General features: G+C 56.5%; 43 protein-coding genes (2 of these 43 running past the window's edge). 10 read left to right on the top strand and 33 right to left on the bottom strand.

Going from position 1 to position 57671, the window contains the following annotated elements; translation table 11 throughout:
- The 4 genes from FHS18_RS22495 to FHS18_RS22480 form a co-directional block, all read right to left on the bottom strand.
- A protein-coding gene (locus FHS18_RS22495; RefSeq protein ID WP_183602617.1) for a bifunctional cytochrome P450/NADPH--P450 reductase crosses the window boundary here: on the bottom strand, window positions 1-2025 show its 5' portion. Its footprint begins 1233 nt before the window's first position; the window shows 2025 of its 3258 coding nt (coding positions 1-2025); it begins with the start codon at window positions 2023-2025; its stop codon lies beyond the left edge, outside the window.
- A gap of 26 nt (window positions 2026-2051) precedes the next feature.
- Window positions 2052-2615 carry a TetR/AcrR family transcriptional regulator gene (locus tag FHS18_RS22490; RefSeq protein ID WP_183602616.1) on the bottom strand — a complete coding sequence of 188 codons (564 nt, stop codon included), beginning with the start codon at window positions 2613-2615 and terminating at the stop codon, window positions 2052-2054.
- A 215-nt stretch (window positions 2616-2830) separates the two neighbouring features.
- Window positions 2831-5284 (bottom strand): YcdB/YcdC domain-containing protein, encoded by a 2454-nt coding sequence (locus FHS18_RS35255; RefSeq protein ID WP_183602615.1) that lies wholly within the window; start codon window positions 5282-5284, stop codon window positions 2831-2833.
- 303 nt (window positions 5285-5587) lie between these two features.
- Window positions 5588-6631 carry an iron-hydroxamate ABC transporter substrate-binding protein gene (locus FHS18_RS22480; protein WP_246427837.1) on the bottom strand — a complete coding sequence of 348 codons (1044 nt, stop codon included), beginning with the start codon at window positions 6629-6631 and terminating at the stop codon, window positions 5588-5590.
- Between the two features lie 185 nt (window positions 6632-6816).
- Between FHS18_RS22480 and FHS18_RS22475 the strand changes: the two genes are divergently transcribed.
- Together FHS18_RS22475 and FHS18_RS22470 are read left to right on the top strand one after the other, a co-directional pair.
- On the top strand, window positions 6817-7797 hold the full coding sequence (locus FHS18_RS22475; protein WP_246427836.1) for a FecCD family ABC transporter permease: 981 nt from the start codon (window positions 6817-6819) through the stop codon (window positions 7795-7797).
- Window positions 7798-7799: 2 nt separating this feature from the next.
- Window positions 7800-8825, top strand: coding sequence for a FecCD family ABC transporter permease (locus FHS18_RS22470; RefSeq protein WP_183602612.1), 1026 nt, complete (start codon window positions 7800-7802; stop codon window positions 8823-8825).
- 191 nt (window positions 8826-9016) lie between these two features.
- Here the strand turns inward: FHS18_RS22470 and FHS18_RS22465 are convergent, their stop codons facing one another.
- The 19 genes from FHS18_RS22465 to FHS18_RS22375 all read right to left on the bottom strand — a co-directional run bounded on the left by FHS18_RS22465 (window position 9017) and on the right by FHS18_RS22375 (window position 30516).
- Complete coding sequence (locus FHS18_RS22465; protein ID WP_183602611.1) at window positions 9017-10084, bottom strand: LLM class flavin-dependent oxidoreductase; 1068 nt, start codon at window positions 10082-10084, stop codon at window positions 9017-9019.
- Window positions 10081-11589, bottom strand: coding sequence for a DHA2 family efflux MFS transporter permease subunit (locus tag FHS18_RS22460; protein ID WP_246427835.1), 1509 nt, complete (start codon window positions 11587-11589; stop codon window positions 10081-10083). The genes FHS18_RS22465 and FHS18_RS22460 overlap by 4 nt, the downstream gene beginning before the upstream one ends.
- 29 nt (window positions 11590-11618) lie before the next feature.
- Entirely contained in the window at window positions 11619-13634 is a 2016-nt protein-coding gene (locus FHS18_RS22455) for an ABC transporter ATP-binding protein (RefSeq protein ID WP_183602610.1), read from the bottom strand.
- A gap of 17 nt (window positions 13635-13651) precedes the next feature.
- Window positions 13652-14551 (bottom strand): ABC transporter permease, encoded by a 900-nt coding sequence (locus tag FHS18_RS22450; RefSeq protein ID WP_183602609.1) that lies wholly within the window; start codon window positions 14549-14551, stop codon window positions 13652-13654.
- A gap of 18 nt (window positions 14552-14569) precedes the next feature.
- Window positions 14570-15496, bottom strand: coding sequence for an ABC transporter permease (locus tag FHS18_RS22445; protein ID WP_183602608.1), 927 nt, complete (start codon window positions 15494-15496; stop codon window positions 14570-14572).
- 28 nt (window positions 15497-15524) lie between these two features.
- The gene (locus FHS18_RS22440) at window positions 15525-17216 is read right to left on the bottom strand and encodes an ABC transporter substrate-binding protein (protein WP_183602607.1); all 1692 of its coding nucleotides are present in this window, start codon (window positions 17214-17216) and stop codon (window positions 15525-15527) included.
- A 19-nt stretch (window positions 17217-17235) separates the two neighbouring features.
- The gene (locus tag FHS18_RS22435) at window positions 17236-18576 is read right to left on the bottom strand and encodes an LLM class flavin-dependent oxidoreductase (protein ID WP_183602606.1); all 1341 of its coding nucleotides are present in this window, start codon (window positions 18574-18576) and stop codon (window positions 17236-17238) included.
- Between the two features lie 645 nt (window positions 18577-19221).
- Window positions 19222-20487, bottom strand: a complete 1266-nt coding sequence (locus FHS18_RS22430; protein ID WP_183602605.1) for a M20 metallopeptidase family protein — start codon at window positions 20485-20487, stop codon at window positions 19222-19224.
- Window positions 20488-20493: 6 nt separating this feature from the next.
- Window positions 20494-21822: an LLM class flavin-dependent oxidoreductase gene (locus FHS18_RS22425; RefSeq protein ID WP_183602604.1), complete on the bottom strand. Its 1329-nt coding sequence runs from the start codon at window positions 21820-21822 to the stop codon at window positions 20494-20496.
- Window positions 21822-22334 carry a DinB family protein gene (locus tag FHS18_RS22420; RefSeq protein ID WP_183602603.1) on the bottom strand — a complete coding sequence of 171 codons (513 nt, stop codon included), beginning with the start codon at window positions 22332-22334 and terminating at the stop codon, window positions 21822-21824. Before FHS18_RS22420 ends, FHS18_RS22425 begins: the two co-directional genes overlap by 1 nt.
- Before the next feature lie 18 nt (window positions 22335-22352).
- The gene (gene solA, locus FHS18_RS22415) at window positions 22353-23525 is read right to left on the bottom strand and encodes an N-methyl-L-tryptophan oxidase (RefSeq protein WP_183602602.1); all 1173 of its coding nucleotides are present in this window, start codon (window positions 23523-23525) and stop codon (window positions 22353-22355) included.
- On the bottom strand, window positions 23526-24710 hold the full coding sequence (locus FHS18_RS22410) for a M20 peptidase aminoacylase family protein (protein ID WP_183602601.1): 1185 nt from the start codon (window positions 24708-24710) through the stop codon (window positions 23526-23528).
- 36 nt (window positions 24711-24746) lie between these two features.
- Window positions 24747-25757, bottom strand: coding sequence for an LLM class flavin-dependent oxidoreductase (locus FHS18_RS22405; protein ID WP_183602600.1), 1011 nt, complete (start codon window positions 25755-25757; stop codon window positions 24747-24749).
- Window positions 25758-25768: 11 nt separating this feature from the next.
- Complete coding sequence (locus FHS18_RS22400) at window positions 25769-26521, bottom strand: amino acid ABC transporter ATP-binding protein (protein WP_183602599.1); 753 nt, start codon at window positions 26519-26521, stop codon at window positions 25769-25771.
- Window positions 26518-27228 (bottom strand): amino acid ABC transporter permease, encoded by a 711-nt coding sequence (locus tag FHS18_RS22395; RefSeq protein WP_183602598.1) that lies wholly within the window; start codon window positions 27226-27228, stop codon window positions 26518-26520. Before FHS18_RS22395 ends, FHS18_RS22400 begins: the two co-directional genes overlap by 4 nt.
- Window positions 27218-28012 carry an amino acid ABC transporter permease gene (locus tag FHS18_RS22390; protein WP_183602597.1) on the bottom strand — a complete coding sequence of 265 codons (795 nt, stop codon included), beginning with the start codon at window positions 28010-28012 and terminating at the stop codon, window positions 27218-27220. The genes FHS18_RS22395 and FHS18_RS22390 overlap by 11 nt, the downstream gene beginning before the upstream one ends.
- 41 nt (window positions 28013-28053) lie before the next feature.
- Window positions 28054-28920, bottom strand: a complete 867-nt coding sequence (locus FHS18_RS22385; RefSeq protein ID WP_183602596.1) for a transporter substrate-binding domain-containing protein — start codon at window positions 28918-28920, stop codon at window positions 28054-28056.
- Window positions 28921-28952: 32 nt separating this feature from the next.
- Window positions 28953-29483 carry a GNAT family N-acetyltransferase gene (locus tag FHS18_RS22380; RefSeq protein WP_183602595.1) on the bottom strand — a complete coding sequence of 177 codons (531 nt, stop codon included), beginning with the start codon at window positions 29481-29483 and terminating at the stop codon, window positions 28953-28955.
- 154 nt (window positions 29484-29637) lie between these two features.
- Entirely contained in the window at window positions 29638-30516 is an 879-nt protein-coding gene (locus FHS18_RS22375) for a LysR family transcriptional regulator (RefSeq protein ID WP_183602594.1), read from the bottom strand.
- A gap of 331 nt (window positions 30517-30847) precedes the next feature.
- On the opposite strand from FHS18_RS22375, the gene FHS18_RS22370 reads away from it, so the two are divergent.
- Window positions 30848-31393 (top strand): GNAT family N-acetyltransferase, encoded by a 546-nt coding sequence (locus FHS18_RS22370; protein ID WP_183602593.1) that lies wholly within the window; start codon window positions 30848-30850, stop codon window positions 31391-31393.
- Between the two features lie 77 nt (window positions 31394-31470).
- On the opposite strand, the gene FHS18_RS22365 is transcribed toward FHS18_RS22370, so the two are convergent.
- From FHS18_RS22365 to FHS18_RS22355, 3 genes are all read right to left on the bottom strand, one after another.
- Complete coding sequence (locus FHS18_RS22365) at window positions 31471-32151, bottom strand: DedA family protein (protein WP_183602592.1); 681 nt, start codon at window positions 32149-32151, stop codon at window positions 31471-31473.
- A 286-nt stretch (window positions 32152-32437) separates the two neighbouring features.
- Window positions 32438-35269: a glycoside hydrolase family 78 protein gene (locus tag FHS18_RS22360; RefSeq protein ID WP_183602591.1), complete on the bottom strand. Its 2832-nt coding sequence runs from the start codon at window positions 35267-35269 to the stop codon at window positions 32438-32440.
- 95 nt (window positions 35270-35364) lie between these two features.
- Window positions 35365-36627 (bottom strand): MFS transporter, encoded by a 1263-nt coding sequence (locus tag FHS18_RS22355; protein ID WP_183602590.1) that lies wholly within the window; start codon window positions 36625-36627, stop codon window positions 35365-35367.
- A 217-nt stretch (window positions 36628-36844) separates the two neighbouring features.
- Between FHS18_RS22355 and FHS18_RS22350 the strand changes: the two genes are divergently transcribed.
- The 3 genes from FHS18_RS22350 (at window position 36845) to FHS18_RS22340 (ending at window position 39925) form a co-directional block, all read left to right on the top strand.
- Entirely contained in the window at window positions 36845-37840 is a 996-nt protein-coding gene (locus FHS18_RS22350; RefSeq protein ID WP_183602589.1) for an AraC family transcriptional regulator, read from the top strand.
- A gap of 225 nt (window positions 37841-38065) precedes the next feature.
- Complete coding sequence (gene tyrS / locus FHS18_RS22345) at window positions 38066-39325, top strand: tyrosine--tRNA ligase (RefSeq protein WP_343060632.1); 1260 nt, start codon at window positions 38066-38068, stop codon at window positions 39323-39325.
- Between the two features lie 15 nt (window positions 39326-39340).
- Entirely contained in the window at window positions 39341-39925 is a 585-nt protein-coding gene (locus tag FHS18_RS22340) for a TetR/AcrR family transcriptional regulator (protein WP_183602587.1), read from the top strand.
- A 100-nt stretch (window positions 39926-40025) separates the two neighbouring features.
- Here the strand turns inward: FHS18_RS22340 and FHS18_RS22335 are convergent, their stop codons facing one another.
- Entirely contained in the window at window positions 40026-44351 is a 4326-nt protein-coding gene (locus tag FHS18_RS22335; protein WP_183602586.1) for a glycosyl hydrolase, read from the bottom strand.
- Between the two features lie 267 nt (window positions 44352-44618).
- Here FHS18_RS22335 and FHS18_RS22330 point away from each other — a divergent pair, with 267 nt between their 5' ends.
- From FHS18_RS22330 to FHS18_RS34580, 3 genes are all read left to right on the top strand, one after another.
- Entirely contained in the window at window positions 44619-45608 is a 990-nt protein-coding gene (locus FHS18_RS22330) for a glycoside hydrolase family 5 protein (protein ID WP_183602585.1), read from the top strand.
- A 204-nt stretch (window positions 45609-45812) separates the two neighbouring features.
- On the top strand, window positions 45813-46145 hold the full coding sequence (locus tag FHS18_RS34585) for a hypothetical protein (RefSeq protein WP_246427834.1): 333 nt from the start codon (window positions 45813-45815) through the stop codon (window positions 46143-46145).
- A gap of 20 nt (window positions 46146-46165) precedes the next feature.
- Window positions 46166-46546 (top strand): hypothetical protein, encoded by a 381-nt coding sequence (locus tag FHS18_RS34580; protein WP_246427833.1) that lies wholly within the window; start codon window positions 46166-46168, stop codon window positions 46544-46546.
- Here FHS18_RS34580 and FHS18_RS22320 read toward each other — a convergent pair.
- Window positions 46532-47476, bottom strand: coding sequence for a helix-turn-helix transcriptional regulator (locus FHS18_RS22320; protein WP_183602584.1), 945 nt, complete (start codon window positions 47474-47476; stop codon window positions 46532-46534). The genes FHS18_RS34580 and FHS18_RS22320 overlap by 15 nt on opposite strands.
- 129 nt (window positions 47477-47605) lie before the next feature.
- Here FHS18_RS22320 and FHS18_RS22315 point away from each other — a divergent pair, with 129 nt between their 5' ends.
- Window positions 47606-48331 carry an alpha/beta fold hydrolase gene (locus tag FHS18_RS22315; RefSeq protein WP_183602583.1) on the top strand — a complete coding sequence of 242 codons (726 nt, stop codon included), beginning with the start codon at window positions 47606-47608 and terminating at the stop codon, window positions 48329-48331.
- A gap of 94 nt (window positions 48332-48425) precedes the next feature.
- On the opposite strand, the gene FHS18_RS22310 is transcribed toward FHS18_RS22315, so the two are convergent.
- The 5 genes from FHS18_RS22310 to FHS18_RS22290 form a co-directional block, all read right to left on the bottom strand.
- Complete coding sequence (locus FHS18_RS22310) at window positions 48426-50057, bottom strand: rhamnogalacturonan lyase B N-terminal domain-containing protein (protein WP_246427832.1); 1632 nt, start codon at window positions 50055-50057, stop codon at window positions 48426-48428.
- A gap of 321 nt (window positions 50058-50378) precedes the next feature.
- Window positions 50379-51215, bottom strand: a complete 837-nt coding sequence (srtB, locus tag FHS18_RS22305; RefSeq protein WP_183602582.1) for a class B sortase — start codon at window positions 51213-51215, stop codon at window positions 50379-50381.
- A 135-nt stretch (window positions 51216-51350) separates the two neighbouring features.
- Window positions 51351-55913 carry an NEAT domain-containing protein gene (locus FHS18_RS22300; RefSeq protein ID WP_183602581.1) on the bottom strand — a complete coding sequence of 1521 codons (4563 nt, stop codon included), beginning with the start codon at window positions 55911-55913 and terminating at the stop codon, window positions 51351-51353.
- 211 nt (window positions 55914-56124) lie between these two features.
- Entirely contained in the window at window positions 56125-56580 is a 456-nt protein-coding gene (locus FHS18_RS22295) for a hypothetical protein (RefSeq protein WP_183602580.1), read from the bottom strand.
- Between the two features lie 502 nt (window positions 56581-57082).
- Window positions 57083-57671 carry the 3' portion of an ABC transporter ATP-binding protein gene (locus FHS18_RS22290; RefSeq protein WP_183602579.1) on the bottom strand. 188 nt of this gene lie beyond the right edge of the window, so only the last 589 of its 777 coding nucleotides appear in the window; its start codon lies off the right edge, out of view — the gene reads right to left on this strand; the stop codon is at window positions 57083-57085.

Genomic DNA, 57671 nt, shown 5'->3' with positions numbered 1-57671 from the left:
GCTGATCGCGTCATCGGCTACGAATTGGATGTCCAATCCGCCAAGATCCTGCATGGACTCCGTCTTACCCTCCGGACTCAGTCCTAATGCCTGGGCCAGATGCTGCCACATGCTCTTCCGCCACTCGTCAACCGACTTCTCGAAATCCCCTCCGGCATCGGCCTCGCCGCGTTGAGCCAATCGGACAGCGCCCTTCCGTGCCATCTGTTCATCGATCCATATCGGCACGCTCTGGTACGTATTCGACCAATTGCGGTCGCCGCAGCCAAGCACGGCATATCGAACGCCGCTCAGATCGCCGGCCGATGCCCCGTGCAGCCATTGAACAAACTCGGCCGCATTGTGCGGAGGCTTCCCGTTGTAAGATGACGTGACGATCAGCACCGCGCCTTCCTGCGGTAACTTGCCGGCCCAATCGTTCAACGCGCCGACTTCGCTGTTGAGGCCGTACTTGCGGGCCGTATCGGCCAGTCCCCTCGCAATCCCTTCGGCCGTCCCCAGATTAGAGCCGTACAGCACGAGAAGCGGCGAATTCTCGGCTCCCGCGGCCGCATCGGATTGCGGCGCATTCCGTTCCCTCGCCATACGCTCCGCGTTCATCGTTGGGCCCATGCCTTCCGTCCCCTCATAGAATGCGGCGGGAGCTTGCTTGCCGATACGCGGTTTCACGCGAATCCGGAAGTCCCCGGGCTTCAGCGTCAGCGTCTGCCGTACATCCAGCTCATAACTAAGATGATCTTCCAGCTCAAAATGCTTCAAGATCATGCCGAGCACCAGCGTTGCCTCATATAGCGCGAACTGCATGCCGATGCAGGCTCTCTCGCCGTTGCCGAACGGCTTATATGCATGATGCGGCACCTTCGACGGATCGGCGAACCGTTCGGGACGGAACAACTCCGCATCCTCCCCCCAAGCCTCCTTGTCGCGATGAAGCTGCGGGAGCAGGACGCTGACGCTCTCCCCTTTCTTCAGCGGATACTGACCTCCGATGACCGTATCTTCCTTCGCATAGAGGTCGAAACCCGGCGCCGTCGGCCACAGCCGCAGCGATTCATTCAGAACCAGCCGGATATAGTCGAGCTGAAGCACCTGTTCATAGGTCGGAACCGGGCCGGTCAGGACGCGATCCGCTTCCTCGTATGCCTTCCGCAGCGCCTCCGGATTCTTCAGCAAGAAGTAGATGGCGAACGACAACAGCCCGCTTGTCGTCTCATGTCCGGCGATAAGGAAGGTGATGATCTGGTAGCGGACGTTCTCATCGTCAAGCTTCTCGCCCGTCTCCGGGTCTTGGCCGTTCAGCATGCGGGCGAGCAGATCGGTCTCCTCTCCGGTTCCGCTAGCTTTGCGCTCCTCGATAATCCGATCGACTAGCGTGAACATCGTCTGAATGTCCGCTTCGAACTGCCTTCTGGTCTTCACCATCAGCAGGTTCTGTATGCCCAGGCGCGAGCTCTTCAGCATCGCTTCGTTCAAGGCGCGCACCATGCTGATCACGAACGGATTGTGGTTTTCCCGGTAGAAGCTGTTGAACCGGTAGTTGAAGCCGCATAGTCCAATCGTATCCAGCGTTAATCGCGTCATATCATCGGGGACGTCAACGCTCTCGTTCGGGTTCAAGCGGGCCCACTTCTGCACGAGCTGCTGCGCAATATCGAGCATCATGCCGTGGTACCCTTTCATGGCTTGTTTGCCGAAGGTCGGAAGCAGAATGTTATGGGCCTTGCGCCAGTTCGGCTCGTTCGTCCAGCTGGTGAACAGCCCGTCGCCGCCAAGGGCGCGCAAATTCTCAAGCTCGCTGTAGACATGCTTGTCGAACCGCCCGGTATCGCAAACCTCCTTGACCAGCTCATGGCCGGACAGAATGAGGCTCGTGTAGCCCGGCGCAGTGAGCCGGTAGATCGGGCCGAGCTTATCCGCCAGCTTGCCGAGCGAGAGCGTTGGCTTATTCATGTCGATCAAAGGCAAATTGCCGAGCGGTCCGTATGTCCTGGGCTGGGGAATCATGCCTCTTCCTGTTTCCTTCATAGTGAGCTTCCCTCCAATGAAACGGATTAGGTGCGTACGCCGCGATACAAGGTGTCGAGCACAAGCTTGGCAGCTGCGTTCTTCGCGATATTCCCTTGCTGAACCTGCTGCCAGGTCAGGATAAGCAAGGAGTACAGCACATTCAGGATCCACTCCGAATCCAGGTCCTGACGCATGATCCCCTTCTGTTGCAAAGAGCGGATGGAAGCGCGGACCGGTTCCAGTATTTCGCGTTCGGCGGCCGCCATCTCTTCGCTGTAGTACAGCGAAGCCTCATTGGTCAAATAATGGATTTTGTCGCCCATTGGGATCAGCTCTTCCACAAGCGCGGGAATGTAGGCTTCTTCATCCTTCGTCTCTTCGGCAAGGCGCTTAATCGTCTCTCCTACAACCTTGGTGACCCTAAGGCACAGCTGGAGCATGAGCTGCTCCCTGCTCTCTACGTAACGATGCAAGGTAGCGACGCCAATTCCCGCATGGTCGGCAATTTCGGTCAATGAAGCCGTCGGCTTATTGGCCAACAGCTCCGTCGCGGCATCCAATATCGCATGAAGCTTCGCTTCCTTCGATGTTATTCCGGATTTCGTCATATCGCTTGCTCCTTTAATCGGCTGCATCTATTTTGATAGATAAATCTATCATATGAGAGAATCTTACTTCATATTACTCCGAAAATCAAATGGCCCGGCTAGACTTCGCCTACCCTGGCAAAGGCTAAGCGCAAAAAACTCCCCTCCAAGCAGCCGGTTCGCAAACCTGCCTGCTTAGAGGGGAGCCTATTCATTCCATATTGAACAAAGGAGCGCTACATGATGGAAGCGTCCAACTTGCCTTGAAGCCTAACGAGGCGCATCATCACCGTCGCCGCTTGCGCCTTCGTCACCGGAGCTTCCGGCATGAACTTCCCATCGATCGGACTGAGCAAGCCAAGACGCAGCACAATAGCTGCAGCGCCTTTATCGGCAATCGCCGAGGCATCCTTGAGCCCGCTTACCGTCACATCGGTATTCATGAAGGACGAAAGTTTCTTGTAATTGACCATCCCGGTGAGCAGCTCGGCGAGCTTGGCGCGCGTCAGCCGCTGCTCCGGTTCCAGCGCTTGCCCGGGCGACGCGTCCAGCCAGCCGCGGCTTACGAATAGCTGAACGGCGGCAGCGTAAGGGCTCGACGCATCGATGTCTTGGAAAGCTTGTTCCGCGTTGCCTCCGCCATACCAGCCGCCTCCCAGCGCCTGGGTCACCATCGTCAGCCATTCGCCGAGCGCGATCGCCTCGTCCGGCCGGATCAGGCCATTCTCATCCGGCTGTATGATCTGGTAATCGAGCAGGGTGCGCAACGGCTCTTCCGCCCAATGACCGGTCAGGTCTGCAGGTTCCTCCGACGCGCCGCTCCCCGTATCCTCCGGAAGGTACTGTTGCAACAAATTACCGGTTACGCCATCCAGATACGGAAGTCCGTATGTACTGAGTTGCGGCGTATAGACCAGCTTCATGATCGCTTCTGTTTCTTTGCCCAACGAGAGATTGTATCCCCCACCGAACTGTGCATACTTCAGCTCCAGCTTAATCGCTTTCCTATAAGTTTCCACCGCTTCGTCCACTGTGAGCTTGAACTGCGGGGTCGGCTTGACCGGTTCGAAAATAGGCGCGTACTCCGACGTGTCGTAATTATACAATTTGCCGTCGCGGCCCAAAGTCAGGGACACCGTGTGATTCAATACGGCATAATCCCCTTCGAATCGTTGGAACCGGAATCGGTAAGCCGCATCGCCTTCCGGGATGATATCCGCTTCGCCCGCCAGCTTCAACGTATCTGCCGCATGGGGATAGAGCTCGCCGATCCATTGCAAGGCGCGCTGCTTCGCTTCGGCTTCGTTCAAGCTCGCGGATGATGACGGCTTGTCGGACGCGCTCTCATCCTGCCGGTAATCAAAGCGGCTGACGCTTAAGATTTGCCCGCTAACGGCATCGACGGTAGCCGAGACTTCATTGTCAAACCCGAATTGCGGCCCATCGCCGGCTTTCTGCCAGTTAATCGTCCATACTTTCCGGCTCTTGTCCCTGTAATGGACATCTAAGTTCGCGCGATTCCGTTCGTATCCTTCGGGAAGCGAAGCGTAACGCAGAACCGTACCTTCCGCTTGGTCTACGGTTAACTGGCTGCCATTGTTCGGTTGGAACAAGCTGCTCCCCTTCGGAATCGCGGAGAAGCGGAGCGGCTTGCTAAGTTCGCCGTCTTCGCGGAGCAGCTCGCCGCTAATGGCGTCCAGAATGCCGAACGTGCCTTCAAGCGGGACGTACCCGAGCTTCCATTCCAGTTTGGCATCGTCCAGGTAGGGATCGGTGTACTGCGGAATATATGCGGGCATCAGCTCGAGCGATTCCGTCATTCGGGCCAGCGCTTCGCTCTCGCTCAGCTTCGAGGCTGCCGAGGGGTAAGTCCCCTGATAACGGATCCGGTAAAGATTGGAGAGCTGCCCGTTGCCGTCAATGACCATATGCAGCCGATCCGCATTCGATACGACGCCGTTGACGAGAACTTGGAATTGAAACGGATGCTGGACAGGTCCGAATAAGGCCGACGGCTGAACGAGAGACTCGTCGCCTTCCAGTTCGACAAGCTCGCTTGGCTTAATGGACGGAGACGCTTTCCTGACCCACTCCAGCGCAATTTGCTTCGCTTGCTCCCGGTTCACCTTGGGCGGGTAATAGGAAGGATTGCTGTCAGCCTGTTCGTAAGGGAGATGGAACTCCAACAGGTCGCCGGTCATGGCGTCGATTGCGCTGCTGAACCCGCTGATGTTGTTCCCTTCACGGATGGACCAATGAACGCGCCATATCGCCTGCTTCGGCGACGGGTAGCTATTGGGGGTCCCGTATTCCAGGCCGTCCAATTCCGCCTTGGCCAGCGCCGGGAACCAGCCGCGCAGCATCTCGACTGCCTGCTCCTTCGTAATCTTGGCATCCGCTGGATCGAGCCCCTTCTCAATCGAAGTGATAACAAGCTCTTCCCCCGGGCCGGTTGTGTCGCTCAAGCCGCTGCCGGAAGCCGCAGATTCTACGGAAACCGCCGGCACGTCAATCTCGTTGGAAGCCGCATTCACGGTCGAGGGCGGCAGCGAAGCTTGAAGGACGATGGCTCCGAGTACGCCGGTCGCAAGTATGCGCAGAAGCTTGGGTCTGGAATAAGAGATCGGAGGCGTCGAGACTGGATAGAGAGCTGCATCTTTGGAGGCTGACGGTACAGCATGCTTTTTCACGAAATCATCCTTTCTGGCTATGAAGAGGTAGGAGGAATATGGATTCCATTTTTACACATCTTTGTATAAACGCAGGGAACTAGCAAAAGTTTCGAAAATCTTAATCAAAATAAGACAGCCCGCATGCGGCGGATGCCTAATAGACGATCCAGCAATCATGCGGTTATCTCATTCTGCCAAAAAAACACCTCCAAGAATAACATCGGTCAGCCTAGACAGGCTCCAACGTCCGTTCTTGGAGGTGCATGTGACATTCGCTTTCAGGAAAGCGAATCGTTCTTAACTGAAATGCGAAGAGCCGAATTACTTCACGATGCTCTTCAGGATGTTGTCGATGATTTGCGAGTTCGCGATCGTACCTGTGTACAGCCAGCTTTCGTTCGGCGTGAATTCGAAGACGTTGCCCGCTTTGACGGCAGGGATGCTCTTCCACAGCGCTTCGCTCAGCGCAGTCGAACCGTCAGCCGAGTCGCTGTTGACGAGGAACAGGTAGTCCGCGTCCAGTTCGACCAGCTTCTCGAGCGAGATCTCGCTCCAGTTGCCTGTTGCGCTTGCCGAGATTTCCTTCACGACCGCAGGCACTTTCAGACCCAGATCGCCATACATAACCGCGCCGCTGGACAGCGTCTCGCTAACCATGAAGAATTTGCCACCTACGAGCCAGATTGCCGCTGCAGAAGGGTTGCCGACTTTCTCCGCGATCGTCGCTTTCGCGTCAGCCGCTTTCTTGTCGTAATCCGCCAGAGCTTGCTTGGCCGCATCTTCCTTGCCGAACACTTGTCCGACGCGGAGCAGCTCGTCACGCCAGTCGTTGTTCACTTCCGTACCGATTACGTACGTAGGCGCGATTTGGTTGTACTGCTCATATTTGCCGCCTTCGACCATGGATGCCGAGTCCATGATGATCAGGTCCGGCTTGAAGCTCTGAACCGCCTCGAACGGAAGATCATAGCCGATCGTCGGAATGCCGTTCAGTTCGCCTTGCAGGTACCCTTGGATGCTCTTGCCGTCTTTAACGCTCCATTGCGCGACCGGCTTGATGCCGAGCGCGACCAGGTTGTCCTCCAGGTAGCTGGCAATGACGCGCTGCGGGTTCGCCGGAACGACAACCTCATGGCCCATTGCGTCTGTCAACGTGCGCGTATCGGATGCTTCAGTCGAAGCCAAATCGGTCGTGTTCGCCGCATTGGTCGCATTCGCCGCGTTATTCGCCGTTTGCTCCGTAGCTTGGTTATTCGCTGCGTTACCGGTTTCGTTCGCGTTGTTGCCGCATGCAGTCAGCGTGAATGCGAAAGCCCCGATGGCTATGACTTGCAGCAGCTTTTTCGTGGTGAAAGTATTAAACAATTTAAATCCCCCTACAATTATGTTAAAATTATTTCCGTTCTGCTTTTGAAAATGATTCTCATTACCATTAAAGTGGTTTGCGCTAATTTTGTCAACCACGTTCATTAAAAATTCAAAGGACCGATACCATGACTGCCATTTCACAGACGGACACTGACAACAAGCCTACTTTAAGAAGAAGGCTAATGAATTCGGGCCTCTTGCTCGTTTGCCTTGGATTATTATTCCTGCTAATGATCGCTTCCATCCATCTCGGCGCTTCGAATCTGCGCGTTCAAGATATCCTTAACGCCTTGTTCAGTTACGACACGGACAATCCAGCGCAAGTCATCGTCCGGGAGCTCCGGCTTCCCCGCGCGATCGCGGCGGCTGCCGTCGGCGCGGCCTTAGCCGTATCCGGCGCAATCATGCAAGGGATGACGAATAACCCGCTCGCATCGCCCTCCACATTAGGCGTAACGGCCGGTTCCTCGTTCTTGATCGCCATCGCGCTGGCCGTTGTACCGGGCATCTCCTACTTCGGCATGATGGGCTATTCGTTTGCCGGCGCCGGCGTCGGAGCCGCGCTCGTCTTCGGGACAGCCGCGCTTGCCAAAGGCGGCATGACCACGGTGAAGCTCGCTTTGGCCGGGTCGGCGATCGCCTCCTTGCTCAGCTCGCTCTCGACCGTCATTGCGCTGCGCTTCAACGTGTCGAAGAACTTGAGCTACTGGTTCGCGGGCGGCGTATCCAGCGTGCAGCCGCAGCATCTCTACTTTACGCTGCCGTTCATCCTTGCCGGCCTGGTGCTAGCTCTTTTGCTGTCACGGTCGATCTCGATCCTTAGCCTTGGCGAGGACATCGCCAAGAACCTCGGCCTGCGCACCAATCTGGTGAAGCTGGCGGGCATGCTGGTCGTGCTGCTGTTGACCGGCGCCGCGGTATCGATGGCCGGCATGATCGGGTTCGTCGGCCTCGTCATTCCGCACATTACGCGCATGCTAGTCGGCACCGATTACCGCTGGATCCTGCCCTATTCCGCCGTGCTCGGCGGGCTGCTGCTCCTCGGAGCCGATATGCTCGGACGGATTGTCAATCCGCCGTTCGAGACGCCGCTCGGCGCGGTAACGGCGATCGTAGGCGTGCCATTCTTCCTCTATCTGGCACGCAAAGAAGGGAGAAGCTAATCATGCGCAATCGTACGATCCATTCAGACCGCAAATTCCGCATGGTTCTGCTGCTCACGCTGCTGCTCACGCTTGTCATGATGGCCGTCAGCATTAACGCCGGACAGATCCGAATTCCGCTCGGCACCGTCATCGATACGTTGTTCGGAGGCGGCACGCCGGAGGACGAGCTCACGCTCTTCCAATTCCGGCTGCCGCGGATCGTGCTCGCCGTGCTCGTCGGCATGGGCATTGCCGTCTCCGGCGCAATGCTGCAAGGCATTTCGCAGAATCCGCTGGCGGATCCGGGCATTCTCGGCATTAACTCGGGGGCCGGATTCGCGGTCGTGCTGTATATGTTTTTCTTCCAAGCAACGACCTTCCTGAACAAATGGGCTTCCGTTTTCCTGATGCCGGCCATTGCACTGCTCGGCGCCTTCCTGGCCGCGTTCCTCATCTATGCGATCTCGCTGAAGAAGGGGAAGATTACGCCGGTCCGGCTGCTGCTGGTCGGCATCGGCATCAACTCGGCGTTCGGCGCGGGGCTGATCGTCTTCCAGATGAAGATGGAGCCGGTCGACTTCATGAAAGCGATCGTCTGGCTGTCGGGGACGATCTGGGGCACCAACTGGACGTTCGTGGGCGCCGTACTGCCATGGTTGTGCGTGCTCATCCCGCTTGCCTGGTACAAGTCGCGCATGCTTGATCTGCTGCAGTTCAACGATCCCATCTCTACGGGCGTCGGCCTTCACGTCGAGCGCGAGCGTCGGCTGATGCTCCTGATCTCCGTCGCCTTGGCCGGCGTTTGCGTATCCGTCGGCGGGGGCATTACATTCCTGGGACTCATCGCTCCGCATATCGCCCGGAAGCTGGTCGGCGCGCGTCACGCCAGAGTATTGCCGGCGACGGCTGCAATCGGTGGCCTGCTGCTGCTGACCGCGGATACGCTCGGACGCGTCGTCATGTCCCCGATGGAGATTCCCGTCGGACTCGTCGTCTCGATTCTCGGCGGCATTTATTTCGTCTACTTGCTCATTCGGACGACTTAATAGGATAGGCAAGGTGAAACGGCTGAGGGCGTCTTTAATGGCGCAAGCGCGTTTCATTCCGGAGAAATAGAAGCTTATTTATAGATGTGAAACATATAAACGCTTATATTTCTAAAAAATCCCTGCGAGAAGCGGCGCCTCACGGCACTGCGTCTTACAGGGATTTTTCATTCCGGACCGGGTATCGCCGTTCAAGAGATGGTAACGTCTGCCGCTCGCTCCTGCTGATTCCACACCTCGCTGCCTACTTCTCTGCGCAATACCGGGGCGATATCCGCAGCGAACCGTTCCATCTGCTCCCGCTGCTCCGCCTCCGTAAGCCCATCCACGCTAAGCGCCAAGACTTGATGGCCGAACGCGTCTTGGTATTTCAATATTTTCTCGATGACCTGTTCCGCGCTGCCGACGAGGCTGGGGCCATTCTCGATCGCATCCTCGAGCGAAGAGAACGGGGACTGGTTATGCTTGGCCGCAGCCGTTGCCTGGAACGCTTCATAATAAGGACGATAACGCCGGATCGCCTCTTCGGTCGTCCTGGCCAGATACAGGCTGCCGGCCCCAGCGCCTACGACCGCCTTCCTCGGATCATGTCCGTAATAAGCGAGCCGCTCGCGGTAATGCTCGATCAGATCCTTATATTTGGCCAGGTGATGGAACGAGTTCGAAGAGAAGATCGGCTCGCCGTATTGGGCCGCCAGCTCCGTCGACCTTGTGCTCGATGCGCTGCCGTGCCAGATCGGAATCGGCTGTTGCAATGGTCTCGGCTGCGTCGTCACGTTCGCGAGCGCCGGCCGGTATCGGCCTTCCCACGTTACGTTCTCCTCCCGCCACAACCGGCGCAGCAATTCATAGCGCTCCGCCATCGAATCCCACTGCTCCTCTTCGGTAATCCCGAATAAAGGATAATGCCGCGGGTCGTTGCCTTTGCCGATGATGAGCTCCAATCTGCCGCCGGACAGATGATCCAGCGTCGCATAATCCTCGGCGACGCGCACGGGGTCAAGCACGCTTAAGACGGTAACCGCAGTGAGCAGCCGGATCCGGGACGTCCGGCCGGCGATCGCCGTCAGAATGAGCGGCGGCGACGAGGATAAGAACGGCTCGCCGTGCCGCTCGCCGATGCCGTATCCTTCGAAACCGAGCTTCTCGGCGAGTTCGGCTTGCCGGATAATGTTCTCGAACTTCTCGCTGGTCGTCAACTGCTCGCCTGTGACGACATTCCGCAGGTTTAGACCTAAGCTGAACCAGATGAATTTCATGCGCTTTCGCCTCCTTTGGGCAGATGAACCGGGACAGCCTCCGCTTTGACCGGATTTCGGATCAGGAGCGCGATCGGAATGACCGCGGCTACGACCACGCTCGCGACGAAGAACACGTCATGAATGCTCATCATGTAAGCCAACTGATACCGCTCCGATGCCGGAACGCTGCCCTCATCGGCCATTGCTTGCTGATGCGCCGACAGTCGAGCGTAGAACATGGACGTGCAGATCCCGAGCGACAATGCGCTGAAGACTTGCCGCAGCCAGTTCAATAGCGCGGAAGCGTGGCCGAGCAGCTCCTGCGGAACGGCCGACATGCTCGCATTGGTCGCGGGCGTCATCGCAAGACCGGTCCCGATATTGCGGATGGCCAGCCAAACCATGATCACGCCTAGACTGGTGCCTGCCGCCAAATGGCTGAAATAGTAGGTGGATACGAATAAAATAACGCTGCCGGCTATGATGAGCTTCACCGGACCCAGCTTTGCGTAGGCTCTGCCGGAAAAGAAGGTTGCCCCCGTCAAGCAGGCGGCCGCGGGCAAGAACAAGAGCCCGACCCGGAACGGCGTCATTCCTTTGAGCTCGACCAGGAACAGCGGCATGAAATAAACGACCGCGTACAATCCGAAAGAGAGGATCATCGACGCCGCCAAACTTAACGCGAATCGCGGATTGCGCAGCAGCTTAAGCTCCAGCAGCGGATGCCGGCTCCTCCCCGCTTGCCAGACGAATGCCGCCATGCCGCCTGCCCCGATGATCAGCATGCTCCATGTAAGTCCGCTCTTCCAGCCCCAACTCGTCATATTCCCGAACAACAGCAGCAGCGAGAGACTTCCCCCTGTCGCAAGGACAAGCCCGACCAAGTCCAGCTTGGCACCGCGGTTCGCCTGATCTTGCGGCAGAACGATTGCTGCAGCCACCCATGCGCCGATTCCTACGGGAACGGTGACAAGGAAGATAAGCGGCCAGTCGAAGCTCTGCAGCCATCCGCTGAGCGTCGGACCGATAGCGGTGCCAAGAACGGTCGAGAAGGACCATACGCTAACCGCCAAAGGCTGCTTGTCTTCCGGAATCACGCGATAGATAAGCGCGAGCGAGACCGGTTGAATCAGGCCGCAGAACGCCCCCTGCACGACGCGAAAGGCGATCAGGCTCTCCACGTTCCACGAAATCGCGCATAGCAGCGAACTGACCGTAATCCCCCCGATGGCAAGCAGGAACAAGCGCTTGGAACCGAATCGCTTCATCGCATAACCGGTAACCGGCACGATAATGCCGCTGGCCAGCGTAAATCCGGTCAGCATCCACTGCACGACCCTTAGCTCGGTATCGAAGATGCCTATGAATCCAGGGAGCGAAACGTTAAGGGACACGACATGATACATGCCCGCGAATGAGCCTAGGAAAATCGTAACGAGCACCGGCCAGAACGAAGCAGGCGAGCGATTGGTTGTATGACCATCACTCGCCGCTTCTCTTGCATCGCTCGGATGAACCGTCAAGCCAGCACCTCCTCGTGGGGTTTATGGAATCAAAGCGGATAATGGCATGCCGCAAGATGGTCGGCGCCAAGCTGCCGAAGCTCAGGCTGCTCTTCCTTGCATTTGGCCGTTGCCAGCGGGCAGCGGGTATGGAACCGGCAGCCGCTCGGCGGGTTGGCCGGCGAAGGAATCTCGCCCTTGATGCCGGCAGTCGCCCGGCCGCCGGACTGCTGTCTTGGAATCGAATCGATCAGCAGTCTCGTATAGGGGTGCGCGGGATGCCGGAACAGCTCGTCGCTCGGCGCAACCTCGACCAGCTTGCCTAAGTACATGACGCCAATCCGGTCCGAGATATGCCGCACGACCTGAAGGCCATGCGCGATGAAGAGATACGTAAGCCCAAGCTTCTCTTGCAGATCCTGCAGCAGATTCACGACCTGCGCCTGCACGGATACATCAAGCGCCGATACGGCTTCATCCGCGAGAATGAACGACGGCTCAAGCGCGATTGCCCGGGCAATGCCGATCCGCTGGCGCTGTCCGCCTGAGAACTCGTGCGGGTATTTGCCCAGGTGCGCCGGGTCGAGCCCCACCAGCCTAAGCAGCTCCGCCGCCCGTTCCTCCCGTTCATTCGCCGTGATGCCGCTATGGATTCTAAGCGGTTCGGCAATGCTGTCGCCCGCGGTCCATCTCGGATTAAGCGAACTGTACGGATCCTGGAAGATGACCTGCATTTCCCGCCTCAGCCTGCGTAAGGCCGCCCCCTCCACTTCGGTCAGCGTCTGACCTTGGAAGCGGATGCGGCCGGAGGTCGCTTGTTCCAGTTGGAGCAGCACCCGGCCGAGGGTCGATTTGCCGCTGCCCGATTCGCCGACGAGACCGAACGTTTCATGGCGGCGGATCGTGAACGAGACATCGTCGACCGCGCGTATGAACGTTCGCGGCCCGAGAAGCCCTTGTTTGGCAACCGGATAGTATTTATGTACATGTTCCGCTTCGAATAAAGCGATATTGCTCCGCTCCTCCGACCGTTCCGCCGGCTCGGGAGCCGGTTCGTCCACATGCAGATCCGCGATTGCGGGGAAGTGTGCGGATGCGGATTGCTCCGCATGCCAGCAGGCGACTTCCCTATCCGCGCTGCGCGTAAGCGCCGGCGCTTCGGAACGGCACCGCTCCGTAGCCTGCGGGCAGCGCGGATGGAACACGCATCCGCTAGGCAGCGCCGCAAGCGAAGGGATCGAGCCGGGAATCGAGTAGAGCCGGGAACCGCGAACGCTGGTCAGCGGCGCGATCGACTTCAATAAGCCCTTCGTGTAAGGATGCTGGGGCTGCTCGAACAGCTCCGCGGTCGGTCCTTGCTCGACGATCCGCCCTGCGTACATGACGACGACGCGGTCAGCAACCTCTGCGGCTATGCCGAGATCGTGGGTAATGAGCAGGATCGCCATCTTGTATTCATCCTGCAACTCCTGCAGCAGCTGCAGTATTTGCGCTTGAATCGTTACGTCAAGCGCGGTCGTCGGCTCATCGGCGATGAGCAGCTCCGGCCTGCAGGAGAGCGCCATGGCGATCATCGCCCGCTGCAGCATGCCCCCGGACAACTCGCCGGGATATTGCTTCATGCGAATGGCGGGCTCAGGTATGCCGACCCGCTCCAGCAGCTCGATGCCTCGGCGCCATGCGTCACGCTGCGAGATCCGCTCATGGCGGCGCAGCGTCTCGACGATTTGCTGGCCGATCGTGAAGACGGGATCGAACGCGGCCATCGGCTCCTGGAAGACCATCGCCGCTTTCTTGCCTCGGATACCGCGCAGCTCCGATTCGGGAAGCTTCGCCAGATCCCGGCCAGCCAGCTCGATGGCGCCGCCCGAGATTCTCCCCCGTTCATGATCGATCAGCCTTAGGATCGCTTTGGAAGTGACGGTCTTGCCGCTGCCGGATTCGCCGACCAGGCAGACCGTCTCGCCTGGCTGGATATCGAAGGTCACGTCGGCAATCGTCTGTAAGCTGCCGTGCTTCGTCTGGAATTCAACCGATAGCCGGCGTATGTCGAGCAACGGATTCATTGTCGTTCCCCCTTCTGTTATCCGCGCACGCGGCGTTTCTTCGGATCCATATCGTCCCGCAGCCGGTCCCCGATGATATTGACGGCAAGGACGAACAGCGTAATCGCTAGGCCCGGGAAGGTGCACATCCACCAGGCAACCGTCAGATAGCCCCGGCCCTGCGACAAGAGCGTTCCCCAATCAGGCACTTCGCGCAGAAGCCCCAGTCCAAGGAAGCTTAGCCCCGATCCGGTCAGGATCGATGTCCCGATTCCGATCGTCGCCATAACGAGCAACGGCGACAATGCATTGGGCAGGACGTGCCGCCAGAAAATATGCATCGGCGACGCGCCCATGGAAGACGAAGCCGCGATGAAGGTCCGGCTCTTAATGCTGATGATCTGCGCGCGCATGACGCGGGCATAGCCGGGGATCGAGGCGACGGCGACCGCGAGCACGATGTTGAACATGCCCGGACCGAGCGCGCCGGCGATGGCAAGCGCGAGCAAGATGCCGGGAATCGTCATCAAGATGTCGTTGCACCGCATGAGGATCGTATCCGCAATCCCCCCGACGTAGCCGGATACCGCGCCGATGATTCCGCCGGCCAGCCCACCGATCAGCACCGAGGCGAAGCCGATGAACAGCGAATCCCGGCTGCCGTGCACGACGACGCTGAAGATATCCCGGCCGAAATAATCCGTGCCGAATAAGTGATCCGTGCTCGGCGGCTTCAAGATGTTATCCGTGAGCATCTCTGTCGGGGCATAAGGCGCGATCCACCCTGGCACGATCGCGCAGGCGATAATGAGGAGCACGACCGCGCCGGCGAGGACGAGCAGCGCGTCGGCTGCCGCTATGCGCCGGAAGCGAAGCGAAGCCAGCTGCCGCCGGCCGCGCTCACGCCAAACCGCTTTTGCGGTGATCGCTTCCCGCATGACGATTCAACTCCCTTCTCATGTAGAGCGTCTGACTCTCGGATCAATGACCGAGTAGGACAGATCGACGAGCAAATTGACGGCGACGTAGACGATGGCCGAGAAGAAAATTACGCCCTGCACGACGGGCAGGTCCTTCGCCATCAGCGCGTCGGAAATGATCCGGCCGATGCCTTGCCGGGAGAACACCGTCTCGATGACGACGGTGCCGGCCAGCATTTCGCCTACGATCATGCCGATCATCGTCACCGCCGGTATAAGCGCGTTGCGCAGCGCATGACGATACATGATCGCGCGTTCGGTCAGTCCCTTGGACCGCAGCGTAACGATGAATTGCTCGTCGATGATGTCGAGCATGCTCGAACGAACCATGCGGACGATGAAGCCCGCGCCGACAATGCCGAGCGTGATCGCGGGCAGTACGAGGGTGCGCCAGCCATTCGAGCCCATCGCGGGGAACCAGCCGAGCTGAAGGCTGAACAAGACGATCAGCAGGATGCCGGACCAGAACGTCGGCATGGAGATGCCGAACAAGCCAATGATGCGGGCGACGATGTCGATCAGCCGATTGCGATGGACGGCCGACAGCACGCCGAGGACGAGGCCGACGGTGACGGATACGAGCGAGCTGGCAACGGTTAGCGCGATCGTTGCGGGGAAGTGCTCCACGATTTTATCCAGGACGGGCTCAGAAGTGACTAACGATTGGCCGAAATCCCCCTGGATCATCTTCTCGAAATAACGGATGAATTGAATGTGGAAGGGCTGATCCACGCCCAGCTGCGCCCTTAAGTTAGCCACCATCTCGGGCGTTGCCACCGCCGGATCGAGAATCGTGTCCGTCGGATCGCCCGGCAGCACGTAGAGGATCGCGAAGACCAACACCAATGAACCGAGAATGACCAAGGCGGAAGAGAGAACGCGACCTGCCAATAACCGTGCCATGCCCTAATCCTCCTCTCTCCTAGTCGATTTAAGGTTTAACCGTCGCATCGTTGAACAGCGGATAGCCGAGCGAATCGAACACGATTCCTTCCACCGATTTGGCTGCCGCTACCGTATAGGGGAAGACGTAGATCGGAAGCACGATCGCCTGATCGACGATGTAATGCTGGATTTCCTTGTAGATCTCCGCCCGCTTCGTATCATCTGGTTCGACCAATCCTTGCTCGAGCAGCTTATCGATGGCCGGATCCGACAAGCGGGACAGGGACGCTCTTCCCTTCGGATCGTACGTATGGTAGAACGCGTAGAGCGCGTTCGGGTCCGAGTTCACCTGGCTGTTGCCGTAGAGATCGTACGCGCCATTCGTGAAGACGACCGTACGCACATCTTTCGTAATCTCGACGTTGACCGCGATTCCGATGGCCTTTAGCTGCTGCTGGATGATCACCGCGATATCGTTGCGCTTCTCGCGGTTCGGCGTCGCGTCGACGTATTGCAAGGTCAGCTTCTTGCCGTCCTTCTCGCGAATGCCGTCCGCGCCCTTGGTCCAGCCCAGCTCGTCGAGCAGCGCATTCGCCTTCTCGATATCGGGTTTCACGCTGTTCTCAAGCGTTGCGTCGTAACCGAATGTGCCGGGCGTAAGCGGCGACCATGCGCGGTCATAGGTGCCCAGGTATAACGTCTTCACGATCGCATCCACATCGACGGCGTATTTGACCGCCTGGCGGGCTTTGGCGTCGTTCCACGGCGCGCGCTCGAGATTGAAGAAGAGCGTGTATGGCAATCCGACCGTGTTAGCCGAGAGCAGCTGGAAGTTCGGGTCGCTCTTGAGGGCGACGATATTCTGCGGCGGCACGGTCTCCCCTGCCAGCACTTGGCCGCTCTGCACGCTGCCGATCCGCGTCGCCTCTTCCGGCACGATCTTGAACGCGATGCCGTCCAAGTACGGAGCGCCCGTGTTCTTCACGATCTCCGGCGCCCATGCATAGCTCTCGTTGCGGGCGACTTTAATCTCGGCGTTCTCTTGCCAGCTCACGAACTTATAAGGCCCGGTTCCGACCGGATGCTGGCCGAATTGGTCGCCGTCCTTCTTGGCTGCTGTCGGCGACACGATGCCGAGCAGCGCTTGGCTGAGATTGCCGAGGAAAGCGCGCGACGGCGTAGCCAAGTTCAACTTGACCGTGTATTCGTCGATGACTTCGGACGATTGGTAAGGCGCGAGCAGCGCCGCGGCGTTAGCTGCTTTCGTAGCCGAATCCAGGATCCGGTCGAAGTTATACTTGACCGCCTCCGCGTTGAACGGCGTGCCGTCGTGGAACTTCACGTCCTCGCGCAGCTTGAACGTGTAGCTCTTGCCGTCTTCGGATACGGTCCAGGATGTCGCAAGCCACGGCTTGATTGAATTGTCCGGCAGCTGTACGACGAGCGAGTCGTAGATCGTGCGGATGACGCGAACGGCTACGGCCAAGCCGCTGCGATGGGGATCAAGCGAATCCGGCGAGGTTGCCAGCGCATAGCTGAGTTCGCCGCCTTGCGCAGCCGCTGTATCGTCAGCGGCAGTTTCCTTCGTATCCCCCGCTGCAGCAGCGCCGGAGCCAGTGTTAGCAGCTGCGTTATTAGATGTGTTATTGGCTGTGTTATTCGTCGCGCATGCCGATAGTGCAAGCGCGAGGGCGATCAGCACGGTCGCTGTTCGCCGGAAAGAATATCGATTCTTCATGGACGAGCCTCCTCTTCTACTAGTTCACGCCAGCGCTGGCAGACTTGCGAGCCGAGTAACGGTTCTCGGGAACCGGAATGCCGAGATTGCCGCGCAGCGTGTCAGCCTCGTAATCGTCCCGGTACAGACCGCGCGCCTGCAAGATCGGTACGACGCTGTCCACGAATTCATCCAATGCCCCCGGATAAGCCGCCCCTACGATGAAACCGTCGGCTGCCTCTTCCTCGAACCATTGCTGCAGCAGATCCGCGATCCGCTCCGGCGTCCCGATGAAGACCGAGCGCGGCGTCGCCGCTTGCAGGGCAACCTGACGCAGCGTAAGATTGTGCTCCTTGGCTCTGTGTTTGATCCGGTCCGTCGTGCTGCGGAAGCTGTTCGATCCGAAGTCGCCCAGGTCCGGGAACGCCTCGTCTAGCGGATATTGCGAGAAATCGTGATGCTCGAAGAAACGGCCCAAGTGATCCAGCGCTTTGTCGATCGTGACGAGGCTGGCGATCTCCTGATACTTCGCCTCCGCTTCCTCCTGCGTGCGGCCGATAATCGTACCGATTCCCGGGAAGATCAGCGTATGCTCCGGATTGCGGCCGTTCTGCGCGATGCGCTGCTTGACGTCCTTGTAGAACTCCTTCGCTTCTTCGATCGATTCCGGCCCCGTGAACACCGCGTCTGCCGTCTTCGCCGCTAGCGAGCGTCCGCTGTCCGATGAACCGGCTTGGAAGACGACCGGCTGCCCTTGCTTCGAACGGGCAATATTGAGCGGTCCTTGAACCGAGAAGAACTCGCCTTTATGATCGAGCCTGTGCAGCTTCAGCGGGTCGAAGAACACGCCGCTCTCCTTATCGCACACGAACGCGTCGTCCTCCCATGAATCCCACAACCCTTTGGCCACTTCCAAGTATTCTTCCGCGATGCGGTAACGGTCCGGATGCGACGGATGCGCTTTGCCGCCGAAGTTGAGGGCGCTGCCCTCCAGCGGCGAGGTGACCACATTCCAGCCTGCGCGGCCGCCGCTAATATGATCGATCGAGGCGAATTGGCGCGCCACGGTGAACGGTTCGCTATAGGAGGTGGATAATGTGCCGACGAGTCCGATCCGCTTCGTCACGGCGCCGAGCGCCGACAGGATCGTAATCGGTTCGAAACGATTCAGGAAGTGCGGAATCGATTTCTCATTTATGAAGAGGCCGTCAGCGATGAATACGAAGTCGAACTTGCCTTCCTCCGCTTTCTGGGCCTGCTGCTTATAGAATTCCAGATTGACGCTTGCGTCCGATGGCATATCCGGGTGTCTCCAGCCCGATGTGCTGCCTCCCACGCCATGGATGACCGTTCCTAATTTAAGCTGACGAATGTTCCCCATATTCTCTCCACCTCAACTCGATTATTTGTTGTTTATTTATCCTACCTGTTTAATAGGAATTAAGCTTGGTAACAATGTATCACCTCGGCATCCAGCCGCACAATGACCTATTAATGTCTTCTATAGGCAGTTAGTCAGGTTCTATCGATGCCTTTTTCGCCTCCCCCACCCCTCCAACGGAGGGGATGCAAGCTTATGCTTCCGAAGCGAGTTTTCCGTTGGAAAACTTGTAGCCTCGGCCCTCTTGACACCCGGAATTGGCGTGGCTCGTGACGCGGCCGTCTTCGATGTGTCCTTTCGACGTTGGCCCGCTTTTGTCCCAGCGGAATGGTTTGCGAGTGACTTGCAAACCAATTCGCTGGGACAAAGCTTCTTATTCGAGCTTCGTTCGCCACGGTTTGCTTTATGGAGCAGACCTGTATTTGCAGCCTTAATGCATGCTTCCAGCTATTCCTCGCTGAAGTCCGCAATAGAATTGGTGTGCTCCCCACCGGGGGGCATCCCAATCCTCATGCGGACACGCTTTACTTTTATCCATAGATCTCTTCCGTGGTGTGCATAATTTTCAAACCACAAAAATTTCAAACCACAAAAAACACCGATTATCAGGTCTGTTCTCCTGCAATCGGTGCCTATATCTTGAGACTAAGCTATCGATGAATCAACGGCCAGCTGCACGAGCAGGCGCGTGCCATGAACAAGAACTTGCTCATCCAGATTAAACGTCGGTTGGTGCAAGCCGGACGTGATCCCCAGCTCCGCGTTGCCGCAGCCGAGCAGGATGAACGCGCCGGGCACTTGATCCAGATACCAGCCGAAGTCTTCGCCCGCTAGACTTGGCGTCTCCAACCTCAGCATGTGATCCGGTCCCAGAATGGAAGCACCCGCACGGATGACGTCTTGAACCGCCGCCGTATCATTCACGACGGCAATGCCTTCCCGCAGCGCAATGCTGTAGGAGCCGCCATGGGACAGCGCGACGGCTTCGGCGTGCCTCGCAAGACCTGCGGTTATCGCGGCGACGGTCGATTTGGTGAAGGCGCGGAACGTTCCGGTCAGCCGGCTCTGTTCCGCGATCGCATTAATGACCGTTCCCGCTTGCACGGTCCCGAACGCAAGCACGGCCGATTCCCTCGGATCGATCCCATGCGTCATCATCCCGTTCACGGCCGCGATATAGCTTGCCGTCATCTGGATGGCGTCCACCGCTAGATGCGGCGTCCCATGATGCCCGTTCTTCCCTGTCAAGGTGACGTGAAAATGCGACGAAGCCGCCATCGCGTAATGCGAATGAATGCCGGCCGTCCCCGCTTCCAGTTCGGGCCAGACATGCAGCGCGTAACACCGGTCGACGCCATCGAGCACGCCCCCATCGATCAGATCGCGGCCGCCTGACAGCAGCCGGCCGTCGAGCGGGCTTGGCAATGCCCCTTCCTCCGCTGGCTGGAAGACGAAACGGATTTCGTAAGGCAGCTGGTCCCGGTGCGCAGCCAGCGTCTTCGCCGCCCCGAGCAGCATTGCGGTATGCGCGTCGTGGCCGCAGGCGTGCATGACGCCTTCAACCGTCGAAACGTAGTCCTCGTCAATACGTTCCGTGATCGGAAGCGCGTCCATATCGGCGCGCAGCAAGATCGTCCGGTTGCCCGAACGGGCTCCGCGAAGCGTAGCCACGACGCCTTTACCGAAATGCGGCCCGACGTGCGTATTCACGTCGAGCCCCCATTCCGTCAGCAGCCCCGCAACGATAGCGGCGGTGCGGTCGGTCTCGTACAGCAGCTCAGGATGCCGATGCAGATCCCTGCGCAGCGCGACCAGCTCGTCATGCAGCGTGCCTGCGTACGACAGCATCGCGGCTAGCGCATCGCGAACCTCTTCCTCGCCGGGAACAGCCGCCAGCTCATGCGTTCCCATGCCCGCTTACGCTTCTTGCGCGGACTTGGCATACCGATTCTCGGGAATCGGCACCCCGAGATTGCCGCGCAGCGTATCGCTTTCGTATTCGGTGCGGAACAATCCGCGGGCTTGGAGAATCGGCACGACGTGGTCGATGAAATCTTCCAAGCCGCGCGGTACCGAGCTGCCGATCATGAAGCCGTCAGCCGCGCCTCGCTCGAACCATTCCTGCACTTTGTCCGCGACCTGCTCTGCCGTACCGATGAAGGTCGGACGCGGCGTTGCGACGGATAACGCCACTTGGCGCAGCGTCAAGCCTTTCGCTTTGGCATCGGCCTTAATCTTGTCCGTGCCGCTCTGGAAGCTGTTGCGGCCAAGGTCGCCCAGCTCAGGGAACGGCGCATCCAGATCGTATTGCGAGAAGTCGTGGTGCTCGAAGAACCTGCCCAGATACAGCAGCGCATTCTCGGCCGAGACCAAGTCGACGACCTCTTGGTACTTGCGTTCCGCCTCTTCTTCCGTACTGCCGACCACCGGCGCGATGCCAGGGAAAATCTTGACGTGATCCGGATTGCGTCCGAACGCGGCCGCCCGCTTCTTCACGTCCTGATAGAACGCGATCGCGTCTTCGACCGTCTCATGCCCCGTGAAGACGGCATCCGCTTCCCGAGCCGCGTAGTCCTTGCCGACCTCGGATGCTCCCGCTTGGAAAATAACCGGATGCCCTTGCTTGGAGCGCGCGATATTAAGCGGACCTTGGACGGAGAAGAACTCGCCTTTGTGGTTCAGCGTATGCAGCTTGGCAGGATCGAAGAAGACGCCGGAAGCTTTGTCGCGCACGAACGCGTCGTCTTCCCAGGAATCCCACAAGCCGCGCGTAACCTCAAGATATTCCGTCGCGATGCGGTAGCGCTTATCGTGGTCCGGATGCTCTTGCTTGCCGAAATTGAGCGCGGAGCCCTCAAGCGGCGACGTTACGATGTTCCAGCCTGCGCGGCCGCCGCTGATGTGATCGAGCGACCCGAACTGCCGGGCAACGGTGAACGGCTCGCTGTACGACGTCGACAACGTGCCGACTAGGCCGATATGCTTGCTGACGCCGGCCAGGGCGCTAAGGATCGTGATCGGCTCGAAGCGGTTCAAGAAATGCGGAATCGACTTCTCATTGATATAGAGACCGTCGGCGACGAAAGCCAGATCGAACTTGCCGGCCTCCGCTTTCTCGACCCAACGCTTGTAAACCTCGAAATTCACGCTCGCATCGGACGGAATTTCCGGATGCCTCCATAACGAAGTGCTGCTGCCGACGCCATGCAGCATCGCGCCAAGCTTCAACTGTTTGCGGCTTGCCATTATTCGATTCCCCCTTGTACGACTGATTCCGCCGAGACGTTTGCTTCCCGGTTGGCGTAAGCGTTCTTAATCCGTTCGATCTGGGCCAGGTGAGTCTGCACATGCTTCGTGAAGCCGCCGATGATATCGCGCACCTTGACGAATTCGCCTTTGAAGTTAATGCCGCCCTTCTCCAAATCCGGCTCGCTCAGCCGTCCGAACAGCTGGGCGTTATACGTCAGCAACGCCCAGTATGCGTCCAGGATGTCCGTCGCATTGCTATCGTTCGCGCGTTGGCCTTCCACCCAGCGGTCCTGATTGAACGCGGGCAGCTGCGCCTTCGTATCCGCCAGAATATCCCGGATCCGGAACGAGACGACGATGTTATGGTCGGCCAGATGGGCCAGAACCTCGGTCACGTTCCACTTGGCAGGCGTTTCCTTCCACTTCAGCTGTTCTTCGCCAAGCCCCGCGATCGCGCGGGTCAACAGAAGATGCGAGTCCAAATACGATTGAATATCGATTCCACTCATACGATTCCCTCCGACTGTTCATGGTTTGGCCGGCGATGATGGCGCCGGATTAAATCGCGACAACGCGAATTGCCTTAAATCCGCAGTAGGCGCAAGATGCTGGGCAAGCAAAGCGAGCTGTTCGCCGATGACGCTGGAAAATTTGAACCCGTGTCCGGAAAAGCCGCCCGCGATCCACACATGCCGGTGTTCCGGATGACGATCGATAATAAAATGCTCGTCTGGCGTCAGCTCGTACTTGCAGACCGCGCTGCGAAGAAGTCTGCCCGCCGCCTGCGGCATGACGGCCGCAAGCGCCGACCGGAGATCCCCTTCATCCTCCGGATAGGTGCCAAAAGCGTCCGGCGTCTCGCCGGGATGCCAAGGTATGCCTTGATCGTGGCGGCCGATCTTCAGTCCCGCGCCTTGAATGCTCGGGAAGCCGTAGAACCCGCCATGCTCCGTGCCAAGCGTGAAGCCCGGGAACCGCCCGGCATCGAAGCCGCCGCCTTGCGTCTCGAACCAGCCGACGACCTTCCGGACCGCTTGAATCGGAAGTTCGATGAACGGCGCAAGCGTACGGAACCAGGCCCCTGCGCTCAGTATGGCTGCGCCCGCGGCATAGTCTCCGCTAGCCGTATGCACGGTCACGCTGCCTTCCCGCGCGGTTATTCCCGTAACCGGCGTATTCACGATAAGCTCGGCGCCATGCGCCAGCGCAAGATTGCGATAGGCGGTCACGCAGCTCTCGCTATGGAGATAGCCGGCATCCGGCTCATACAAGCCTTCGAACCGCTCCGGAAGCTCGATCCCCGGCCAGCGGTGCCGGATTTCGGCTGCGTTCAACCATTCGGCCTGAACGCCTTGGCGTACCGCGTCGGACAGCCGGCCATGCAGCGAATACACCTTCGGGTCCGCCATATTCAGCACGCCGGACCGTTCGAACAGCCTAAGGCCGCTGCTCGCTTCCGCTTCTTCCCACAATCGTTGGGCGCGCAGCGCAAGTTCGATATAGGCTGCGCCTCCGCTGTACGCATGCCGGATCAGGCGAGGCTCGCCATGATGGCTGCCTTCGCCGTGGGGAGGGTCGAACGCGTCGATCAGCAGCGTCCGTACGCCTGACCGGGCCAGATAATAACCCGCGCTCATGCCCATCGACCCGGCTCCGACGATAATGACGTCGTACGCTTTCCGCTTGCTCGTCTCGCTCATTCAGGCATCCGCTTCCCCGCCTAATTCCGCGTAATGCTTCAGCGCGCGAACCGCGGAGGCGGCGAAGAAGTCCGCCGCAATCGGCAAGGCCCGCTCATCGAGATCGAACGCCGGATGATGCCATTCCTGCGGTCCGTCCGTACCGAAGAACACGAACAGCCCGGGCACAAGCTGCTGATAGACCGAGAAGTCTTCGCCCGCCGGGGATGGCGTCGGAACGACCGGCAGAAGACCCAGCCGTTCCGCCTCTTCCCAGGCAAGACGCGCCAACGTATCGTCGTTGCTGACCGGGGGCGGTCCTTCGATCCATCGCACCGATGCCGTTGTATCGTAAGCAGCGGCCACGCCATCGACCACTTGATTGAACCGCTTGATGACCGATCTGCGCACGCCTTCATCGAAAGTGCGGATCGTGCCTTCAAGCACCGCCTTCTCCGGAATGACGTTCCAGATCGTGCCGCTGTTCAGCTTCGTTACGCTGATGACGGCGCTATCCAGCGAGCTCACGTTCCGGCTCACGATCGACTGCAGCGCGGTCACGATGTGAGCGGCGGTCACGATCGGGTCATTGCCCGCATCGGGTACGGCGGCATGCGAGCCTTTGCCCTGAACCTCGATGACGAACCCGTCAGCCGCGGCCATGAGCGGTCCGCCCTTGATGCCGATCGTTCCCACCGGCAGATCCGGCTTGTTATGCAGCCCCAGCACGGCGCGAACGCCTTGCAGCGCTCCGCTCTCGACGACTTTGCGGGCGCCGGAGGCCTTCTCCTCGGCCGGCTGGAACAGCAAGCGGATCGTACCTTGCAGAGCAGCTTCCTGCTCCTTCAGCAGATAGGCCGCCCCAAGAATCGAGGCCGTATGGAAGTCATGGCCGCAGGCATGCATTTTGCCCGGAACAAGCGATGCATAACTCAGGCCGGTATCCTCCTCGATCGGCAAAGCGTCGATATCCGCCCGCAGCGCGATGACCGGTCCCCCATGGAGGCCGCCGATCTCGGCCACGATTCCCGTCCGCAGCGGGAAGTCCGCGATGCGGATGCCGGCTTCTTCGAGCCACCTGCGGATTCGGGCGGTCGTCTCGAACTCTTCGTGCGACAGCTCCGGATATTGGTGAAGCTCCCTCCGGATCTCGATTAACCGGCCGGCAATGGCAGCGCCGCTGAGCGGCTTCGTCTCTTGGCTCATGCAAGACACCTCCTGTTCGTTGACGCGTTTTTAAGATTAAGCGGTCACTTCAGCGAACGCTTCGCTGAGCAATTCATAGGAACGCACGCGTTTATCGAACGGCGCGATATTCGTCGTGATGATGAATTCATCCACGCCTGTTGCTTCCTGCAGTTCAAGCAGCTTGCCGCGCACGGTAGCTTTCGACCCGACCGTGATCAGCGGCTCTTTCTCTTCAATCGTGTACGCTTCGCCGGATTGGCGGCCGTACTCTTCCGCTTGTTCGATATTCCCGAGCGTCACTTTCCGTCCGCTCGCCAGGTGAACTTTCACCAGCTTCTGCGGCGGCACGAGGCTGCGCGCTTCTTCATCGGTATCGGCCACGATCGCGGACAGCGCCAGAATCGCTTGCGGCTGCGTGCCCTTCTCCGCGTTGAATGAATCGCGATACTTACGGATCGCGGCGATCGCGGCTTCTTCGTCGCCTCCGATGAATAGGGAGAAGACGTAAGGCAAGCCTAGGCTGGCTGCGAGTTCGGCGCTGTCGTTCGATGCGCCGAGCACGTGAAGCTCGGGTGCGATCGTCGGGATCGGCGATGCTTTCAGCCCTTCGAGCGGGTCGCCTTCCGGCAGGCCGCCTTCGATATGATGGCGAAGCTCGACGATCTTCTCGGTCAGCGACTGCGGATTCACGATGCCCCGCTGCAGCGCTTGCGTGCTGCGCGGCAGCCCGCCCGGCGCCCGGCCGACGCCAAGGTCGACGCGTCCCGGCGCGAGCGAAGCCAGCACGTGGAAATTCTCGGCGACCTTATAGGGGCTGTAGTGCTGCAGCATGATGCCGCCGGAGCCGACCCGAATCCGCTCCGTCTTGGCGAGCAGGTAAGAGATCAGCACCTCGGGCGAAGAACCCGCCACATGCTCGGAATCGTGATGCTCGGATACCCAGAACCGATGGAAACCGAGCTCCTCGGACTTCTTGGCTAATGCAAGCGTGTTAGCGAACGTGCCGGTCGTTGTCTCGCCCGGATAGACCGGGCTCTGATCCAATATGCTCAAGATAACGGACATGGTTATTCCCCCTAGATGGTGTAGATTAATTCCGGCGTGATCCGCTTCAAGAATTGCTTGGTCCGCTCTTCCTTCGGATTGCCGAACAGCTCCGAAGGCGTTCCTTCCTCGACGATGACGCCGCCGTCCATGAACACGACATGGTTAGCCACATCGGATGCGAATCCCATCTCATGGGTCACGATAATCATCGTGATGCCTTCCTTCGCGATCTTCCGAATGACCGACAGCACTTCGCCGACCAGTTCCGGGTCCAGGGCTGACGTTGGCTCGTCGAACAAGATGACGTCCGGCTCCAGCGCAAGCGCTCTGGCGATGCCGACCCGCTGCTGCTGGCCGCCGGACAATTGGCTCGGGTAAGCATCCAGCTTGGCGCCGAGACCGACCTTCTCGAGCAGCTCTACGCCGCGTTTGCGCGCTTCGTCCTTATTCATCTTCTTGACGACGATCAATCCCTCGATTACGTTCTCGAGCGCCGTCTTATGGGCGAACAGATTGTATTGTTGGAATACCATCGCCGAGTGCTGCCGAAGGGCATGGATATCCTTCTTGCCTGCCCGTTTATAATCGAGCGAGAAGCCGCCGATCCGAATCGATCCTTCGCCCGGCTTCTCGAGGTAATTGATGCAGCGGAGCAGCGTCGTTTTGCCGGAACCCGATGGTCCCAGAATCGCCACGACTTCGCCCTTCTTGACCGTCAGATCGATGCCCCTCAGCACTTCGTTCTTGCCGAAGGATTTGCGAATGCCTTTTAATTCGATCATGCCACTCCTCCTCTTCTGAACAGGTTGATTCTCCGCTCGATGGCGCCCGTGATCCGTTCGATCAGGACCGTCAATCCCCAGAAGATCAAGGCGACCGCAAGATACGCTTCGAAGAACTTCCAGTTCGTCGAGGCGACGATCTGCGCCTTGGCATTCAGATCGACCACCGATACGGTGAACGCGAGCGTGGAACCGTGGAGCATGCCGATCAGCGAATTGGACAGATTCGGCAAGCTGGCTGCCAGCGCTTGCGGGAACACGATGCGCCGGAGCGCTTGCGGCGTCGTCATCCCGACCGCCCATGCCGCTTCGATCTGGCCGCGGTCGACGGCGAGCAATCCGGAACGCACGACCTCGGACATATAGGCGCCGGCCGTGATGGAGAAGGAGATGAACGCAAAGGCGATCATCGGGATTTTGGCCGAATTCCACCCAAGCCCCAGCTGCGCCGACAGGCCGTCGACGAGCATCGGAAGGCCGAAATAGATGAGCAGCAGATGCGTAAGCATAGGCGTGCCGCGGATGAACGTCACATAACCGGTCGAGATCTGGGACAGCACGGGGATGCGATACAGGCGGGACAGCGCCGTAATCGTACCGATGATGAAGCCGCAGAATACGGAGACGACCGTGATGGCCAATGTCGTCGGAATGGCGGAGAGCAGTTGAACGAAAGCCGTCCATATAAAGACCGGATCAAGCTTCATATCGCGGCACCTCCTTTTTGTCCAAGTTCAATTCGCGGGTCAGTTGATTCAGCGAAGCGCGCTTGCGGTTCTTGAACCAGCTTCTGGTTTCCTGATCGCGGTTATTGTGGCGGTTAAGCCTGCGCTCCGCAATCAGCAATACGCGCTCGAGCGTAACGCAGATGATGAGGTAAATGATGGCCAGCGCCACGAACGTCTCCATGTAGCGCTGCGTCAGCGATCCGAGCGTCTGCGCTTTGCCGGTCATCTCCATGACGCCCAGCGTGAATGCGAGCGACGTATCTTTGACCATCGCAAGCACGAGATTCGAGAAGACCGGAACCGCGATCGCCAGCGCCTGCGGCAGCACGATCCGAGTGAACGCTTGATAACCGGTCATCCCGACGGCATAAGCCGCTTCCACTTGTCCGCGATTGACCGCCAGCACCGCCGCGCGGATGTTCTCCGACACATAGGCGCCGGTATGAAGACCGAACGTCAAGATGACGAACAGGAGCACGGGCGCTTTCGACAGATCGATCGCCACGAGCTTCAGAATCTCCGGCAGACCGTAGTAGAACAGGAAGAGCTGAATGAGGATCGGCGTGCCGCGGAAGAACGAGACGTAGATCTTCGAGATATTCTGCAGCACGGGGATATGATAAAGGCGGGGCAGTGCCACCAGGAAACCGACGAACAGTCCCAATGCGATGGCGCCTGCCACGATAAACAGCGTAATATTCAACGTGTCCAGCAGTTTGGGGATAAACTCGAACACATAGGTGATGTCGAAACCATATTCCATCGATCGCTCTCACCTTTCTTAAAGGAGTTGCCCAAGCCTTGCTATTTGGCTGCGTCCGCCGTAAAGTCTCCGCCGAGCCACTCGGTGCTCAGCTTGCCGAGCGTGCCGTCGGCTTTGATTTCTTTGAGCGCAACGTCGATTGCGTCAGACAGCTTCTGCGAGTCCGCATCGTCTTTGCGGAAGACGAACAGAATGTCGGCCGCGGACAGGTCATCGCCCGTCGTCTTCAGCTTCGCCTGCGGATCGATCAAGGAAAGCGTGAAGTCGGCTGCGATCGTAGCGTCTACGCGTCCCGAAGTGATCTGGCTGACCGTATCGTTCGCCGCGCCGCTTTGGTAGACGATATTGATATCTTTGTCATGCTCTTTGTTGTAGTTCTCGAGGATTTGAGCCGCCGCGCTGGTCGCGCCGGTCAGTACTTTCTTGCCGGCCAGATCGTCGAGCGTCTGAATCGAATCGTTCTCTTTGGCTACGACGATCTTGTTGCGCCAGTAAGCGTAAGGCTCTTTGTTGAAGAGATACTTCTCGACGCGTTCCGGATTCTGCTCCATCTCGTGGGCGACGAAATCGATCTTCTTCGTCTCCAGGCTGAGCAGCAAGTTGGCGAATTCCATCGTCTGGAACTCGAATTCGTACTCGGGCAGCCGTTCATCGATCTCGCGCACCAGCTCGACGTCGAAGCCGGTCAGCTTGCCGTTCTCGTCGATGAAGCACACTTGCGGGAAGCCCGTTCCCGTGCCGACGACGATCTTCGTTACTTTCTCGGCCGAACCGCCGCTGTTAGCCGCATTAGCCGAAGCAGGCTCGGCGTTCTCTGCGCCGCCGTTATTGTTCGAACCATTCGAGCCGCAACCCGCCGTCACCAATGTAAGCGCAAGTCCGAGCGTGAATAGGGATGTTTTTTTCATGAATAAGACCCTCCATTTGTTTATAATTGGGATTATACGTTCGTTACGCTCGCATTCATTATCGAGAATTGAGCGGGATTCACGACCTTGCGGAGCAAATGCATGACGCCGTCTCCGTTGCCGGGATCAAACGCGTGAATGCTCTCGTAGCCTCGGCGCTCATACATCGGCAGCAGCCATGGGTGCTTCTGGGCCGTACCCAGCGTTACGGCGGGCGCTCCCACCTTGTCGCGGATGATCGCATCCTCCACCCAGGTCAGCAGCTTGTTGCCGTAACCTTTGCCCTGCTCGCCTGGATCGACGGCAAACCATTTGATGAACGGCAAGTCCGTGATCGCCTTCACTTCATCGCCCTTTGACAACGTGATCGTCGCCACGATCTTCCCTTCGACCTCGAGCACGTAGCACTCGTTCTGGGTCACATTGTCTTGGATCTGCGCCAAGTCCGCGTTCGCGGCCGGCCAGTGGAGCTCTAGCTCCCGAATCAGCGCATATGCCTCATAAGTGATGACCTGCAGCCGCTCCGCGTCCTCAAGACCGGCTAATCGATAGACCTCGCTCATGACTTACACCCCTCATGTTTCTAAATATTATAATTCCTATAAACTTAGTATGAATTAACTTGCTACTAATGTAACACCTGATGCAATATCGGCGCTAATAGACTTTCTCTATCGTTCGATTGAAGTTCTTATAAGCCCTAACGAGGGGCGGCTATTAAATGTTATACATGCTTTCCTTCGCGATGATCGCTTCGATAAACTCCGCATTCTCTCCCGTGAGCGTGATCAAGTTCGTCTGCAGCGATATGCCGTTCGTCTCCTCGATCTCGATCGGAATCAGCTTCCCTTGGGCCACCTCTTCCTTCACGCTCAGGCCGGGCAGGAAGCAAATGCCGACCTTCCGCAAGACCAGCTTCTTGGCCGTCTCGTGATTATCGGCATGAAAGACGATGTGAGGCGGATGCTCAAGATATTCGAACACCCGGTGCAGGCGAAGCCAGTCGAGCGAGCCGCACTCGAAGAATACGAGCGTCTGGTGGCGAATCTCATGCAGCGAGACCCGTCCGGCGGCGGCAAAAGGATGACCCTCATAGACGTAGAGCTTGATCGGGTCTTCATAGAAGGGAAAGGATTGGACCGATGGATGAACCAGCTTGCGGACAAAGGCAATATCGATCTCGCGGTCCATCAGTTTAGCGACAAGATCGTCCGTAGACGCCGTCGTCATCTTGAACGTCATCTCGGGAAAGAGGCTTCTCAGTTTGGGGAGAATGTCGGGCAGCACGTAGTTGGAGACCGAGACGGTACTGCCGATCCGCAGCTCTTGCGGCCTTGCTCCGCGTTCCTGCAGATGGAGCCTGCCTTTTTGGAGTGTCTGAATAATCTGCTGCGCATAAGGGAGGAACTGCTTGCCTTTCTCCGTCAGCAGGATCTGTTTGCCTTGGCGGTCGAACAGTTTGCAATCGAGCTCCCGCTCCAGCGTCTGAATGCGCGCGGTGACCGAAGGCTGGGAGAGGAAGAGCACCTCGGCCGCTTTATTGAAGCTGCCATAATGATTCACGTAGACGAATGCTTCCATATTCTCGATATTCATGCAGGAAACCCTCCAATTATAAAGTTCATTATTCTTACCGTTATACACGGAATTGAAAGTGCGCAAAATCTGCCGACCCTGCAACGCATGAGCACCGGCGTGCGGCCAGCGCCGCGCGCTGTTAGCTGCGATCGTCTGACAAGGCAAGTCATCAGAGCAGGCAATAGATCCTGCCATCCATCAGGAATGTCAATGATGTTAGCTATACGCGAATAGCCGTCTTCGATAGAACTTTTCTATTCGGAAATTGAATTTAACTTTATCTTATAGGAATTGTTGGATTAATGGAATAAGCTTAAAGAAATTGATGCCAGGAACAGGAGTGAGCCTCATGCCGGAAGCCACGATCATCATCCGGGACGTAATCGCAGAAGATCAAGATGCATTCCTTCGCGTCCTTGTCGACGCCTATGCCCAGTACGCGGAAGTCCTTCCTCCCCCGCGGTGGGAGCAATACAAGCAATCGCTCGAAGCTTCCTTCCATGAAGGAGCTCCGGTCGCGCGAATCGCCGCATTCGCGGACGGCGAGCTGGTCGGCAGCTTGCAGCTGTTCGCTTCCTCCATCGAAGCTTACGGCAATCCGGAGCTTGATATCCGCAATCCGATCATTCGTTACCTGGCCGTATCCCCGAAGACGAGAGGCCTCGGCATCGCGACCCTGCTGATACGCGAGGCCATTCGGCGCTCGCAGTCGCTTGGCGCAGACCGAATCAATCTGCATACGTCCGACATGATGGCTTCCGCCGTTAGGCTGTATGAGCGCCTCGGGTTCGAGCGCGCCTACGAAACGGACGTCTACAATGGCGAGACGCTGGTCAAAGGATTCCGTCTGACGCTGAACGAAACGGCGCTCGCGGCGATCAACAGCGCAAGATAAAACGAAAAGCCGGAGATCGCATGTTACAGCTTGCGGATCTCCGGCTTTCGCTTATTTAAGAAGTATGATTTGCACCCTTACATCGTCTTGCCCGTCCCCTCTTGGCCGATCCCTCCGGAAGCGTCCGGGCGTATGCTTCCTTCTCTTCCCTTGACCATTCTGCGAAAGAACCTATAGCCGATAATCGCGATCACGACCAGGACGACAGCCGCTACCCAAGCGATATTGGCATACGATTCCGGCATGCCGATGATGCTCTCCCACGAAGTGCCGACCGTCGCGCCTATGATGACGAGAACGGTGTTCCAGATCAGGGAGCCGAGTACGGTAACCAGCAGAAAAGGCACCAGCTTCAGCGAAGCGCTGCCCGCCGGAATCGAGACGAGGCTGCGAAACAACGGAATCAAGCGGCCTAGCAGCACCGCCCATAGCCCATATTTCTCGAACCAGGCGAACGCTTTGCGCAGATGCTCCGGTTTGAGATGAATGATTTTGTGATAGCGTGTTAGGAAGGAGTCCAGACGTTCCATCGGCAGCAGACGCCCAAGGCCGTATTGGCCGATCGCGCCGACAAGCGAACCCGCAGTCGCCCACAGCACAACCTCTGCGATCGTCATGTCTGTCGATTCCGTCATAAACCCGCCAAAGGTGAGAACGAATACGGACGGAATCAGGAGAACGAAATTCTCGAGGACGATTAATAGGAAAATGCCGAAATAGCCGTAGGTGCTCATCATTTCCGTGACCCATTGCTCCATTGCGTGTTAAACCTTCTTTCTTACCGAGGACTCTTACTCATTATATGACAAAAGGGCGCTTCGTTTATGTTTATATCATGAAAATTAATCATCCATTACTTGGTGTCACGCTATTGCCGCTTCTATACAAATCAAAAAACGCACCCTTCTAACGAAAGGTACGTTCCTCATCGATTATAGTTCCACCCCGAAAGTATTACTTTATTGCTAAAGATCGAAGCTTAAGCTCGCTGCTTAACCTCATGCGTGCCCGGCGCCCCGTTGAACGAGGAGCCGATCGCTAACCTTAAGATTGAAGGCGGTAGTGGAAGCTGTACGTCCCGCTTCCGGCTTGAACCGCGACGCCTTCGCCGGCCTGTTCGGCGCTAAGATAGGCGGCGTCCGCCAGCGGCGCGCCGGATTCGCTGACCTCATGCATGATAGCGCCCGGGAGATGAATCTGCGCGGTCGTGTTGGCAGGAACCGTGACGCTCAGCGTGAACAGTTCCCCTTCCCGCTGCCATTGCGACCGGATCGTGCCGTAGACGGATTCATGGACGGCTTCCGCTTGCGTAAGTCCGCAATCCGGATGCGGATGAATGCGGAATTGTTTGTAGCCTGGTTGTAGCGACTCGATACCCGCAATGTGGGTATACAGCCAGCTGCCGACGCAGCCGAAAGCATAATGGTTCTGCGATACCGGAAGCACTCTGCCGCTTGGCAGAATCGTATTCCACGCCTCCCAGATCGTCGTCGCGCCTTGCTCGATCTCGTACAGCCACGACGGACAATTCGTCTGGTAGAGCAGCTTGTAGGCCACATCCGCGCGGCCGTTCTCGCTGAGCACATCCATCAGGAACGGAATCGACATGAAGCCCGTATCGAGGCGGTAGCCGTTCGCTTCAATCAAGTCGACGAGATGGCCCAGCGTCTGTGCTCTCCGCTCATCCGGGATCATCCGATGCTGCAGCGCCAGCACGTAGATGCCTTGAAGATGCGCCTTCAGCCGGCCATCCTCCCGCAGGTATTCGGCCGCGAACGCTTCGCGGACCTTCTCGCTGAGCGCCTTGTAACGCTCGGCATCCGCATCATGTCCGAGCAGCTCAGCGGCTGCCGCGAGCAGCTCCGTCGAGTGGGCATAGAAGCAGGTCGACACGAGCTCGCTCGTCTGGAAGGCGCTCTTCATCATGTCGACGCGTTCGCCGTCCAAGCTCATGCTCAAGCTCGGCGTGAGCCAATCTCCGAAGTGGAAGCCGGTGTTCCACAAATATTGCTGCCGCTCCAGCCGCTCCGCATCTTCGCAGTTTTTCAGCTCATCGGGAATGTGGCTCGCCGCCGTGCGAATGACGTACTCGACCCATCCCGTCATGGACGCATAACTGTCTTCGAGAATCCGTTTGTCCCCGTAAGCCTGGTACATCGTCCACGGCACGATTACCGCCGCATCGCCCCAGCCTGCGGACGAGACATTCAAGCTCTCGTCATGCTCGCGCTCGCTCCGGTTCCACGGCACCGTATTCGGAACTTGGCCGTCCTCCCGCTGTTCGAGTCGCAGATTCGTCAGCCAGCGCGAGATAAAAGCATTCATGCCCATATTGAGCGAAGCGGTCTTCGCGAAGACTTGAAAATCCCCCGTATAGCCGAGTCTCTCCCGCTGCGGGCAATCCGTCGGGATGGACAGCATATTCCCGCGTTGGCTCCAGACGATATTGGCCTGCAGCCGATTGATCCGCTCATCCGAGCAGGAGAAATCGCCGTTTTGCTCCAGATCCGAGGACAGGACGACCGCATGGAAATTATCGGCCTTCACATCGCCTGGGTAACCTGTCACTTTCACATACCGGAAGCCATGGAACGTGAACTTCGGCTCGAACACTTCCCTCTCGCCGCCGCGCAGGACGTAAATATCCTTCTGGTGCTTGTGCCTGCCGTTGATATTGAATAGATAATTGCCTTCCGAGTCGAGTGTCTCGCTATGCTCCAGCGTCACTTCCGTTCCTGCAACTCCGGTGACCTGCATCCGGACGCGCCCCGCGATTACCTGTCCGAAATCGATAAGCGTCTCTCCCTTCGGCGTCACGACCACGGACTGCGCCGGAAGTTCCTTCACGGCGCGGACAGGTTCGCCGTATTCCGCAACCAGATTGCTTAAGCTATGGTTCGCTTCATGAACCGGCAGCCAGGCCGAATCATCGAAGCCGGCGGTACTGAACCCTTGCTGCTCCAGACGCGCATCATATTTCTCCCCGATGAAAATATCCGAGTACACCCAAGGCCCGGTGCTCGATCGGAACGTGCCGTCGGAACCGATGATGTTCCTCGTCCCATCCTCGTATTCAAGCTCTAGCTGCATGAGCAGTCCCAGTCGGTCGCCGTATTGGCAGCTGCTCCCGGTCAGGCTGATCCGTCCCGCATACCAGCCGTCTGCGAGAACGGCACCCAGCGCATTCTCCCCCGTCTGGACAAGCGCGGTCACGTCATACGTCTGCACCATCAAATATTGATTGTAGTTCGTATATTCCGGGGCGAATTCCCGGTCCCCGACCCGCTGACCGTTCAGCTCCAGCTGATAGACGCCATGTGCGGTCGCATAGATTCTCGCTCGCGCAACAGGTGCGCTCGCCTGGAACGATGTACGCACCAGCTGGCAAGGATGAAGGCGGTCGGTAACTTCCGGATCGTTATTATATTTGCCGCTGAACATAACGAACAGATTAATCGTTTCTTCCGGCGTCACCGGCGTCTGTTCCGGTTCGATCCACTTGGCCCTCCAGTCGCCCTCGCTCAGCAAGCCCATCTCCCAACTCGCGGCTTCGCTCCATGCCGATGGCTGCTCTTGTTGATCCCACATCATCACTTTCCACACGTACCGGCCGCGGGATACGCACGCCGGACCTTCATATTTCACGTGAACGGATCGGTCCGACACGACTTTGCCGCTGTCCCAGATCAAATTCGTGCCCAGTGCCAAATCGCCATCATTCGAAGCCACGACAATACGGTATGCAGTCTGCATTACGCCTCTTGCCTCGGTCGACAGCTTCCAGCTAAGCTGAGGCTGCGCGATCCCGATTCCTAGCGGATTGACTAGCGATTCTACGGTTAATTGCACAGGTATGATTTCTTCTCTTTGTCTCATATAAGTCTCTCACTCCATTTTCTTTAAGAATAAAGGAAAGGGCTTACATAAGAAGGAGTGCATGCTCCTTCCTGCAAGGCCCTTGCGGTGCGAAGTTAATGTTCCGCCCGAGGCGACATCTCCGGGATCGGCGCAACGGCGACCGCGCTTAGCAAACCAGCCACGGCAAGCAATCCGAAGAATAACGGGAATCCGCCAAGCGCGACCAATGTGCTCGAGAATGTAGGCACGATCGAAGACGGCAGGTTGCCGGCGATGTTCATGATGCCGAAATCTTTGGCCGCATCTTCTTGGTTCGGCAAGATCCGCGTAATAAGCGCGATATCCACCGCAATGTAAGCACCGTAGCCGAGTCCGAGCAACGCCATGCCGACGAATACGAACGTTAACGAAGGCGCGAAGGCCAGCACGAAGATCGCAATGGCGACAACGATGGCCGACCCCGCGACGAAAGGCTTTTGCTTGCGGAATTTGTCCGACAACATGCCGCCTATTACGCCCGAGAGCGCAAGGAATACGGTCTGAATTAACGTAACGAGCGATACGATTCCCGTGACCTCGTCTTGGGGAACGTTGAACTTATCCATGACATAGATCGCCGTGAACGTCTGGGACGAATACGCCATGCCGATCAGGAACCGCGTCACGAATCCCCATGTGAAGGACGGGTATTGCTTCGGATTCGGGAACAGCGCGGTCTTCCGCTTACTTTGGTTGCCTGCTGCCGCATGATGCTTGGACTCTTGGATCAAGAAGCAGGCCACGATCGCAGTCACGACGGAGATGCCCCCGAGCACATTGAATTTCATCGCCAGCGGCAAACTGTTCAGCGCCGTCATCAGCGCCATGCCGACCATAATCGCGACCGGGGTGAAAATACCGAGGATTCCCGATGCCGTGCCTCGCTTCGTCTCCTCCACCTGATCGGGCACGAGCGCGCCGACTGCCGCGATGCCGAAATAATAGAACGTGAGCGCCAAGCTCCAGAAGAGACAGACCGACCACACGGCCGTGGCCATGCCGATTCCGACCATGCATAGCGCGCCGGCGATATTGCCGATCAGAATCCAGGAGCGTCTGCGGCCGAACGACCATGTCGTCCGATCGCTGATGTAGCCGCCGACATAGTTGGCCACGATGCTGACGAACGCCCCGATTCCTGCGCAGAGGCTGAAGTTAGCGGTTACATTTTGAGGCGTAAGCTCGATGAACTTGAAGGTCAGCAGGATCAAAGTAGGCACGATCGTCGCCATGTAGACGCCGAAGTTGCCGAGTACGAGTCCCGTGATCAATCTGGCGAAAGGTGTTGCTTCATTGCGCTTCGTCGTTGCGCCCGTCACCGGAGCTGAAGTATGCATGCCGTTGCCTCCTTATGAGATCCATGAATGATTTACCATTTTCAATCCGTTCCTGTAAGCGCTGTATGTAAGCGCTTATGAAGCAATATTAACTTATTCCCCGGCGTAGATATATAACGGAAGCATTCAAGTTTTTATATCATTTTCAAACCTCGAAATTGTTGGCATACTGGTCTATAATGGCTGCATGAGCACATGTGCGGAAAGGAGCATTCGGATGGATGATGAGGCTTTGAAGGCGTATTTGTTCGACTTGAACGCGATTGAACGCGAGGCGTTGGTGGATCCCCGCGTCCCCCGCCTGTTCGCCAACGAAGATACCATCGTGTTATCGATGCTGGAGGAGGACATCTTCAAGCCGGATCAGAAGATCGCCTTCATGAAGCATCCGCGCTATATGATCACGACGGCGCATAAGCATGATTTTCTCGAGATGAACTATGTATTCGCCGGACGCTGCGTGCAGACGATTAACGGCAAGCAGGTGATCTTAAACGAAGGCGAATTTTGCCTGCTGGATACCTATGTGACGCATACGATCGAGCCTGCCGGCGAGAACGATATTATTATGAACTGCCTGATGCGCAAAAATTACTTTGATGCCGATCTGCTGAAACGATTATCGGGGAACGACCTGATCTCTGAATTCATTACCGATGCGGTGTACAAGAACAAAGCGAGCAATCAATACATCGTCTTCCCGTCCGGTGGAAATCCTAAGATTCAGCGCCTGATGCAGGAAGTGCTCATCGAATATTTTGCCCCCGGGCTCTGCTCGGAAGAAATCATCAACAGCTACATGATCATTCTCTTCTCCGAGCTGCTGCGCATCTTCAAGCAATCGGCCGAGACGGATCGCGCCTCCGGCCTTCAGAAGGTGCTCATTACCGATGTGCTGCTCTACATCGAACAGAACTATGCGGAGGTGACGCTGACTTCCGCAGCCAAACATTTCGGCTTTCATCCGAATTATCTAAGCCGTATGATCAAGAATCATCTCGGGGCCTCCTTCATCAAGATCGTACAGGACGTCAAGCTGAGCCGGGCGTGTTCGATTCTGGAGAATACCGGCTTATCCGTCGTGAAGGTGGCGCAAGAAGTCGGCTTCTCCAACATGAACGTTTTCTATGAGCTGTTCCAGCAGCGCTTCGGCATGACGCCGAAAGCCTATCGTTCGGGCAAAAGGCGTGACGAAGGAGGCTCGGGAAGCTGAATTTCCCGGGTTGCTCCGGCACAGCACGACAAGTATTCGACGGCGAAGAGTCCGCGGCAGCCGCAGACGGCGGCGCTACATGCGGTCGATTAAACAATAATGCCGCTTGACGATGCTGTTCGATCGTGCGATACTGACTACACCCGACCGAACGGTCGGTCGGGCCACTGAATAACCTTACCAATCCCTTATTCACATACCAATTCTAAGGTAAAGGAGAACACGATCATGAACATTCTGGACGATTTGGCCTTCCGTGGATTGATTCACCAAACGACGGATCGAGATGGACTGCAAACAAAACTATCTTCGGAGGCGGTCAAGCTCTATGCAGGCTTCGACCCGACGGCGGACAGCCTGCATATCGGGCATCTGCTGCCGATCCTTACGCTGCGGCGCTTCCAGCAAGCCGGCCATATTCCGTTCGCGCTTGTCGGCGGAGCAACCGGCCTGATCGGCGACCCAACCGGCAGAAGCGAAGAGCGCCCTTATAACACGGGCGACACGGTCGATCAATGGACGCGGTCCATAAAGTCGCAGCTGTCCCGCTTCCTCGACTTCGACCATCCGGAGCGCCCGGCGCGCGTCTTCAACAACTACGACTGGTTCAGCTCCATCAACGTCATTGATTTCCTGCGCGATACCGGCGTGCGGTTCACGGTCAATTACATGCTGGCCAAGGAGACCGTCCAGACCCGCCTGCCGCTCGGCATCTCCTTTACGGAAATGAGCTACATGCTGCTTCAGGCGCATGACTTCCGCTTCCTCCACCAACAGTACGATTGCGCGCTGCAGATCGGCGGCAGCGACCAGTGGGGCAATATTACGGCAGGCCTCGAGCTCATCTCCCGGACTGGCGGAGGCGATGCGTTCGGCCTGACGATGCCGCTGATCATGAAATCCGACGGCACGAAGTTCGGCAAGACGGCCGGCGGCGCGGTCTGGCTCGACCCTGCCAAGACATCGCCTTACCAGTTCTACCAGTTCTGGCTGCAGACCGACGATGCCGATGTCACCCGGTTCCTGAAGTACTTCACTTTCCTCTCGCATGAGGAGATTATACGGCTGGAGGCGTCCGTCCAGACGGCTCCGGAGAAACGCGAAGCTCAAGGCGTACTGGCAAGCGAAGTGACACGGCTCGTCCATGGCGAGGAAGCGCTCGTGGGCGCGGTTCGGGTAAGCGAAGCGCTGTTCCGCGGAACCGTCGATACGCTCAGCGCAACCGATCTGGCCGATGTGGCGCACAGTATTCCCACCGTATCGCTAGAGGAGAGCAGTATGAACGTAATTGATCTCCTAGTGACTGCCGGCGCGGCTTCTTCCAAAAGGCAGGCGCGCGAAGATGTTCAGAACGGAGCCGTTACGATCAACGGCGTGAAGGTGCTCGACGCCACGCAGCTCGTGAACGCCGACAATGCCCTGCACCGCCAATATGCGCTCATCAAGGTCGGCAAGAAAAAATACGTGATGGCTGTATTCGGCTAGCGGGAGGCATTAACGATGATCGCCCAACAAATCAAACAAAAGGCGCTAAGCCTGTTCGCCGCCAAAGGTTACGATGCTACTTCGCTCGATTTGATCGCCGCTGAAGTCGGGCGGAAGAAACCAACGCTCTATTCCCACTTCTCGGGCAAAGAGCAGCTGTTCCTTGCCGTATTCAACGAAGCGATCCAGGGCGAAATCCAGTACCTGGACGACTTCTACGCCCGGCATCGGCAGCTGCCCTTCGATGAAGTGCTCTTCTCTCTCATCGCGTCCTACAAGGAACGGTATACGAGCGACGACAACTTGAAGCTCATTCTGTATCACGGCTTCATTATTCCTCAGGTGCATGAGGATACGATCAAAAATGCCCTGAACACGTATTTCGAACACAAGGAACAGCTGGCCAGAGGACGGTTCGCGGAAGCGGCGTCACAGCTGGCCGTTGACATCGACTCGGCCGTGCTCGCCTACTCCAATCTGCTCGAGGGGATGCTGGTGGAGCTAATCTACGCAGGGCCGGACCGGTTCGACCGGCGCCTCGCCAGCTCTTGGCAGATTTTCATGAGAGGGATCTTGCAAGCATGCAAAGATAAGGCATAGATGAAATATAAAAAGGACATCCATCGTACTGTCGTACGCGGATGTCCTTCTCACTTCCAGGGATGAATATGGCCACGTGCCGCTTCAACGCTGCGCCAAGCTAATTCGACGCCGTCAGCGCAACCTCCTTCACATGCAACTGAGCCGCGCCTCCATCATTCGCGATCTCTTCGATCTTGAAGCCGATCGCCTTGATGTCTCTCAAGTCCACGCCGCTCACTTTGGCCGCATCCGCGAGCACGATGGACAGCGTCGTGTATCCGCTGGCGTCAACTTTCGCCGGGGTGCCGCTATCCACCCATGTCCATCCGGTTCCGCTCTTCAGGTACAGGCGGGCTTTGGCCGAACCCTCGCTCAACTTCACGCGCGCCGTTACGCTGCCGAGCCCCATCAGATTGAGCCCCGTTGGGTTCGTCGTTAACTCGAACTCCTCATTCCAAGCTTGCGTTGCCGGATTCTGGCCAGTATTCACGAGCGGGAAGCCGACCGACAGCGACTGCTCCCCTTCGTCATAGGCGATATGGCTCGCTTGCGCCGTATTCCCCTCGAGCTGCCAGCCGGTGATGTCCGCTGCCGACTTGAATTGATACAGCACACCTGCCGGCGTGCTCGGCGACTCGCTTCCCGGACCGTCAAGATCGGGCGTGTTCGGGTCATATAGCGCGCGAATGTCATCGAAGTATAAGACGCCGGCATGACTGCCGTTATCCATTGCGTTGATATAGAGGTTCACGTTCGTAACCTTCTTCAGCCCTTCCTTCGTGATCGGCCCGCCCGAGCTCCATGGCGCAACGACGAAATCCGCGAACGGGATCGTCAACTGGTACGACTTCGAAGCTTCCAGCGTCGGATAAGCCTCATAGGCGGTGCCGTTGATCATCGCCTGGATGACCAGCTTCAGCGGCTGGCCTTCCTTCGCATAGGCGCTGCCCGCATCCGTTCTGACCCATAGTTGCAGGGCGTTGCTGTCTGACCAGTTCGCGGTGCCCATGCTTTTGCCGACGCCGGTGTAACCCGCGGTCCCGATGCTGTACTGCAGCTTCATGCCGTATTCGCCGGAAGCCTGCTGCTCCGCGCTAAGCGATACGCTCACGTCATCGCCGCCGGCCTTCGGATATTTGGCGGCGAGCGCATCGTCCGATCCGCCATAGGATTCGAAATCATCCACCAAGCCCGTGTCGAGTATCGGGGTGTTGTAGGTATTATAGAGACCCAGATCGTCGATGAGAATGGAGATCGGACCCGAGGCGGCAAGTCCGCTGCCGACGAGCGAGACCGCAAGGCCGGCAGCGCGCGATGCGGCCGCTGCGTCGCTTAGCTCAATGACGGCATCATATCGATAGTAAGCCGTACCTTCTACAATCACCTGCGGCAAATCCGCGAGCGTCTTCCTCGTCGTATCCTGGCCGTATTTGACGCTCCAATCTTCCGGATACATGGCGACCGCTTGGATGGAGGCAGCGGCGCCTACGGATACCGGTATAAGCGCGGTGAACTTGGCCCGTTTAATGTCGGCTAGATCGACGCCGGATAAACCGTTGTCCGTCAGCTGCAGCTTGAGCTCCTGCCACGTGTCGGCCTCAGTCAGCCCGCTCGCCAATCGAAGCTCGAGCTTGCCGTTGCCTTCTGCGTCGGCATGCGCAAGCGCCATTTGAATAGAGTCCGGGTACGTGCCGTTGTTCTGGATCGCTGGCAGACTGTCCGCCGTATCGAATGTCAGCTGCTTCACCGCGATCTCGCGCACTTTGACAAAAGCCTGGACCGTCTGCTCCAGCACGCTGCCGTCTGTCTCATAAGCGCGGACCGTAATCGTCGCCGACTTCCCGTTCAAGGCCGCCGAAGGCGTCCAAGGCGCGGCATAGTAACCATCGGCATCCAGTGTCATCGCAACTTCCGCTCCGTTCTGCCCGATGCTGTACGTGACTTGGTTTGGATGCACGCCCAGCACCTTCGCGCGGATCATAGAAGGCGCTTCGCTGACCGTTCCGATGTTGGTCGGCGTGACAATATGCAGGAACGGTTCCTCGGAGACTGTCTTGACCTTCCTGCCGTACACGTTGCCACCCTTCAATTCCTTCGCGAATGACGTATACGGATCGTCGTAATAGTCGATGAAATCCGGCAACAGCTCATGACTCCCCTTGCCGGCCACATCCTTGTACGGCACATAGAGATTGTTCCCTTCGCCGAAGTTGGCCCAGGTCAGCATATAAGCGATGCGGCGGGCATCGGGATCCTGCTGTATGGCGTCCGCGATAGCGGTAAACCATTGCGTGTCGTTATTCCCGGTCGTCTTCATCCCTGACGGGCTATACCCGTATTCCGACAGCGTAGCGACCTTGCCTTTACGGTCGGCAGCCAAGGCAATCATCTTCAGATCCTTCACCAGACCGCCGAGGAATGCCTCGCTGCCGGCATTGTCCTTGTTGTCATACTGGTCCATGCCGAGTACATCCACATATTCGTCGCCTGGATAGGTGGTGAAATATTCACTCTCGTTACCATTGAACGGGCCGTTCGGCGAGAATACGTACAGGAAGTTGCGGACATTCTTCACATCGCGCAAATACTCGACCGTGTAGCGGTAGAGTTCCACATATTCGCTCTTCGTCGTCGTGGATGCCCCCCACCAGAACCAGCCGCCGTTCTGCTCGTGGAATGGACGGAACAAGACAGGAATGAGCTTGCCCTGGTCGTCTTTCAGCTGGTTCGCCAAATTCGCGATCCGGTCCAGATAAGCCCGGAACGCTTCGTTCTTGTCGCCGCCCGGCAAAATACGCGTCACGACCGATTGCGTCGCTCCCGAAGTGTTGCTCGTATCGTTGAAGCTACCGCCGGTTACGAAGTTATACGGATGCGTGCTCAGCGTGACGATCCCGCCCATGGCATGGGCTTGCTTCATCGCGTTGGACAGTCCGACCCGGCTCGCTTCATAATCGCCGGCTACCCCGGGCGGGCTCTCGTGCCCATCCAGGCTAAGCGTATCCCAGCCGAACACGGCCGGATAATCGCCAACCGCGTTCCACACATCGGAGACCGTCTTCCCCTCGCTGTCCTTGCCTGCGATCGAGACGGTCGTATCATGCTGATGGCCGAACAGCACCGCTTTGCCGCGCGTTGCTTGCAAGAAATCGAATAGCGACTTCGTCTCGGCGGTCGCTTGCGCGTCCACCAGATCCACCTGTTTGACCGAAGTACCCGGATTGCCGGAGCCCCCGCCGATCACCGCTCCGTTATCAGCGCCGGTGCCTGTTCCTGACTCCGTTTCGCTGTTGTCGATCGTGCCGCGCTGAAGCTTGCCGTCCTTGACATAATAACCGCCAAGCTCAGTAATTGGCTCGCCGTTGATGGTTACGCCTTCGGCTTCCACGGTGATCTTGCCAACCGTGCCTGCAATGGTAAGGCTCGTACCGGCTGCGCCATCCGCCACGATGATTCCGGCTATCGAAGATCCCTTCTCGATCTCGATGTCCGCAGCGGTATTCACTACCAGCTTATCCCCGGCTGTCGTGCCGGAGAGAACAAGACGCACCTTCCCCTCCGCCCGTTTGACTAGGAGATCGCCGAGCCTGGCATTCTGGATATGTATCGAATGCGCTCCTCCACCAGATACGAACGTCGTGCCTTGGACCGATATGCCTTCCAGTTGAATGTCGCCATCCGCAATTCCCGGGGCGAGATAGAGATTGCCGGAGATTGCGGCAGCCTTCAATGCGACATCGCGATGATTCATGAGCACATGGCCTTCAATCGTACCGCCCTGTTCAGCGCCAGGCTCGTAATAAAACTCGGCCACCAGGCGGTCCATCACTTGGACTAGCTCAGCGCGCGTCATATACTGATCCGGACGGAAGGTGCCGTCAGGATAGCCGGATACGATTCCGTTAAGCGCAGCGACCGCTTCGCGGGCATAAGCGCTGATGCTCTCCTCGTCGGTGTAGCCCAGGTTTGTGGTAGCGCTTTCTTTTTGCAGCGAAAACGCCTTCGCTATTAAGGTCAGCGCATCCTGCCGCGTTATCGTCGTCGCGGCTTTGGCAAGATTCCCCGGAAAACCGGTATAATAGCCCGCTTCCCTTGCCTTGCTGAGCTCCTCTTCATACCATGCGCCAGCAGCGACATCCGCGAATGAAAGCTCGGACTTGGCATAGTAGCCGAAGAGACGGTTGATGATCGTGGCGATTTCCGCCCGGGTAATGTTATCGTCCGGATGGAATAACCCGTCTCCGTAACCTTTCACTACGCCATATCCGGTCCATCTGTCGATGCTCGCCTGCGCCCAGTGGCCGCTGCGCTCGGTTCGGATGCCTGCTGAATCTGCCGCTGTTCCGGTTGTGGCTGCTGACGCCGGCGTATACCCCGGCCATGCAAGCGCAGCCGTTAATACGGCTGCCATCAGTGCCTTCGAATGTTTTCTTTTATTACGCAATCTATTCACTCCCCATGAATGATCTCGTTCCTGCACCTTTATATTAGGCTAACATTTTTCTAATTTCAACTAATTATTGACTTTTTGTTTTTATAATTTTATCTTAATAACATACATTTAGGCTAACTTATTAACGAACAGCCTACTTGTACCGGGACTGCCCTACTGTCTTCAGTCATCCTATTCCGGCCAATAATCAAGGGAGGGAGGCTAGTTACTATCCGTCCAAGCATTCATACTTAACCATAACAAGGAGCGTGATGAACGATGAAAAGATCGATTCGAGGAATGTTGTTGTTAGCTCTTATGCTAACGCTTGTTGGCTCAATAGCAGGGAAAGCCCCTGTCGCCCATGCTGCTTCGGGATTTTATGTAAGCGGTACCATGCTATATGATGCCAATGGCAGCCCTTTTGTCATGCGCGGGGTCAACTATGCCCATAGCTGGTACAAGAACGATTTGAATACGGCCATTCCCAAAATCGCGGCTACCGGCGCCAATACGGTACGCATCGTCCTTTCCAATGGATCCACCTATACGAAAGACAGCGCAAGCACGGTAAGCTCGATTATTACCTTGGTGAAGCAGTACAAAATGATCGCCGTACTGGAAGTCCACGACGCTACCGGCAGCGACAACGCGGCCGATCTGGATAAAGCCGTCAACTATTGGATCGAGATTAAAAACGCGCTGATCGGCCAAGAGAAATACGTCATCATCAACGTCGCCAATGAATGGTACGGAACCTGGAACGGCGCGGGATGGGCCAATGGCTACAAATCCGCGATTCCCAAATTGCGAAGCGCCGGGTTGAATCATACGCTGATGGTCGACGCGGCCGGATGGGGACAATATCCCGACTCGATTCGGGATTACGGCCAATCGGTCCTTGGCGCCGATCCGAACAAGAATACGATGTTCTCTATTCACATGTACGAATATGCGGGCGGTGCGGCCACGACCATTAAGACCAATATCGATAACGTCCTGAATAAAGGACTCTGTCTCACCATCGGCGAGTTCGGGCAATACCATACGAACGGCGATGTCGATGAGCCGTATATCTTGAGCTATACGCAACAGAAGAAAGTCGGCTGGACCGCCTGGTCCTGGCACGGCAACGGGGCGGATTACGCTTATCTGAACTTGGCTAACGGCGGGGGAGGAAGCTTAACCGATTGGGGCAATACGGTCGTCTACGGCATCAACAACGCGAACGGAATTAAGCAGACGAGCGTGAAGGCGAGCGTATATTAGAATCAAGCGCATGCCATCATCAGAGCGCAGGTTCTCGGGTAATTTCGCCCGGGAGGCTGCGTTTCTTTTTGCTGCGGACGTTCGTAAAACTAGCGGGCAGGATACTCTGATGCTGTCTCGAATTGATAAAGGATATTGCTTGCAAGGGAAAGCCGGGAAACTCTATGCATACGTGAAGAAGAGACGTCAAAAGGAGAGGCTGAAATGGGGGAAAATCAAACGATTCGTCTGGCAATCGAAGAATCGATAAGGTTTCTGGAGTCCGGTCCGGATTTGGACGCCAGCGGCGAGTACAGCCGTCGAAAATGGGACGGAGCATGGTGGCATATGGCGGCTCTTTATGAAATGGGAGAAGTGAAGCGAATTCCCGAGTCCGCAATTGTCCGAGCTAAATATTGGTTACAAACACAAGTCTGGCAGATCCGGAAGCTTATATTCATTCGAAAAAGAGCTCCATTATATCAACACTTCCTCCACTCGAAGCCATCTTATGGCATACAGACCGCGATTTCACTGAACAGGAAGCCGTCTTTCTAGATGAAGGTGCTCGCTATCTTATGGAGCATCGTCTTGTATGCACTAAGCAAAATGGGAACATCATCAATCAAGATTGGCTGCTACCTTGCTTCCCGAGATTTTTTGAATATGATATTTTGCGCGGGATGTCCTACTTGGCAGAATGGTCCAGGCGCAGGAACAAAGCGCTGCCGGCTGAACTGCTTATTGAAGGAATGCAACGGTTGGAACCCGTCCTGGAAGCCGATGGCGTGCGAATAGGCAGACAAGTTTTCGATCCGCAGGGCCCTTGGGGCGGGCACACCTTTCCCTTGTTAGAAGCGGTTGCCGGAATCGGCGACGTCTCGCCATATCTAACCAGACAATTAGAACGAGTTACCGAACGAATAAATCTGGGGAACAGCTGCTCAACGAAGATATAGTAACCGCATGGCTTCGATCTTTTGACGAATGTATGCGGCGGCGGCTGCAGGTCCTATTATTTTGACATCATCCCCCCACTGCCAGATCAAGTCCACATAGAATTTCAGATCCTCTGCCGCAATTGGAACGGTTACTGTTCCGCCGCCGTCCTCATAATGCTTTATGTAGGGCCCAAAACGGGGGTTAGACTCCAGCATCCATACCCCTTTATTCGTCAGCTCGAGTTCGAGGGCAGTCCGTTCCTGATCATCCTTTTGGGGCTTATCCAATAATGTCTTCTGGCTTACATCCTCACGGGCAGGAATGGTGCCGTTGAGTGAAGCAGAGAGTATCCGGTCGGCTCTGAACTGCCTGATGTCCTCCCTTTCGAAACAATAGGCGGGGCAATACCAATAGCCAGAACTAGCGTAAAGACCGATTGGTTGAATATTCCTCTCGGAAACTCCGCTGCTGGATTTATATGCAATGGTGACGACACTGTTGGTCATGACGGCTTGCAGGAGCGTTTGAAGAATTTCTGCCGACATCGAACGATACGGGCTCCAGAACATGATCCTGTCCTTTAATCGGTCAATCTGCTCCCGTACATCGGCAGGTAAGTAATGATAAAACTTATGAACTGCCGAGTCAGCCCCATCCCCAAAAGGCAGGGAGCTGAAGTAATCCATCGTCTGGCATGCAAAAAACATCGCGACCGCTTCGCTTTCGGTAAAGCTAATCGGCGGCAGGATTCTCTTTTGGAGCAGCTTATATCCCCCTCCTCTTCCCTGAATGGAATAAACCGGAACGCCGAGTTCGCTTAGCTCCAGCAGATCTCTCGTAATCGTTCGCGTGGATATCCCGAATTCGTCAGCGAGCTCCTTTACGGTAAAGGATTGTTTTGCATTGATCCTCATAATCAACTGAATCAGGCGCTGTGACTTTTGCATTGCCCATCCTCCTCCCCCAATATACGTTTTAGATTATCGCATAAATAAGACATAAACTGTCTTATTTTGGTGCTACCATTATCTTATAGATCATCTGGATAGACAAACCATTGAGGGGGCATGGTCAGTATGCTAAAGCACGCGCAGGGAGAAATCGGTTTTGTATTCATCCATGGAGCAGGCCTGAACGGTCAGGTTTGGCGTAAAGTTATAGAGGGGTTCGAGCACCCTTGTTTACTGGTTGAGTTCCCTTTGAGGAGAGACTCTTCCCATTCAAGGAGCCGTCTTTCATTGGAGGACTATGTCGCGCATATGAAAAGACAAGTGGATGAGTGGGAAACCCGCAAAATTATCATTGTCGCGCATTCAATCGGAGGCGTTCTTGCACTTAGACTCGCCTCCGAACTGGCGGATCGATTGGCGGGCATTGTAGCGGTAGGGGCGGCAATTCCGAAGAGAAGGGGTTCCTTTCTATCCATCTTGCCCATTCCCCAGCGGTTGCTACTGTCTGTACTCTTGCGAACGATAGGGACCAAACCGCCGGAGTCCGCCTTACGGACGGGACTATGCAGCGATCTCTCGCCTGATCAAGCTGCGGAGATCGTGAACGGATTCATTCCTGAGGCAGTCCGCTTGTATACCGATCGAATCGACACATCCGTTCCAGATGTGCCTAAGCTATACGTGAAGCTAACCGACGATAAAGAGCTCCGTCCTTCTTTGCAAAATAAAATGATCGCCAACCTTTCCCCTCAATACGTAAGGAGTTTAGCGACCGGACATTTGCCGATGATCAGCAATCCGGCAGGTTTGAGGTCGATACTGGAGATTTTTTTATCTGAAGCACAGCAATGACTCGAATGATCGGGTCTATAAGCATGAAAAAGCGGCTCCACCCGTCATGTTCGACGAGCGAAACCGCTGCTTGTTCTTGTCCTTATCCTGCTGGTTAATTCGTCAGCTCCACGCAATCATACACCCAGCCGGCGCTAAGCCAAGGTCCGAGATCGCTTGAGCCGCTGATCGGCGTGATCGTTAACGTATTGGCACCGGACACCAGGTAGGAGGAAGGAATCGTCCAGGAGAATGTCTTGTTGTTGCCCCGGTAGGTGCCGATCGTGAAGCTGCGCGAGTTCGGCTGAGACGAAGCAGCCGGATTGCTTAACGTATGGCCGTTGATCGTTACGCTTGGACGTCCGTTGTTATAAGCTGCCGTGATGCCGATGTTGAGCACATGCGAAGCAGCCGCTTGCGTGGCATTTAAGTTAAACGTGACCGTCGTTGGGGAGTTTTGCCCGCGGAACTGGATCGCCGGGAATTTGTTCGTCGCGCTGCCTACGGCATAAGTGACCGGCCCCCAGCTCTGGTTGCGGCTGTCGGAAGGATGGCGGATCGGAATCGTCTGTCCGTTCAGCAGCTCTTTCGGCGTACCGTCCCAATTCCCGATGCGCCATATCGTGGAAGTAGCGCTCGGATCGCCAGTAATCGTCCGGGTATTCAGCGTTGTCGTTGCCCCTGCGTTCACGGTTACGCTTTCCGTATAGACGCTTAATTCCCCTTTATACACCGTCATCGTGTATGTTCCTGGAATTATGCCTTGCTTGACCGCCGAGCCGCTGGAAGTCGCCGTCGTCCAATATTGCGCCGTACTGTTGGCAAAACCGATCGTGTACGCGGATCCGGAATCCATCCCGCTCAGACCATTCAACACCACATTCCCCCGGCTGCTTACCCAGCCCGTCAGATTAAGGCCCGACATCCAGCTGAAGTCAGGCACGCTTGGCGTGCTTCCGGTCGTGAAGACGAGCGCGTAAGGACCATGCAGCCCCATCCGCCAGCCTTCCGTCTGGGCGTGGCCGGAATTCATGTAGTTGTAGATCTCCGTGTCGCCGCCGCTCTGGAACTGAATGTCGCGGAAGAACGGGCCTCCCGAGCTTTTCTCCCGGTTGCCGTAAGCCATGAACACGCCGACGCCGCTGCCGGTTGCCCCGCGAATCGTCAAATCTTTGGCCTGATCATTGCCATAATACTTGGACGTCGTATAGCCATTCGCGTAGCCGAATACATCCGAGCTCTCGATCGCTCCCGTATTCCCGCCATTATCGGAGTTAGCCGGAACGCCGGTCAGGACGCTGCCATTGCCGCGGAATATGTAACGTAATTCCCCTACGGAAGGCTCGGCTGTCACATAGGTAGCCATGTAGATCGTATTGTCGCCGCCGCGGGACGAGTAGTAATGGGTCAGCGTATCCGTAGAGACGGTAATGAGGACCGTTGATCCGGATGGCGAGGTGTTCCACGTCACATTGGCAGCCGATCCGAGGCCAGACGCGATATGGGACGCCTTGGTCGAGCCGCTGAGCTCAATGCCGTTCAGCTTGGACGAGACCAAGTCGCCGTTATCCTTATTGATGGTATAGATCAGCCCCGCTCCTGTATTCACCACGATCGTCGAGCCATTATCCGTCACATAGACGGTCGCTGCATAACTCTTCGAAGCTGGGAAGACATGGATAGATACCGCCATGACAGCGATTACAATGAATAGAATGGCCTTTCTTGCCAAATGCGTGAACATCATTTCATCCCTCCATTGTGCTGATGTGCATACCTGCTTCTTACGGCTAGTTGATCATTGTCATACTTTGATCGCTCAGCTGTTGTGAAGCGCTTCCATATGAACTGCCGGCTTGTAATCTGTGTTGTAATCCTCCCCCCTTCCTCTGCAAACAGCGATCTGTTAAACATAAGTATTGCGCCATAAGCACATTTATTACGAATTTAATTAATTAACGATTGGATACAAAAAATGCAGCTGACCACGGTGATCAGCTGCCTTGCTAATGGCTATGCTCTTGTCCATATGAGCGCGCCTGCATACAAATCCATTCGCGCCGCTGCACTACCCTAATCGATGCAGCCGCCCGTGCACGACGAACCGCCCCTCGCTCGGATCGAGCGAATAGTCGCATGTCGAGAGCGTGATGATCCGGTCATCCGCTGTCACTTGAACATCCGATTCATAGATGGAACGCTGCTGGATCTCCTGCACAAAATCTCCGAACGCCGATTCGTCGCGGAACTCCGTCTCGATATAGTTCACGCCCGTCGTGGTCGTATACACCGCGAATACTTCGACCTCATAAGCGTCGGTTGGCGTATCCAGACGTAACGTCCGGTGCGCCTTGTAATAATCGAGGTCCACGTAATGCTTCAGCACCCCGAACATGGAACCGTCCTTCATCCGGTGACCGTACAGAACCGTGTTGCGGCCCGTCAGTCCCGGATCGTTCCGGTAATCCATGAAGATGCTGCCTGCCGAAGAGGGCTCCCCTTTATAATTCAGCGTCAAATAACGCTCGTTATCCGCAGCTTGAACAATCGGATAGTCGATCGTGCTGCCTTCCAGCTGAATCCACCCGACGATATCCGGGTTCAGTTCGAGCAAAGGCGCAAAACGGCCGCGCTGCTCCTCGCATCGATCATCGCAAAGGTCTTCTTCAGGAACCGCTGCCGGTTGTTCCTCTTCCCCTGCACCTGTCTGCGTAACAGGAAGAGAGAGCGGTATATTCCACGCTACGGCTTGCAGCGGTCGCTCATGGAATAGATTCTGTAGCTCATTCACCGATTGGCTATTATCGTAATACTCCCAGCCGATGCCGATCATGCGAAGGGCAGCGTATAGAAAGACGAGCAAGGAGAGCCATTTCCCGATTGTCCCGAGTCGCATAACTCGCATCACACACCTCCTTATTAGCTGAGCTGTATCAGAAGCTTCATACGGAAGCTTCGCATATCTCTTCGCTGTAGCTCCCTATGCAAAAGCAAACGAGGATGCAGCAGCTGCACCCTCATTCGCTTCTCTGGCTACATGTTACGCTTGATCGCCGTACAGGGCAAGAATGACGGCAACGACTTCCGCACGCGTAGCGCTTGCGTTAGGGTTGAATACATTGCCCGCCTGACCTTTCATGATGCCGAGCTGCTGGACGGCAGCAACTTCCGCTTGCGCCCAAGCCGGAATGTTAGCCGCGTCTTTGAAGTCCGGTTTCGCATTCGCGCCCAGTTCCAGCTTCAGCGCGCGCGCCATCAGAACGGCAAGTTCAAGACGGCTGATCGTGCTGTCGGCACGGAACGAGCCATCCGCGAAGCCTTTGACGATTCCCGTCTCGTACACGGCTGCGAGCTGCGGTTTCACCCATGCCGGAATAGCTGCTTTGTCGGTGAAGGTTAATTCATTGGCGCTGTCCGTCAGCTTAAGCCCACGGCTCAGCATCGCGATGAATTCAGCGCGCGTCACGAGATTGTTCGGACGGAATGTGCCGTCGGAATAGCCAGTCACGGCGCCGAGTTTCGCTGCTTTTTCAATCAGCGCTTTCGCCCAGTGGTTCCCGATATCGGAGAAGTTCACCGTAGGCGTCTCGGTCGATGTTTCTTCTTGCTCTGGCTCTTCCTCTTCCGTTACCGCTTCTTTCACGAGCTTCACCGTAGTCGGGTCAAGCACGACGTCAGCCAAGTAGCCGCCGACGAATTTGAACGGAACCGCCATCGTCAGACGAATCGTAGCGACTGCCTTCAGATCCGTCACTTCGAATCGGATCGTTCGCTCGTTCTTGCTCGCATCTGTCGAGACGACCTCAGCCTGAGACTGCGTACCGCCGCTGACGACCTCGACATTCGTAACCTCTTGATTGCTTACCGTTAATTGCAGGTAGCTCTTGTTATCTTCAACGATCAGCGCAGCCGGATGCTTCACATAATCGCTGACAAGCGATTTATCTTTCTTCCCTTGCTCTTGCAGGGCATACTCGATGGAATGTTCGCCCACCTTGTACGTTTGGGACAACGGCTTCACAGCTGATCCGCTGGACCCGCCGCTCGTGGAGACGCGCTTAAGGGAACTGCGGGTGAAGACCAAATCTACATTGTATTCATGATCGTAATTCATCTCCGGCCAGTCAATGTCGACCCAGCCATGGATACGGTCATCGAGATTAGACACGCTAAAGCTGTACGTTCTCGTGTTGTTCTCCGTATCCCGGTTCGTCACGGCCGGAGTGATGAGACTGCCGCCTCTAGTGATCTTGAAGTCAACGACTTCCTTGCTCTGCATCAGGATAAATTCGAATTCCATGTCCCCGTCAGTAACCGTCAGAAGGCCAGGATGAACGACATAGTCATTCATGACGGATGTGGAAGTCGTTTCATCCGCGACGAATCGGTAGTTGATGGTGTACACGCCGTCTTTAATGCCATGGATATTGACTGGTTCTGGGTCGGTTGTACCTGTTCCTGGGTTACTTGTGCCCGGATCCGTACCTTCATCGACTTTCTCAGGCGTTACATCCGCGAAAGCAAGATCGAACGTTTGCTGCTGCTCGGCTTCGAGTACCGTGAACACGTACGTCTTCGTCCGATCGACTTCGAACGTAACCGTGACTGGCGTTGCCGCCGCTGCCACAAAGCTCCGCTGGAAGCTTGCGGACACAAGACTCCGTAGATTGGCCGTTGTGAGGCCGGACACCTGGTATTCAGCATCTTCGAGCGTATCGTCTTGCTGTCTGACTTGCAGCTTCTGGAGCGTAACGCCGTCCTTCAGCTCGAACGTTGCCGTTTGTTTGCCGTCGCTAACATCCAGCTTGCCTTCCGAAGACAAATAATTTGCCGTTGATGTCGGCAGGGAAAGCTTATACTCGGCTTCCTCCAATACGACGGATGCTTTGAACACTTTGAGCGCCTGCCCCAGAGTGGCCGCCGCATCATCGATCGTTTGCTGGGAAGCAACCTGGCTAGCTGCTACTAATTTCGCAGCAGTGATCGCTTCTTGCAGCGTCGTCTTGGCAGCTGCAGGGTACTTGCCGGCCGTCGTGCCTTCCGCTGCGTTCGCGTATGCTGCTTCCGCTTCGGCAACTTTCGCGCTCAGCGCCGTTGCATTCGTGGTGTACAGTTTCAAGCGAATCTTATGATCCATCTCGTACGCTTGCCCGTTAGCTACCGTCGAGACATGAACCTGCGCATTCAGCAGCGTGTTCCGATCTGCGACTTCGAACTGAACGACGCGCGTATTCGCAGCCGTATCAGTGCTGATTACCGTCGTTTCCGTCAGTACGCCGTCCTGTTCAACTTTGAAGCTAGGGACCGTCGTGCTGTCTTTCAGCGTCAGCGTTACCGTCGTCTTGCCGTCTGCTTCGCTGTATTTACCAGGCTTGATGAAGTAGTTATCCATCGACGAAGCTTTGTCCTGCGTTGCGTGCAGCACGCTGAAGTTCAGGTCATGCTGCTCTTCTTCGATGACTGGCGCATCGAAGGCCAGGTCGACATTATACTCATGATCGTACGCTGGCAGTGGAGCCGCGAACACCCAATAAATTTTAACCCAAGCATTCAGCGTTGCCGTCAGATCGCTTACCGGGAAGCGGACCACGCGCGTATTGTCAGCGGTGTTCTCACTTACCTTCTGCGTCTCGACTAGCGCGCCGTTAACTTCAGTCTTGAACGATGTGATTTCTGCGTTCTTGTTCAGCTTGAACGAGACGAAATAGTTTCCGTTCTCTACCGTGAGCTTGCCGCTATTCATGTCCACATACTCGGTCATGACGGAATCTTCTTTCGTTCCATCCTTGTAAATATGGTAGCCGATCGGATATTCGCCGTCTGGCAGCACTCCGACGCCAGTTCCCGGAACGGTACCTGGATCGGTTACCGGCTTAGCCAGTGGCGTGAATGCGTCCACCGCTTGCTGCAACGCAGCTTGCGCGGTCAGAATCGCAGGACGCTTGGAAGCCAGGTTGGCCGTAATTGGCTCAGCATCCGCAATCGCTTCCTGCAGCGCCGTCTTGGCCGCATCGTAGTCTTCCTGGCTCGCCGCTTCAGTCTTAGCTTGCAAAGCAAGTTTACCGGCATCCGTTGCAGCTTGCTTGAGCGCTTCAAGAACCTCGGCGTTGTAGCTGATGTAGACCGTTCTTTCGACTCCGCCAACCGTATAGTTGATGGCGCCCATTCCTTCCCAGCCTTCATTGGCTGCCGTACCGTTTAAGTACACTTGATAGACATTCTGCGTATCAGTCGACAGCGTCTGGGATCTTGGACTTCCGTAGGAGAAGAAGATCTCGCCTTTGTCACCGACGGTATAGCCATTCGCCGCCGGGAAGGTATGCCAGAGTTCCCCATCGAAGATAGGCGGGAGGACTTTGGTTTCAGGTCTAACCAAAAGCGTCAAATAACCAAGCATATTCTCTTGTTTTTCTGCATGTTCGCTCTGAACCAATGGCGTCACCGTGCTGCCAATCTCGGATGCATACTGCGACAAGGAAGTTGCTTCCACGCCATTATCCAGCGCATAGATTTTGTAGGGAGCCAAGCTGACGTATTGACGGCCTGCGATCGCACTTAAGCGGTTGGTAAGCACGTTTATCGAATTCGTAATATTGGCCGGCGTAGATTTAGGATTATTTACTCTGTCCTTTGCAGTTGTTAAGGCAGTTGCCATCGAATTGATAGCTGATGCATCATATTCCCCAGCCATATACACGACTCTAGCGCTGCCTGGGCTGCCTTCCGTCTCCCCGCTACGTTTGGCGGTAGCCAGGAATTGCTCGGTTTGCGTGATAATCGGCAGCAGCGCTGAATGATCAGCCAACTTGCGAGCGGCGTCGAATACGACTTTGGCCGCAACCAACTCCGTGTAGATTTCGGTATAAGCCTCATTATCCGAGGCAGCAGCCAATTTCGTCTCAGCGGTTGTAATCGCAGTCAACAGCGCAGCCTTGCTTCCCGCCGCATAGTCGCCGTAATTCTCGCCTTCGACTGCAGCATCGTGGGCCGTGCGCGCTTCCGTTATGTACGCAGTCAACTTCTCGAGCGCACCGTCTTCGCCTTCATTACCGCCTGGCGTCTTGAACCGGACCTGCGAGACATCGATCCACAGCCGTGCATTGTACCAGTGGTTATAACCCAATGCCGTGATGTTCACGTGCATGAGAATATCCAGTTTCTGCGTAATGTCGGAGACATTGTATTGAATAAGGGAATCCGCGGCCTCGCCGGATCCGACAACCGGAGTTACTTCTTGATAGCCTTCGATTCCGGTAACAACCTCATTAGAGATCGTAGCCTTCGGACTTCCATCCTTCCTATACCCTAAGTAAGGAAAGTAACCGGCGTTCGTCTCCGTCACGGTATGTTCGAAGACAGCTACGCCATTCTCAATCGTCAACGTACCTTTCTGACCCGCCGATTTCATGTATGTATTGGCGACAGATACAGAATCCTCGTCACTGTGGTAATACAAGTAATCGACGGTATACACGCCATCCTCAGGAACAGCGGATTCAGCAGCCGCTGCATTGTCAGGATAAAGCGGTAAAACCGAGAGCAGCAATGCGAAGACCAGCCATATGCTCAATATTTTTCGAAACGGCTTTCTAGACCTAATCACTTTGTTCTCACTCCCCATAAGAAATATGTTCATCATGTATGATGGCTATATAAATTGAACTGGAGATTCGAACTAGGACAACGCAACTCTAGCGTGATACTTTTCCATCCGCTCCGCTGTCTTGCTCGCTTCAATAGTTCAGCTTATATAGTACGTAAGAACGAAGCGTGTCGTGATGACACGCTTCGTCTATCTGCTTCATGCGAATCGCTTAGTTCCAGTCGATAACCAGTTCGTACGTCGAGCTGTGAATGCCGAGTACGGATGTTGACAGTTCGATCGGAACATTCAGCGTATTGTCGGACAAGCCGCTGAATGTGAAGGTTGTATAACCGCCGGAGTCTACTCTTGTCGCCGAAACTTCATAGTCGCCGTCACCGCCTGCGCTAGCGCCGTCAACGTCTACGTTCAAGGAAGGGTAGCTCGCTGGCAGCGTGATGCCCATGTATGTGCCGGAGTTTTTCAGTTTGATTTGAACCGTGTAGTTACCTCCGGAGCCTGTAACGACAGCCGGGCCTTCAACCGAAGAAGAAGCGTGCGACACTGCATTATTGGCTGGATTCCACAGCTGGTAGTTCTGATCCGCGGCGGACGCCGGAAGCGCAAGAGCAAGGGCAGCAACAGACAACACTAGCGAGGAAAACAATGTTTTTTTCGATTTTTTCATGGGAAGAACACTCCTTTTATTTTCGAAATAGTTATGATTTCACTTCACAAGCTTGCTTGGCATTGATGTTCAAATACAACAATGGTTGAACGACCGTACTTGCTTCATCGTTTCCTCGATCCATCTCCCTCCCAAGCCGTACTTGTGAGTGCCACGGAAATCCCCCTATACGTTAAGATAATGATAATCATTATCAATGAGGCTGCAAAAAAAATTTCTGCGGCGGAGACATTGCCGGCTGATCAGGCCTACGCATAACGATTGTCTCTTCACTGTAATGTGTCCTGAATGCGTGCACCACTCAGTGACACCCCTATCTTATCTATCAAACTCCGCGTAAGTCAACCCATATTTTATATAAAGTTTAATATTTTTCCAGAAGAAAATAGGTTTTAAAACTGGATATTTTGAAGCACAGCACAGAATAGACCTAGAGAAATATCTCTTTGCCGAAAATGAAAATCCTTTATATTACATTTAATATCAAAGTCGCATACATCCGTTAAATACCGATCGCCACGACGTTCAATCCTGCGTTCTCTTCCTCGCGCACGATCGCCTTAACCCCATAGACGGTCTGAATAAGCTCGGCCGTCATGATGTCGCGCGGCGTCCCTTGATGGCAGATTCGCCCGTCTTTCATCACGACGAGCTGGTCGCTATAGCGGATCGCCTGGTTCATGTCGTGCAACACCATGACGATCGTAAGACCATGCGACGCATTGAGCTCGCGAACGAGTTCCAACACCTCGATCTGATAATAAATATCGAGGAACGTCGTCGGCTCATCGAGGAATAGCATCGGCGTCCGCTGCGCGAGCGCCATTGCGATCCAAGCCCGCTGCTTCTCGCCCCCGGACAACTGTTCCAAGGGCAGACTGCGCTTAGGTAGCAGATTGGTGCTTGCTATGGCCCATTCGATCGCTTCCTCGTCGGCATCCGTCTGAGGCGACAGCAATCCTTTGTGCGCCATGCGCCCCAATCGGACCAGCTGCTCGACCGTCATATCCGGCGGCGCCTCATTCTGCTGATGGACGACGGCAAGCTTCTTCGCCAGCTCCTTCGCTTTGTACTTGGCGATATCTTTGCCA

It is taken from the genome of Paenibacillus phyllosphaerae (assembly GCF_014192105.1).
GTDB lineage: Bacteria > Bacillota > Bacilli > Paenibacillales > Paenibacillaceae > Paenibacillus_Z > Paenibacillus_Z phyllosphaerae.
This window is presented reverse-complemented; position numbering and strand designations above follow the sequence as displayed.

What these genes read in the sequence shown, in the direction of transcription:
- FHS18_RS22490 (WP_183602616.1), bottom strand. Translation starts at nt 2,615, where the DNA reads ATGACGAAATCCGGAATAACATCGAAGGAAGCGAAGCTTCATGCGATA.
- FHS18_RS22475 (WP_246427836.1), top strand. Translation starts at nt 6,817, where the DNA reads ATGAATTCGGGCCTCTTGCTCGTTTGCCTTGGATTATTATTCCTGCTA.
- FHS18_RS22470 (WP_183602612.1), top strand. Translation starts at nt 7,800, where the DNA reads ATGCGCAATCGTACGATCCATTCAGACCGCAAATTCCGCATGGTTCTG.
- FHS18_RS22465 (WP_183602611.1), bottom strand. Translation starts at nt 10,084, where the DNA reads ATGAAATTCATCTGGTTCAGCTTAGGTCTAAACCTGCGGAATGTCGTC.
- FHS18_RS22455 (WP_183602610.1), bottom strand. Translation starts at nt 13,634, where the DNA reads ATGAATCCGTTGCTCGACATACGCCGGCTATCGGTTGAATTCCAGACG.
- FHS18_RS22450 (WP_183602609.1), bottom strand. Translation starts at nt 14,551, where the DNA reads ATGCGGGAAGCGATCACCGCAAAAGCGGTTTGGCGTGAGCGCGGCCGG.
- FHS18_RS22445 (WP_183602608.1), bottom strand. Translation starts at nt 15,496, where the DNA reads ATGGCACGGTTATTGGCAGGTCGCGTTCTCTCTTCCGCCTTGGTCATT.
- FHS18_RS22440 (WP_183602607.1), bottom strand. Translation starts at nt 17,216, where the DNA reads ATGAAGAATCGATATTCTTTCCGGCGAACAGCGACCGTGCTGATCGCC.
- FHS18_RS22435 (WP_183602606.1), bottom strand. Translation starts at nt 18,576, where the DNA reads ATGGGGAACATTCGTCAGCTTAAATTAGGAACGGTCATCCATGGCGTG.
- FHS18_RS22430 (WP_183602605.1), bottom strand. Translation starts at nt 20,487, where the DNA reads ATGGGAACGCATGAGCTGGCGGCTGTTCCCGGCGAGGAAGAGGTTCGC.
- FHS18_RS22425 (WP_183602604.1), bottom strand. Translation starts at nt 21,822, where the DNA reads ATGGCAAGCCGCAAACAGTTGAAGCTTGGCGCGATGCTGCATGGCGTC.
- FHS18_RS22420 (WP_183602603.1), bottom strand. Translation starts at nt 22,334, where the DNA reads ATGAGTGGAATCGATATTCAATCGTATTTGGACTCGCATCTTCTGTTG.
- solA (WP_183602602.1), bottom strand. Translation starts at nt 23,525, where the DNA reads ATGAGCGAGACGAGCAAGCGGAAAGCGTACGACGTCATTATCGTCGGA.
- FHS18_RS22410 (WP_183602601.1), bottom strand. Translation starts at nt 24,710, where the DNA reads ATGAGCCAAGAGACGAAGCCGCTCAGCGGCGCTGCCATTGCCGGCCGG.
- FHS18_RS22405 (WP_183602600.1), bottom strand. Translation starts at nt 25,757, where the DNA reads ATGTCCGTTATCTTGAGCATATTGGATCAGAGCCCGGTCTATCCGGGC.
- FHS18_RS22400 (WP_183602599.1), bottom strand. Translation starts at nt 26,521, where the DNA reads ATGATCGAATTAAAAGGCATTCGCAAATCCTTCGGCAAGAACGAAGTG.
- FHS18_RS22395 (WP_183602598.1), bottom strand. Translation starts at nt 27,228, where the DNA reads ATGAAGCTTGATCCGGTCTTTATATGGACGGCTTTCGTTCAACTGCTC.
- FHS18_RS22390 (WP_183602597.1), bottom strand. Translation starts at nt 28,012, where the DNA reads ATGGAATATGGTTTCGACATCACCTATGTGTTCGAGTTTATCCCCAAA.
- FHS18_RS22385 (WP_183602596.1), bottom strand. Translation starts at nt 28,920, where the DNA reads ATGAAAAAAACATCCCTATTCACGCTCGGACTTGCGCTTACATTGGTG.
- FHS18_RS22380 (WP_183602595.1), bottom strand. Translation starts at nt 29,483, where the DNA reads ATGAGCGAGGTCTATCGATTAGCCGGTCTTGAGGACGCGGAGCGGCTG.
- FHS18_RS22375 (WP_183602594.1), bottom strand. Translation starts at nt 30,516, where the DNA reads ATGAATATCGAGAATATGGAAGCATTCGTCTACGTGAATCATTATGGC.
- FHS18_RS22370 (WP_183602593.1), top strand. Translation starts at nt 30,848, where the DNA reads ATGCCGGAAGCCACGATCATCATCCGGGACGTAATCGCAGAAGATCAA.
- FHS18_RS22365 (WP_183602592.1), bottom strand. Translation starts at nt 32,151, where the DNA reads ATGGAGCAATGGGTCACGGAAATGATGAGCACCTACGGCTATTTCGGC.
- FHS18_RS22360 (WP_183602591.1), bottom strand. Translation starts at nt 35,269, where the DNA reads ATGAGACAAAGAGAAGAAATCATACCTGTGCAATTAACCGTAGAATCG.
- FHS18_RS22355 (WP_183602590.1), bottom strand. Translation starts at nt 36,627, where the DNA reads ATGCATACTTCAGCTCCGGTGACGGGCGCAACGACGAAGCGCAATGAA.
- FHS18_RS22350 (WP_183602589.1), top strand. Translation starts at nt 36,845, where the DNA reads ATGGATGATGAGGCTTTGAAGGCGTATTTGTTCGACTTGAACGCGATT.
- FHS18_RS22340 (WP_183602587.1), top strand. Translation starts at nt 39,341, where the DNA reads ATGATCGCCCAACAAATCAAACAAAAGGCGCTAAGCCTGTTCGCCGCC.
- FHS18_RS22330 (WP_183602585.1), top strand. Translation starts at nt 44,619, where the DNA reads ATGAAAAGATCGATTCGAGGAATGTTGTTGTTAGCTCTTATGCTAACG.
- FHS18_RS34585 (WP_246427834.1), top strand. Translation starts at nt 45,813, where the DNA reads ATGGGGGAAAATCAAACGATTCGTCTGGCAATCGAAGAATCGATAAGG.
- FHS18_RS34580 (WP_246427833.1), top strand. Translation starts at nt 46,166, where the DNA reads ATGGAGCATCGTCTTGTATGCACTAAGCAAAATGGGAACATCATCAAT.
- FHS18_RS22320 (WP_183602584.1), bottom strand. Translation starts at nt 47,476, where the DNA reads ATGCAAAAGTCACAGCGCCTGATTCAGTTGATTATGAGGATCAATGCA.
- FHS18_RS22315 (WP_183602583.1), top strand. Translation starts at nt 47,606, where the DNA reads ATGCTAAAGCACGCGCAGGGAGAAATCGGTTTTGTATTCATCCATGGA.
- FHS18_RS22310 (WP_246427832.1), bottom strand. Translation starts at nt 50,057, where the DNA reads ATGATGTTCACGCATTTGGCAAGAAAGGCCATTCTATTCATTGTAATC.
- srtB (WP_183602582.1), bottom strand. Translation starts at nt 51,215, where the DNA reads ATGCGAGTTATGCGACTCGGGACAATCGGGAAATGGCTCTCCTTGCTC.
- FHS18_RS22295 (WP_183602580.1), bottom strand. Translation starts at nt 56,580, where the DNA reads ATGAAAAAATCGAAAAAAACATTGTTTTCCTCGCTAGTGTTGTCTGTT.